The sequence below is a fragment of the Nonomuraea sp. NPDC003754 genome (assembly GCF_053605785.1).
Map to the genome: position 1 here is coordinate 115,344 of NZ_JBSGJX010000018.1, position 57,671 is coordinate 173,014.

A 57,671-nucleotide genomic window follows, 5' to 3' on the forward strand; every position below is an offset into this window, starting at 1 on the left:
CTTGATGTTATCGGGGCGGGCGCGGCGGCGGCGCGGAGTTGACGATGGCGAGCAGGTGCTCGCGGGCTATCCGCTCGACGATGTCGGGCGTGGCCTCGATGCCGAGGTGCTCGACGCAGGCGAGAGCGTCGGCGACGCAGCGGTCGACGGTCTCGATGGGCACGGTCAGGAATTCGGCGGCCAGGCGCAGGCTCACCGGTTCCCGTATGAGTCGAGTGGCCAGTGCGAGCATAGGAGTGAGATTCCTCTGGAGCCACGGGGCAAAACCCCAAGAACGGTCAAGCTGGGGAGTGCGTTCCCATTCCACCGGTTCTCGGGCAGCTGTCAACCCTCTGTGGCGCCTGTGTTCGCTTCTTGGAAGTTCCTTTCATGCGAAGCTGGTTCCATGCGCATCCAGCTCGCCCAGCGGACGGAGGCCGACGAGCTGCTCGGCCGCAGTCCGCTCGCCCTGCTCGTCGGCATGCTGCTCGATCAGCAGATCCCGATGGAGTGGGCCTTCTCCGGCCCCTACACGATCTCGCAGAGATTGGGCCACGAGCTGACGGCCGAGGAGGTGGCGGCCTATGATCCAGAGGCGTTCGCGGCGGTGCTCGCCGAGAAGCCGGCCGTCCACCGCTACCCCAAGTCCATGGCCGAACGGGTGCAGCGGCTGGCCGCCTACCTCGTCGAGCACTACGACGGCAGGCCCGAGCTGCTGTGGGCGGACGTCAGCGACGGCAAGGAGCTCCTCAGGCGGCTGCAGGACCTGCCCGGGTACGGCAAGCAGAAGGCCCAGATCTTCCTGGCCCTGCTGGGCAAGCAGCTCGGCGTCCAGCCCGACGGCTGGCGCGAGGCCGCGGGACTCTACGGTGAGGAGGGGTCGTTCCGCTCCGTGGCCGACGTCGTCGACGGCGAGAGCCTGGAGAAGGTGCGGGCCACCAAACAGGAGGCCAAGAAGGCGGCCAAGGGCAAGTAGCCTGATCTTGCTGCGCACAGTGGAGCGACTTTGACAGGATGCGTTGACCGTATGGCGGCCGGGGCTTCCGTCCGTGCATGCCCATCGCCGATGATGTACAGCAGAATCCGGTCGCCCGGAGCTGCGCTACACCGATACACAGTTATGGAGATGTGCCGCGTGGGAGACCCTGGCACGCGACGGAGGTGCCGACCATGAGCGCCGAGACCTCCGTGCCCCGTCCCCGGGAGTCGGGTGTGGACATCTCAGACTCCGGCCTTTTCAAGGGCCTGATGTCCGAGGCGGAGTTCGCCTTCGCCTTCTTCGACCCCGAGGGGCGCTTCGACCGGGTCAACGAGGTGTTCAGCGATGTCGTCGGCGTGCCCGCGGACCGGTTGCCGGGCCGTACACCCGCCGAGACCCTCACCGCCGACCTCAGCCGGCTGATCACCCACGCCGTGCAGGGCGTGGTGGAGAGCGACGCTCCGGTCGCCGAGGGCCGCGTGCGGGTGCGCTCGGGTGAGGGCGACACCAGGCACTGGTCGCTGTCGTTCTCGCCGGTCCACGACGAGCAGGGTGAGCTGCGCGCCGTCGCGCTCATCGGCGCCGACGTCACCGAGAGCCGCCAGACCGAGGAGGACCTGCGGCGCAGCGAGGAGCGTTACCGCTCCCTCGTCGAGGCGCAGTCGCAGCTGGTGTGGATCACCTCGCCCACGGGCGCGGTGGTCGAGGACGCGCCGCAGTGGCGCGCCATCACCGGCCAGGGGCTGGAGGAGTACCTGGCGCACGGTTGGCTGGAGGCCGTCCATCCCGACGAGCGCCAGCACACCGAGGAGGTGTGGAAGGAGGCGCTGCGCGGCCGCACCATGTTCGAGTGGAACTACCGCGTCCGCACGAGAGCCAGCGGCTACCGCCACTTCGAGGTGCGGGCCGTGCCGATCATCCGGCACGGCCGCGTCGTGGAGTGGGTGGGCGCCAACACCGACGTCACGCCGCAGCGCGAGGCCGAGGAGATGCGCGGCAGGCTGACCGACCAGCTCGGCGCCGCCGCGCTGCGCACGGCCAGGCTGCAGGGCGCCACGGCGATGCTGGCCGAGGCGCTGACGGTCGAGCAGGTGGTGCAGGTCATCATCGACGTCGGCCGTACGGCACTGGCCGCCGACCGCTCGGCGGTGGCGCTGCTCGACCTCGACAGGGCCGTGCTCAAGCTGGTCAACGGCGGCGGCGTGCCCGAGGTGCCGGGCGCCACCGGCGAGGACGTGCCGCTGTCGCACTCCAGCGTCCTGACCATGGCCGTCAACAGCAGGCGCCCGGTCTTCGCCGAATCGCCCGAGAGCCTCAAGGCCCAGCTGCTGGACGCCGGAGGCGACGAGGACGTCCTGACGGCCTTCCTGGCCCACAGCGACGAGCGGGCCTGGGTCGGACTGCCCCTGCTGGCCGCCGGGCGCGCCCTGGGCGCGCTGCGCTTCTCCTTCACCAGGCCGCAGAAGATCTCCCAGGAGGACGGCGTCTTCCTCGAGGCGCTGGCCGGCCAGTGCGCGCTGGCGGTCGAGCGGGCCACGCTGTTCGAGCGCGAGCACCGCACCGCCGAGACGCTGCAGCGCAGCCTCCTGCCCGACCGGCTGCCGGTGGTCAAGGGCCTGGTGCTGGCCCAGCGGTTCCGTTCCGGCAGCCGCCACGTGCAGGTCGGCGGCGACTGGTACGACGCGTTCGTGCTGCAGGACGGCAGGGTCGCCGCGGTCGTCGGCGACGTCATGGGCAAGGGCGTCAAGGCCGCGGCGGGCATGGGCCGCATCCGCAACGCGATGCGTGCCCTGGCGCTGACCAACCCGCCGCCCGCGGCCGTGCTGACGGGGCTCGACAGGGTCTTCGACGCCACCGAGGAGGAGGAGCAGGTCACCACGCTGGCCTACATGGTCGTGGAGCCCGGCACCGGCGAGGGCACGCTGGCGCTGGCCGGCCACCCGCCACCCGTGCTCATCTCGCCGCAGGGCAGCGCCATCCTGTGCGACGCCGAGCCCGGCACGCCGCTCGGCTGGCCCACCTCGCGGCGGCAGTTCCGGTTCGTGGTGCCGCCGGGGCACACCGCCGTGCTCTACTCCGACGGCATGGTGGAGAACCGCAAGCGCGGGCTGGACGCGGGACTCGCGGAGCTTTGCTCGGTTGTGACCGAAGCGCCACACGAAGTCGTAAACAATCCGCACATGCTGCTTGATTTCCTTGTAGATCGCATGTTGTCCGGCTACGAACAGGACGATGACGTCACGGCGCTCGCGATTCACGTTCCCGCAGCCACGAAGAGTGACTGAATGAAACAGTCATAAGGGTTGCTTTCGGGTATCAGTGCACCGCTTCCGTACGCACTACTGTTCCGGTCGGCCTAGGGTGGAGGTCAACCGCCGGGAGGTGGCCGTATGGAGTGCCGGGTCGTGCCAGAATGCTGGATGGTCCGTTTGCGCTCCGCACGGCCGCACCGATCTCCTAGAGAGGCATAGCCCCCCAGCGGGCATCTGGGTCCATTGTCGCCACGCGTTCGTTCGAGAGGTGTTCGTGTCGCCTGCAAGTTCGACTCGCTCGAAGCCATCAGAGCTGAACGAGCCCGTCATTCAGCGACTGCTCGAGCGTGGGCGCTCGCAGGGGTTCCTCGAGTCCGAGGATGTCCGTCAGGCCTTCGAGGAGGCGGACATCCCCATGTCGCAAGCCGCGGGGGTCCTGCGGACGCTCAGCAAAGAGGGCGTCGTCGTCCGGCTGACCGCCGCTGACTCGGCGGCTCCGAAGAAGTCTCGTGGTCCAGCAAAGCGCCGTACCGCTGCCCCCGTCAAGACGAGAACCGCAGCGGCCGCAAAGGAGCAGCAGCCGGAGACCGTGACCGCGGTCGTCGCCGCTGAGGCAGCCTCCGCAGAGCGGCCCGCCGCGAAGAAGGCCGAGCCCGCCAAGAAGGCCGCCCCTGCGGCCCGCAAGGCGGCAGCGCCTGCCAAGAAGGAAGGCAAGGCCGAGGCGCCCGCCAACGGGCCCGCACCGACCAAGCCGAAGGCGCCCGAGGGCGTCGACGAGGACGACATCGACCTCGAGGGCGACGTCGAGCTCGAGGACCTCGAAGACCTGGAGGTCGACGAGGTCGAGGTCGAGGTTGAAGTCGAGGCCGACGAGGAGCCCGACGAGGAGCCCAAGCCCGAGACCGTCGCCACCAGCGACGACGAGGTGCTGATCCTCTCCGACGACGACGATGACGCCCCCGTGGCGCAGGTCGCCGCCGCCGGCGCCACCGCCGACCCCGTCAAGGACTACCTCAAGCAGATCGGCAAGGTCCCCCTGCTCAACGCCGAGCAGGAGGTCGAGCTGGCCAAGCGCATCGAGGCGGGCCTGTTCGCCGAGGAGCAGCTCGGCGGCGGCGAGGTCGACCAGCTGCCCGTCGACGTCAGGGCCGAGCTCGAGTGGATCGCCGAGGACGGCCGCAGGGCCAAGAACCACCTCCTGGAGGCCAACCTCCGGCTGGTGGTCTCGCTGGCCAAGCGCTACACCGGGCGCGGCATGCTGTTCCTGGACCTGATCCAGGAGGGCAACCTGGGCCTGATCCGCGCGGTGGAGAAGTTCGACTACACCAAGGGTTACAAGTTCTCCACCTACGCCACGTGGTGGATCCGCCAGGCGATCACCCGCGCCATGGCCGACCAGGCGCGGACCATCCGCATCCCGGTCCACATGGTCGAAGTGATCAACAAGCTGGCCAGGGTCCAGCGGCAGATGCTGCAGGACCTCGGCCGCGAGCCCACGCCCGAGGAACTGGCCCGCGAGCTGGACATGACGCCCGAGAAGGTCGTCGAGGTCCAGAAGTACGGCCGCGAGCCCATCTCGCTGCACACCCCTCTCGGTGAGGAGGGCGACAGCGAGTTCGGTGACCTCATCGAGGACTCCGAGGCCATCGTCCCGGCCGACGCCGTCAGCTTCACGCTGCTGCAGGAGCAGCTCCACTCCGTTCTCGACACGCTGTCGGAGCGGGAGGCGGGCGTCGTGTCGATGCGGTTCGGTCTCACCGACGGGCAGCCGAAGACGCTGGACGAGATCGGCAAGGTCTACGGGGTGACGCGCGAGCGCATCCGGCAGATCGAGTCGAAGACGATGTCCAAGCTTCGTCACCCGTCGCGTTCACAGGTTCTGCGCGACTACCTGGATTAGGTGTCGCGCGAGAAGGGGGTACGGCCCTTGCGGGCCGTACCCCCTTCCGCTTGTCCGGCGAAATCTGTCAGGTGACGTCCACGTCGATCCGGCCGGGGGAGAGCCGCACGGCGTAACCCAGGTCGGTCAGCACCTTCGCCAGCTCGTCGGGCGTCGCCGGGTCGGCGGCGCTCTCCAGCAGCCGCCGGGCGATCTCGCCGCGGGTCGCCTTGGCCATGTGGCTGACGACCTTGCCGTCCCGCAGCACCCGCACCGCGACCCCGCGCGCGCCCGCCTTCCACGCGCCCGCGTACGTGGCCGAGCGCATGTCGACGGCCAGCCCGTCCAGCCGGTCCAGCTCCTTGCTCACCAGCGGCCGCCAGAACGTCGCGAGGGCGCCCATCGGCGGCAGGCTGACCCCCATGGACAGCCGGTACGGCGGCACGCGGTCGGTGATCCGCAGCACGCCCCACAGGCCCGAGAAGATCACCACAGCCCGCTCCGCCCTGGCCCTGGCCTCGGCGTCCAGCGTGGCCAGGCCGAGATTGTCATAGAGGACGCCGGTGTAGAGCTCGGCGGCCGGCAGCGTGGCCGCCGTCTTCAGCGCGAGGTTCTTGTCCAGCTCGGCGGCCTGGCCCTGGCTGAGGCCCAGCACGTCGAGGGCGTCGCGGCGTTTGGCGGCCTTGACGAGGGCGTTCGTCACGCGGGTGCGCGGCCTGGCGAGGCTGGGGAAGGACAGGTCACCGACAGCGGGACCGGTGCCGTGGGCGGCCTTGCCCTCGGACGGCGGGAGCAGAATGAGCACGGGTACGGGTTTACCACCTGGGCGGCTGACGTGCGACGTCACGCCCAGAAGGGGCCTGCCGGAGTCTGCCGGGACGTTGGACGCCGGCTGAGTCTGCCGGAACCGATTTCGCGCGGGCTGGAGCGGGCTGGAGCCGAATTGGAGCCGGTTGAACCTGCCGGAGTCGGCTGGGGCTGCTTGGAGCCGGCCGGAGCCGGTTGGGTCTGCCGGAGTCGGTTGGGGCCGCTTCGAGCCGGCCGGAGCCGGTTTGGCGCTGGCTGGAGCCGGTCGGAGGGTTGAGCCTGCCGGAGTCGGCTGGGGCCGCTTGGAGCCGGCCGGTGCCGACTTGGTGGAGCGGGCTGGAGTCGGTTGGAGTCGGCCCGAGTCGGCTGGAGTGGGTCTGCTGGAGAGGCGTGTCCGGGCGGGAGGGCGGCGGTGATCGCGGGGGGCCGGGCGCGCGTGCCGTACCGGAGGGGCGCCGCTAGGCTGCCGGGATGGATCTCGACCTGCTGATGGACCGGGCGTGGCCCGCGCTCGAGCGCGTCGAGCTGGACGGCTGGACCCTCCGCCACGCCGAAGGGGTGACCAAGCGGGCCAACTCGGTGCTGGTGACGGGCATGCCCGCCGACCTCGGCGGTGCCCTCGAGACCGCGGAGGCCTTCTACGCCGGCCGCGGCCTGCCCGCCGTCTTCTCGATCGGTTCGCGGGCGACGGATCTCGACGCCGTGCTGGAGGAACGCGGCTACCGCGTGGTCGACCCCGTGCACAGCATGGTCGCCCGCACGCCGCTCGGCGCTCCCGCCCACGAGGTGCGCGTCGAGAGCGCCCCGTGGCAGGGCTGGCTGGAGTCGTGGTGGGCGGTCGACGGCCGCTACGGCGACGGGCTGGAGGCGGCCGCGAAGATCTGCGCGGGCGTGCCCGCCTGGTATGCGGCGGTGGAGGAGGACGGCGTGGCGCTGGCCGTCGGCCGCGGCGTGCCGCAGGGCGACACGCTGGGCGTCTACTGCATGGCGACGCTTCCGCGGGCCCGCCGCCGTGGGCTGGCGCGCAGCGTGCTCAGGGCGCTGGTACGGCACGCGGGGTCGGCCTCGGCCTACCTGGTGGTCACGGCCGCCAACGAGGCGGCGTCGGCGTTCTACCGCGGCGAGGGGTTCGAGATCCACGGCGGCTACCACTACCGGGTCCTGTGAGGCACACGTTCCCGGTCCGGTGAGGCACACGGCAAGACGCCGGCAGGACACCGGCCGCTCGGCAGATCGCGCCGTAGGACGCCGGCCGTTCGGTGGGGTGCCGGCGGGGTGGCGTGTGGGCGCCGGCCCCTTGGCGGGTTGCCGGCGGCGGCCTGACGGGGCGAGGTAGAAGGCCGGCCGTTTGGTGGGGTGGCGTGTGGGCGTCGGCGCCTTCGCGGGTCACCGGCGGTGGCCTGACGGGCGAGCCGTGAGGAGCGGGCGCTTGCCAGGGGGCGGATGCCGGTCTCTTGTCGCGGGCGCAGTCACCCGTGAGAAGGCGCAGGCGACGGACCCGGAACACCGGGCCGCCGCCTGCGCTTCATGCCGTATGTGGTTATGTCAGCAGACGAATGCCGGTCAGCGTTCGTCGGGAGATGCGGATGTGGGGGTTGCGCTGAGCCGAGCCGACTCGTCCAGGATTTCGGCGCCCTTCTCACGCAACACGGCCACGTGCTGACGCCCGTGGTGGGCGCAGAACAGCAGCTCCCCGCCGACAGGCAGGGTCGCGCGAATGTAGGCCTGGGCGCCGCAACGGTCGCAACGGTCGAGGGCCGTCAGCGGCTTAACGGGGGCGAGAGCTCCAGTCACGTATCGCCTTTCGGGTCACCCCCGCCGAAGCGAGGATCTGGCGTCAGTCACTTGAGACAACATCTAACCGGACCTGGACGTTCCCAATCACGGCCTCGCTACGCCCAGAGCGGAATATGGCCCAAGGTAACGTCTGACGCGCCGTTGGTAACGCCAAACGTCGCCTGATGGCAAGCTTGTACGCGCACAGGCGGGAAGAACGGTAAGCTACGCACACGTGTTCGATGCATGACCAGAGGAGCTGGAGTGACGGTAGCGGAGGCGGGTTACACAGCTCGTCACCTGTCGGTGCTTGAGGGCCTCGAGGCGGTCCGCAAGCGCCCTGGGATGTACATCGGGTCCACCGACAGCCGCGGTCTCATGCACTGCCTCTGGGAGATCGTGGACAACGGCGTCGACGAGGCGCTGGCCGGCCACTGCACCCGCATCGAGGTCGAGCTCCACGACGACGGCTCCATCGAGGTCCGCGACAACGGCCGCGGCATCCCGGTCGACATCGAGCCCAAGTCGGGGCTCCCCGGCGTCGAGCTCGTCTACACCAAGCTCCACGCGGGCGGCAAGTTCGGCGGCGGCTCCTACGCCGCCTCGGGCGGCCTGCACGGCGTGGGCGCCTCCGTGGTCAACGCGCTGTCGTCCCGGCTCGACGTCGAGGTCGACCGCGGCGGCCAGATCCACCTGATCAGCTTCAGGCGCGGTGTGCCCGGCGTGTTCGACGGTCCGGGGCCCACCGCCAAGTTCAAGAAGAAGTCCGGCCTGCGCGACGGCGGCAAGCTGCGCGCCGACGCCACCGGCACCCGCGTCCGTTTCTGGGCCGACAAGCAGATCTTCCTGCCCGACGCCGAGGTCTCGATCGACGAGATCCACGTACGGCTGCGCCAGACCGCCTTCCTCGTGCCGGGCCTCACGCTCGTCCTCATCCACGAGGGCAAGACCGAGGAGTTCCGCTTCGACGGCGGCATCTCCGAGTTCACCGAGTTCCTCGCCCGCGACGAGGCGGTCTGCGAGGTTCTGCGGATGCAGGGCGTCGGCCACTTCCACGAGACCGTGCCCGTCCTCGACGACCAGGGCCACATGACGCCCACGGAGGTGCAGCGAGAGCTGTCCGTCGACGTGGCGATCCGCTGGGGCAAGGGCTACGACTCCACCGTCCGCTCCTTCGTCAACGTCATCGCCACCCCCAAGGGCGGCACCCACATCACCGGGTTCGAGCGCGGTCTGGTCCGCACGCTCAACGAGCTGCTGCGCGAGACCAGGCTGCTGAAGAACGGCGACGACCCGGTCACCAAGGAGGACATCCTCGAGGGCCTGACCGGCGTGGTCACCGTTCGCGTGCCCGAGCCGCAGTTCGAGGGGCAGACCAAGGAGGTCCTCGGCACCTCGGCCGCCACCCGCATCGTCTCCCATGTCGTCTCGCGTGAGCTCAGGGAGCTGTTCGCCAACCCGCCCCGGCGGGCCAAGCAGCAGTTGCGGGCCGTACTGGAGAAGATCGTCGCCGCTGCCAAGGCGCGCATCGCCGCCCGCGAGCACCGCGACAACCAGCGCCGCAAGAGCGTGCTGGAGAACTCCGCGCTGCCCGCCAAGCTGGTCGACTGCCGCAGCGACGACGTCGACCGCAGCGAGCTGTTCATCGTCGAGGGAGACTCCGCGCTCGGCACGGCCAAGCTGGCCCGCGACTCGGAGTTCCAGGCGCTGCTGCCGATCCGCGGCAAGATCCTCAACGTGCAGAAGGCCTCCGTGGCCGACATGCTGAAGAACGCCGAGTGCGCCGCGATCATCCAGGTGGTCGGCGCGGGCTCGGGGCGCAGCTTCGACCTCGACGCGGCCCGCTACGGCAAGATCATCCTGATGGCCGACGCCGATGTCGACGGCGCGCACATCCGCTGCCTGCTGCTGACCCTCTTCCACCGCTACATGCGGCCGATGGTCGAGGCGGGGCGCGTCTTCGCCGCCGTGCCGCCGCTGCACCGCATCGAGCTGACCAACCCGGGGCGCGGGCAGGACAAGTACATCTACTGCTACTCCGACGCCGAGCTGCACAAGGTGCTGCGCGATCTCGAACGGCGCGGCAAGCGCTGGAAGGATCCGGTGCAGCGCTACAAGGGTCTGGGCGAGATGGACGCCGACCAGCTGGCCGAGACCACGATGGACCCGCGCCACCGCATCCTTCGCCGGGTGCGCATCGAGGACGCCGAGGCGGGCGAGCGCATCTTCGACCTGCTGATGGGCAGCGATGTGGCGCCGCGCAGGGAGTTCATCGTGAGCAGCGCCGCCGAGGTCGACCGCGACCACATCGACGCCTGAGCCGCATCGGACCGGCCGGCTGCGGCTAAGAGGTCGCGCAGATAGGCGTGCTGGTGCTACCCCGGCAGTAAGACGGGCACAGGTCCTGGCGATCATGGAGTTGCGACGCTCTGTGACCACCGGGGAGACCTGTGCCTGTACTTCCATCATGGCTGGCCGAACCACTCCGGTGCCGATTCGCCGCTCTGTTGCCCGAGCGGCCGACCTGCGCGGCGACTCATCCGCTGGGCTGCCACCGCCCACGCATCACCGACCCGATCGTCTTCGACAAGATGCCGCAGCTCCTGCGATTCGGCTGCTCCTGCCAGGCGATCGCCGACACGACCTGCTCGGCCACCACGATCCGGCGACGAGTGGATCCGGCGCGCCACCGTCGTCGGCGCATTCTTCGGCCTCGCCGACACGATCATCACCGTGCGCGGTCTGATCCGGTAGGCATGGACGACTCACCGCTGGGGCGGACGCCCGAATCGCCGACCATGATCGCACCCCTGCCCGTACGGCCTCCTACAGCCCTGGGTAGAAGCCCGGAGAGCCCAGTTGCTCGAACCAGCTCGGTGGCTCAGGCGCGGTGAACGCGTTGGCCATCGCGTCCAGCCAGGCGGCGAACGTGGGGAAGTCCGGGGTGGAGTTGGCCAGGTCCTCCCAGTCCCCGCCCTCAACGTAGCGTGCGCGCCCTTCCTGATCGTCGTAGTGGTGGTAGTAGACCGGGTATTCGCCGTCTGCGTCCGGCTGGGTGACATCGAAGCACCAGACCGCCTCGTTGTCTGCGTCGGCGAGGGCGAAGCCGACCAGATGGTTGGTGGACAGCCACCGGCCGTCGCCGCGGTCCACCTGCTCGGGCATATGCACGAGATCGGAGTTCAGCGCAACGATGGCATCGTCACCGACGACGACGAACTCGATGTACCTGTTGGATGAGACGTCCCAGCGCTTACCGGCAAAGGTGTTGTGCTCGGCGAGGAAAGCCCGGTAGCTGGGCGGAGCCGTCCAGTCGACGGTTCCGAAATGGGGCTTCAGCCCTGTCTCGCGGTCGCGGACGGCTTCGGCGGAGGCGGGCTCCGACGCCGTGATGATGACCGTTCCGGATTCGGCGGCGCGGCGAAGGATTGCCAGATTCTCGTGTATCGACATCGTGGTCCTTGATCGGGTGATCGTACGGCTACGTGGGCGTGGCTCGACAACTGTAGGTGCCTGATCGTGGTCGATGACAGCGGTCGGCGGGATCCGTGGAACTACACAAGGCGATGATGTGTCCGATTACGCAACGTCACGTTCGAGACCCCCGGCAGCCCGGGTGGGCAAGTCCTGACCCAGCCCGCAGACAGCCTCCATTCGCACCAATCCGCGTGGCCTCTAAGCTGGTTCGATGGCCGAGATGCGGTACCTGCTCACCTCGGCCGCGCGGATCTGTGCCGTCTGGGCGCCGCTGGGGCCTTCCCCTCGGAAGCGTTCGAGGTCCTCGTCGGTCTCCCAGCGCTCGTAGACGTTGATCCGGTCGGGTTCGAGCAGGTCGGGCGACAGGGCGAAGTCGAAGCAGCCGGGGGCCGACCTGGCCTGCTCCATCACCTCGCGGCAGTCGGCCAGGTAGGCGTCGCGGGCGTCGGCGGCCACGTAGAGCTTGCCGGAGATGATGACCACGATGTTCTCCTCGCCTTCTGTGGGGAGCTGTTCAGATTTCTCGTGAGCCGGTGCGCTTTCTAAGGGGCGGCCCCTGACCCTTCAGCCGATGCGATCCTCGGGAAAACGGTCTCCGGTGCGCCGGAGGTCCTGTCGCCCGCACCGCCGATCGCCCAGACCAGGCCGCCGGTTTTGTGCCGGCGGATTGGTCGGCCGTCGCCCAGAGGGCTGAACCCCGCCACCAGGCCGCTGGTCTGCGCCGGCGGAGGTCGGTCGTCACCCAGAGGGCCGATCGCCCGCACCAGGCGGGTGGGTTGTGCCGGGGGATTGGTCGGTCGTCGCCTACAGGGCTGAACGCCAGACCGCCGGGCTGCGCCCGCGCAACGGCCCGGCCGTCACGGGATGGCCAGGCTGGTCGTCCGCCGTCGGGCAGTCCGCCTCGGCGACTCCACGGACACCTGCTCCGTCATCCGGCGTGGGGCAGCGTGTCCTGCTGGTCAACCGGTGTGGGAGAGACCGCTCTGCTCGTCGTCCTCGCAGGCCTCTCGGCGAAGTTGCTCGGCGCGGTGGTGATGCCATTCGGCGTCGCCGATGTGTGCGGCGGCCAGCATGTCGTGCAGGTCGGCGGTGCGGCGGTGGGCGCGGGCGGCCTGGCGATAGCCCTCCTGGGCCGCCGCCTCGGCGCATGCGGCGTGGTGGGCGGCCTGCACGGTGCGCGCTGCCGCCTCGCGGGCCTGCCGGGCCGTGGATCCGCGCGCCCATCCGCCGACCGGATTCCGCTCCAGCTCCTGCAGGCGTTGGGCGATCTGCTCGGCGCGCTCACCGGCCTGCCGAGCCCGCTCGCGAAGTTGCCGAGCCCGCTCACGTGAAGCTTCGACGCGTTCTTCAACCTGGTCGGCCATAGCTGCGCCATACCCTGCCGACCAGCTGATCCACCGCGCCTCGAGTACCTGCGCATGCGTGCGGGAGGGCACCGCGTGGCGGGGGTCGGGTCCGGAGCGTCGAGCCACTGCGGCCCGCCCGCTGCGGCCGGTCCTGCCGCGTGTGCGGGGTCTTTCCGGTTGTCGTGTCTGGTGTAGCCGGTTCTCGGATGCCGGTCATGTCATCCCGGGACGCGCGCCTGGTACGGCGGGTCCTGGTGTCAGCCGTCAGTTCGGCGGCGCGCCCGACGATGGACACGTGCCCAGCCAACGACGCGGCGGGCACGACATCCCGTCGGCAACCAAGACCCCTGCCCACCGGTGAGGGCACGGTCTGACCCTGGGACTCGAGGTCCGGAGGGTGGGAGTGCTCACTCACCAGTGGCTACAGGCTCCGAGTCTGCCCGATCGGCTGGCCCGGTGGTTCCCGTCAGGGAAGTTCGACCGGCATCAGTTTGCCGGTGTGGACGTCGTAGATGGCGCCGCCGATCGGCATGCCGGCGGGCAGGAACGGGCTGGTCCTGATCCTGGTCAGGTCGTGGCGGAGCGCCGCGTCCTGGTCGGGGACCGTGTGGAATTCCAGGCTCCTGGTGTCGACACCGCGTGCGGCGGTCAGGCTGTGCACGTCGGTGTCGGTGACCTTCGCCATGCCGCAGTCGGTGTGCGGCATGACCAGCACCCGCTCCACCCCCAGGAGGTACACCGCGAGGACGAGGGTGCGCAGGACGTCGTCGGTCACTCTGGCGCCCGCGTTGCGAAGGATCTTGGCATCTCCTGCGCGCAGGCCGAGCAGACCCAGGGGGTCGATGCGGGAGTCCATACACGTCACCACGGCCAGGCCGCGCGCTGCCGTACCGGTGAGGCCGGAATAGGCGAACGTCCGCGCGTACGTCTCGTTCGCCGCGAGCAGGTCATCGAACGCAGTCATGTCTCGATGATTCCGCATGACCGTTTCGTGAAGGTTTCCGGGTCCTGGTTGGCGAGCAAGTTGGCGAACGCCCCACCATACTTGCTCACTTTACGTGATGATGTTGTAGCCCACCGTGTGTGATCTAAGAGGGTGACGTGAGTAGGACCGAATCACTCGCCGCGTACCTGCGCGATCAGGGGCGACGGCGGCTGGACCGGGTCGAGGTGTCCGACGACGGGCGCAACGCCAGATGCGCGCTCGCGCTGCTCGACGCGGCCGCCTACGTGGGGAGCCTGCCCGAGGACGATCCGCTCATCGAGATGCTGGAGAAGGCCGGATGTTTCGGGCCGCTGGGGTTCGACGAGTTCTCTCCTGGAGAGGAGGGGGCTCGCTTCATCCGCGAGTGGGCGGGCAGCGAGCCCTATGAGCTCCTGCTGGCCCTGCCCGCCGTCGCCTCCGCCTGACTCCGGGGCTGAGGGCCGCGCCTGATCCACGCGCCGGCACGGGCACCCCTTCTTCAGCTCGTGCCGCCCTGCCCTCAGCCCCGGGCACACCCCTCCGCCGTCAGGGTGGAGCCCCGGGCGCCCCTCCTGTGCCCCGCGTCGGGCGACGAGGAGGTCTGTGTCGCCTGCCTTCAGTGTGGGGCGGTCCCGCTCCTTCGCCCGTGTCGGGTGACCGCGAGGTCTGTGCCGTCTGGTCTCAGCGCGGATGCCTTCCTACGCCCGTGTCGGGCGACCACGAAGCCTGTGTCGCCCGCCTTCAACGTGATGCGCACCTCTCCTGCAACCCATGCCGCATGCCGTCGGCCCCGGGCTCGGCGTCGCCGTCGGGCCGCCGCATGAGAACCGGCCGGCCGGGCAGGGAAGTCGCATGGCAGGAATCGCACGGATGCGCTCGACCGTCATCGACTGCGCCGACCCTCGGGCTCTGGCTGCCTTCTACGCCCAGCTGATCGGCTGGGAGATCACCGGTGACGACGGCGACTGGGTCGTCGTCAGCGACGGCGGGCGCTTCCCCCGGCTCGCCTTCCAGCAGGTCGACGACCACCGCCCGCCGGCCTGGCCGGGCGCCGAGATGCCGCAGCAGTTCCACATCGACGTCACCGTCGACGACATGGACAAGGCCGAGGCACAGGTCCTCGCGCTGGGAGCGACCAAGCACGAGTACCAGCCGAGCGAGGAGGACGACTTCCGCGTCTTCCTCGACCCGGCCGGGCACCCGTTCTGCCTGTGCGTGGCCGCCGACGGCTGAACCAACCCGGCCGGCCCCCACCGGTCAGGCGACCGGCGGTCCATCTGCGGTCGCCCGGAGGCAGGTCAGGAGACCGGCAGCCAGGACGCGACCGCCGTGGGCCCGGTCAGTGACCGGAGGCGGGAGCGTCGTGGGGCCGGTCGGGCGACCGGGGGTGCGGTCAGAGCCGCCTGGCGCTGGTCAGCGGGCCGCCTGGGTCAGGAGGTCCACCGCCTTCCGTAGGTTCCCCGCCGCCAGCTCGTGGTCGGCCTGCGCCTGCAGGTCCGAACGGCGACCGCCGGCCTGAGCCACGTCCCTGGCCACCGACACCACCGCGTCGTCCTGCGCGAACGTGTCGCTCCTCGACCGTTCGAGCAGCGCCGCCGCCACACCGAGCGAGGCCAGCACCACGCGTGCCTCGCGCACGCTGCCGTCGGCGTTCCAGTGGCGGGAGCCCAGCGCCACCCCGAGCGCCGTGGCGGCCGCGCGGGAGCCGCCGTCACCCCTGGCCAGCTCGTCCCGCACCGCCTTGAGCCTGGGCCGGGCCGGGTCGGTCCGCAGTCCCCAGCCGTAGGGGAAGAGCGGGTCGTAGGCGGCGTCACCCACGTTGATCGGCAGCTGCTCCGCCGTACGGAACCAGGTGAAGGGCAGCCTGCCGGTGTACGGCACGGCCCCGAACAGCGGGTCGCTCACGCCCGCGCCTTCGGAGCCCGGCAGCCAGGAGGCGACGAGCGCTTCCACGCCGGACAGCTCGCCCAGCGCCAGCGGCCGTCCCGACACGACGAGCACGACGCACTTCAGCGCCCCGCAGACCTTGTCGACGGCCGCCTGGTCGGCGGGCGACAGGTCGAGCGTGCGGCCCTGGCGGCCGACGTCGCCGAAGCCCTCGGCGTACGGCCGCTCGCCCACGACGACCACGCCCACGTCGTGTCCCTCCAGCGGCGCGGATGCGTCGGCGGAGTGGGTGACGGCGGCGGCACGGGCGCGGATGCCCTGCAGGATCGTGGTGCCCTGGGTGATGGGCCCCGGCGAACCCTGCCAGCTGATCGTCCAGCCGCCCATCTGGTTGCCGAGGTCGTCGGCGTTGGAGCCGGCGACGTAGACCTTCGCCGAGGGCCGCAGCGGGAGGAGACCGCCGTCGTTCTTGAGCAGCACCTGCGAGGCGGCGGCGGCCGTGCGTGCCACGGCGCGATGGGCGGCCGAGCCGACGTCGGGCAGGCCGTCCCTGTCGGCGTAGGGGCGTTCGAACAGGCCCAGCTCGAACTTCTGGGTGAGGATGCGCGCGACCGCGTCGTCGATCCGCGACCGCGCCACCCGGCCCGCGGTCACCTCGGCGGTCAGCGCCTCGACGAAGGCGGTGTAGGCGTACGGCACCATGATCATGTCGAGGCCGGCGTTGACGGAGGTGCGCACGTCGCTCGCCTGGTCACCGGGGATCTGGTCGATGGCCTGCCAGTCGCTGACCACGAAGCCCTTGAAGCCGAGCTGTCCCTTGAGCACCCCGGTGATCAGCTCCTGGTGGGCGTGCATCTTGGTGGCGCCGACGCTGGAGAAGGACGGCATGACGCTGCCCACGCCGCGCCTGACCGCCTCGGCGAACGGCCCCAGGTGGACGGCCTCGAGCTCGGCCCGGTCGCCGGTGTAGACCCCCTGGTCGATGGTGTAGTCGGCGGTGGTCGAGGAGCCGTAGGCGGTGCCGCCGTCGCCCACGTAGTGCTTGGCGGTGGCCAGCACGCCCTTCTTCCGCAAACCCGTCACGATCGCGGCCATGCGCGAGACCAGCGCGGGGTCCTCGCTGAAGGACTCGTAGGCCCTGCCCCAGCGGTCGTCGCGGGAGACGCACAGGCACGGCGCGAAGTCCCACGGGATGCCGGTCGCCTTCACCTCCTCGGCCGTGATCGCGCCCGTCCTCTCGACGAGCGCCGGATCGCGGGTGGCGCCCAGACCGACGTTGTGCGGGAAGATCGTGGCGCCGACCACGTTGTTGTGGCCGTGGACGGCGTCGACGCCGTAGATCAGCGGGATCTGCAGCCTGGTCTGCCGGGCGCGCAGCTGGTAGCCGTCCACCATGTCCGCCCAGCCCTCGGGGGTGTTGGTGGCGGGCGCGGAGCCGCCGCCCGACAGCAGCGAGCCCAGCAGGTACGTGGCGATGTCGTCCTGCTTGGCGAGCGCGCCGCGTTCGGCCTGGGTCATCTGGCCGACCTTCTCGGCGAGCGTCATGCGCCCCATCAGGTCGGCGACGCGCTGCCTGACGGGTCTGCGGGCGTCGAGGTACGGCAGGCCGTGCGCGTCGATCACCACGACGGCGTCGTCGGCGGGCGGTGAGACGCCCTCGCCGGACAGCACGATCGGGATGGTCTCGGCCACCTCGGGGTCGGCGTCGGCCTTCGTGGCGACGGTGAAGGTCTTCGTGGTCCCGGCGGGCGAGCCCGCGGGGAACACCAGCGTCCCCTCCACGGGCGTGTAGTCCGATCCGGGTGTGGCCGTGCCCGATCCGGTCGCGTAGCGGACGGTCAGGTCCGTCGCGGGCACCGCGGAGATGGCGACGCCCACCTGGGCCGCGCCCTTCTCCCTGACCGGGTAGACGGGCGCGCTCGTCGTCAGGCGCACCGGGCGCGGCGGCGCGGTGCCGTACACCTGGACGTCGTCCCACAGCAAAGTGCCGGAGGAGGCGGCCGGCAGGCGCATCGAGTAGCCCCACATGCGCTCCAGGTCGAGCTGCCCGTCGGTGGGGGCGCCGCCCGGCTGGTAGTCGCCGCGCCTGACGAAGTCGGCGAACTTCACCTCGACCCGCCGCCAGCCCGCCTCGGTGTCGGTGAACGACGACTCGAACAGCTCCGAGCTGCCGGGCCCGCCGCCGCCGTCCTTGATCTCGAAGAAGATCCGCTGACCCGAGCCCGTGCCTTTCACCGAGAAGGCGAAGCCCTCGTAGGGCGTCCAGTCCTGCGCGGCGGGCAGGTCGTGCGACCAGCCGCCCCACTGGCCGACGTCGTAGACGGTCTTCAGCACGCGGCTGGTGTCGGTCTCGATGCTGAGGGTGGGCGTGGACGCGGCGTCGTTGCCCCAGGCGACGACACCGGGCGGGAGGGTGTCGCTCTCGAAGTCGGTGACGGTCAGCGGGGCGGCCGCCTGGGCGGCGGCGGGGACGAGGCAGGTGGATAAGAGCAGGGCGATCGCGCTGAGGGCGCCGATGCGTCGGGGGGTCACTGCGCCTCCTGGCATGAGAGAGCGCTCTCTTGAGCGCACAGTCCTGAATTCAAGGCGTGAAGGAAAGGCGCGTCAAGGTGACCGGTCGGTTCGTCCGGCCTGCTCCGTATCGAGTGCCTGCCCGGGTCCGGCCCGCCGGCTGGTCGCCTCGGCACGCGAACGCCCCCGGACTCCCGCTCGGTAAGCGGGTGTCCGGGGGCGTCGCGAGGGTTATGCGGTCGGAGGTGCCTCGCCCGCCGGTGCCGGCGGCTCCGCCTCGGGACCCGACCGCAGCGCTCCGCCGATGGCGGCGATCGTGTGGGTCAGCCGCAGCCCCGACCCGTCGCGCCTGCCGATCTCCTCCGGCAGCGGCACCGGCTTGCCGACCGCCGACACCGCCTTGGCCGGAGCGGGACCCGCCCATGCCATCAACAGCACGTCCTCCCCCTTGAGGAAGCGCTGCGCCCGCACGCCGCCGGTCGCCCTGCCCTTCGGCGGGAAGTCGGCGTAGTCGGACACCTTGCCGCCGCCCACCTGCGTGCCGGGCAGCGCCGTCGCCGAGCCCGCGATCGTCACCACCTGCGCCGGCACGGCCGGGTCGACCACGCCGAACCAGACGACCTTGGCCCCGCTGTCGAGCCTGATGCCCGCCATGCCGCCCGCCGGGCGCCCCTGCGGGCGGACCGTCGAGGCCGGGAAACGCAGCAGCTGCGCGTCGGAGCTGATGAACACCAGGTCGTGATCCTCGGAGTCGAGCTCCACCGCGCCGACGACGGTGTCGCCGTCCTTCAGCCCGATGACCTCGAAGTCGTCACGGTTGCCCGGATAGTCGGGCACCACCCGCTTCACCACGCCCTGCGCGGTGCCCAGCGCCAGACCGGGACTGTCGGGATCGAGCGAGCCCAGCCCGACCACGACCTCGTCGGGTTCGAGCGCGACGTACTCGGCGATCGGGTGGCCCCCCGACAGCGAGGGCGGGTTGGCCGAGGGCGGCAACGTCGGCAGGTCGACCACGTTGACGCGGATCATGCGCCCCTGCGAGGTCACCACGCCGACCTGGCCCCTGACCGTGCTGCGCACCGCCGAGACCAGCACGTCGTGAGCCGAGCGCTCGCCGCCGCCCGCCAGCGGTGCGGCGTCGCCGGTGCGGGCCAGCAGCCCGGTCGACGACAGCAGCACCAGGCAGGGGTCGTCGGCCACCTGCAGCGTCACCGCGGCCGTGCGGGTCAGGCCCGACGACTCCAGCAGCACCGTACGGCGCGGCGTGCCGTACTTCTTCGCCACGTCGGCCAGCTCGCCCGAGACCACCTGGCGCAGCCGGGCGTCGGAGGACAGGATGTCGGTGAGGTCGGCGATCTCCTCCGACAGCGTCTCCTTCTCCCGGTCGAGCTCCAGCTTGTCGAAGCGGGTCAGGCGGCGCAGCGGGGTGTCGAGGATGTAGCCGGCCTGGATCTCCGACAGGTCGAAGACCTCCATCAGGCGGGCGCGGGCCTGCGCGGAGTCGTCGCTGGCGCGGATGACCTGGATGACCTCGTCGATGTTGAGCAGCGCGACGATCAGGCCGTCGACCAGGTGCAGGCGCTCCTCGCGCTTGCGCCTGCGGTGCTCCGAGCGGCGCCGCACGACCTCGAGCCGGTGCTCGACATAGACCTTGAGCAGCTCGCGCAGGCCGAGCGTGCGCGGCTCGCCGTCGACGAGCGCGACGTTGTTGATGCCGAAGGTCTCCTCCATCGGCGTGAGCCGGTAGAGCTCCTCCAGCACCGCCTCGGGGATGAACCCGTTCTTGATCTCGATGACCAGGCGCAGGCCCTTGTGCCGGTCGGTGAGGTCCTTCAGGTCGGCGATGCCCTGGAGCTTCTTGGCGTTGACCAGCTCCTTGATCTTGCCGATCACCCGCTCGGGGCCGACGTTGAACGGCAGCTCGGTGACGACGATGCCCTTGCGGCGCGGGGTGATCTGCTCGACCGCGCACTTGGCGCGCATGCGGAAGGTGCCGCGCCCGCTCTCGTAGGCGTCGCGCACACCCTGCAGCCCGATGATCATGCCGCCGGTCGGCAGGTCGGGCCCCGGCACGAACTTCATCAGCTCGTCGAGCGTCGCCTCCGGCTTCTTGATCAGGTGGCGGGCGGCCGCGATGACCTCGACGAGGTTGTGCGGCGCCATGTTGGTCGCCATACCGACCGCGATGCCGGTCGTGCCGTTGACCAGCAGGTTCGGGAAGGCCGAGGGCAGGACCGTGGGCTCGGTCTCCTGGCCGTCGTAGTTGGGCTTGAAGTCGACGGTGTCCTCGTCGATCGACTGCACCATCAGCATGGCCGCGGGGGCGAGCCTGGCCTCGGTGTAGCGCATGGCCGCCGGCAGGTCGTCGGGCGAGCCGAAGTTGCCGTGGCCGTCGACCAGCGGGATGCGCATCGAGAACGGCTGGGCGCAGCGCACCAGCGCGTCGTAGATGGCGGTGTCGCCGTGGGGGTGGAGCTTGCCCATGACGTCGCCGACGACCCGCGAGGACTTCACGTGGCCGCGGTCTGGGCGCAGGCCCATCTCGCTCATCGAGTAGAGGATGCGGCGCTGGACGGGCTTGAGCCCGTCGCGCGCGTCGGGCAGCGCACGCTGGTAGATCACCGAGTAGGCGTACTCGAGGAAGCTCGTGCGCATCTCCGCGGACACGTCGATGTCGACGATCCGCTCCTCGAAGTCCTCGTCAGGCGGGGGTGTGGTCGTCCGTCGGGCCATGTCGAACATTGTGCCGAAGAATCTTGGGTGCCCGCGACTCGCGCGATGGGTTTGTCCGGCTTGCTGGTGAAAGTCGCCTGGCCCCAGGCGGGCGGGCCCTCATGACACTCCGGTCAGCCCCCTCTCCCACGCGCCCTGAAACAGACTGCGGGAGCCCTACCCGCCCTGAAGCGGGCCGCGGGAGCCCTACCCGCCCTGAAGCGGGCCGCGGGAGCCCGTGCATCCTGGGGCGGGCCGCGGTAGCCCCGCGCGCTTTGGAACGGACCGCGGGAGTCCCGCGCACCCTGGAGCGCTGACCGCGGGAGCCCCACGCGCCCTGAAGCGGACTGCGGGAGTCCCACTGAAACGAACTGCGGGAGTTCTACGCGCCCTGGAGCGGGCCGCGGGAACCACGTTCAGTGCCGCCGGGCCCGTGCGGCGGTCCGCGGCCGAGCCGGCCGGTGAGGGAGGCGGCCGGACTGCTCCGCCGCCGGCGAAGTGGCGGCCGGACTGCTCCGCCGCCGGCGAAGTGGTGGCCGGACTGCTCCGCCGGCCGGCCGCCGGCGCCGAGGGGCTCCCGAGGCAGGGCCGGCGGCTCAGGTGGGACGGCGGGCGCCCGGCCACGGTCCAGGCGTCTCGCCCTCGTCCTCGTCGCCCGGCTCGTTCAGCCGCTCGTCATACACCTCGAACCCCCGCGCCCGATAGTTCGCCAGCGCCGCCGGGCCGTCGAGCGTGCAGGTGTGCATCCACACGCGTTCGGTGGCGGGCAGGTCGGGCCAGCGCGAGGCGAGGTCCCACGCGCGTGCCGTACCGACCGAGAGCAGGTGCCCGCCCACACCCTCGCCCATCGCGAACGGCAGCAGCCCGAAGTAGGCGATCTCCACCTGGGCGCCCGGCTGCGGGTCGAGCTCGAGGTAACCGGCGGGTGTGCCGCGGTGCCAGGCGACCCAGGTCTCGAGGCCGGGCCTGGTCAGATAGGCCATCCACTCGTCGTAGGTCCAGCCGAGCCGGTCGGTCCACTGCCAGTCGCCGCCGACCGCCGTGTAGAGGAACCTGCTGAACTCGGGCGACGGCACCTCGGCGCGCACCACCTCGACCGGCAGCCTGGGCGGTTTGGCGGGGATCAGCGCCTCGGGTGAGCGCTGTTCCAGATACCAGGTGATGACATCCACGCCCGATATTTCAGCACGTCGTCCCCTTGGCGGGGACAACGAGGTCGGCCAGGTAGCGGTTGAGGTGGGCTCTGGCGCACGCGTTGCCCAGATAGAGCGTGTGGCCGGGGCCTTCGTGCCGCACCAGGCCGCTGCCCGGCACCTGGGCCAGCACCCGCGCCACGGCGTCCGACTCGCCCCAGGCGCCCGCGCCGACGAGCGGCGGCAGGCCCTTCGGCAGCGGGCTCGGCGGGTTGGTCACCTTCACCGGCCAGCCCACGCACGTCAGGGTCGCCGTCGCCAGCGTGTTGGCGGTGCCCGTGCCGGGCGCGATCCTGTTCAGCCTGGCCACGGTCGCGGCCATCTCCCGGCGGTCGGCGAAGCGCGGCCAGTCGGCGCACTCGGTCACGCCGGTCGCCGCGTCCGGATAGCGCAGGCCGCGGGCGGGCAGGAACCCCGACGCGTCGCCCCGCGCGGCCTTCTCGATCGCCGCCGACAGGGCAGGCCAGCCCTGCGGCCCCTGCCGGACGAACGCCATGGCCAGACCTTGCAGGTCTCGACCGTCGTAGGCCACCCCGGCCCCGGCGGGGACGGGCGAGCGGTCGGCCCTGGCGACGAGCCGGCGCCAGAACGACGGCGTGCACGCCCGCTCCTCGCACGAGGCGAAGAACCTGCCCATGGCCTGCTCGTTCTGCCGGGCGGTCGCCTCCAGCTCGGCCGTCCAGTCGGCGGTGCTGTGGTTCCACGTGCCGTCCAGGACCATCGCCCTGACCTTGCCGGGGAACAGCCGGGCGTAGGCCTGGCCGTAGAAGCCGGCGTAGGAGGCGCCGTAGTAGGTCAGCCGGGGTTCGCCGAGCGCCTTCCTGATGGCCTCCATGTCCTTGGCGTGGTCGGCCGAGCTCATGTTCGCGAACAGCTCGGGGTCGCGGTTGCGGCACGCCTCGGCGATGCCGCGGTTGGTGTCGGCCATCCTGGCGAACTCGGCGTCGTCCTCGGGGAAGGCGGGGATCGGGACGCGCGTCCACACGCACGGCAGGCCCGTGCTGGTGCCCTGGAACTGCTCGCCGTAGCCGCGGGTGTCCCAGGTGACGATGTCCATCCGCGCGCGCAGCTCGGACCACAGCTGGGGCATGGACTCCGTCAGCTTGATCCCCGGCGCGCCCGGCCCGCCGTACGCGATGAGGACCGCCCCTGCCGACCGGCCCGTGGCGCGGAACCTGCCGACCTTGAGGGTGAGCGTGCGCCCGTCGGGCTTGGACCAGTCCACGGGGACGGACACATCCAACCGCTCCATCCGCTCGGCCGGCCCGGTGGGCGGAGCGCTCCCCGTCGGGTTCGCCCTGGTGGACGGGTCCTGGGTCGGGGTGCCCGCCGTCAGGCGCACGGCGGCGGACGGGCCGGCGGCAGGCGGGTACGGCGCGGCGCCCGCGGGTGGGGAGGCGGTGAGGGTGGCGGAGCCGAGCAGGGCAAGGCTCACCAGAGCACGTGTGATCATGCGCGACACGCTGCCGGAGCATCGCGGCCCGGCACATCGGACCAGGGTCTGACATCCTCACCTCTCACTCACTTGACCAAGCAATTGCTTGGCAAGTACGGTCCCGGGGAGGAGATCCCCTGGAGGCGTCATGATCGAGTTCCATCCGGTGACCAAGCACATCGGCGCCGAGGTGACCGGCGTCGACCTGCGCAAACCCCTCTCGCCCGAGGAGGTCGCCACCATCAGGCAGGGCTGGCTCGACCACCTCGTGCTCTTCTTCCGCGACCAGCACATCGACGACGACCAGCACCTGCAGTTCGCCCTCAACTTCGGCACGCTCAACCACCCCGCCTTCAAGAAGGACGGGGCCAGCCCCATCCACGTGCTCGACCAGACCGACCCCAAGGGCGAGGGCGGCGACGAGTGGCACAGCGACAACACCTTCGAGCCGACCCCGCCGATGGGCTCCCTGCTGCGCTGCGTCCAGCTGCCGAGCGTCGGCGGCGACACGCTGTGGGCCAACACCTACCTCGCCTACGAGACGCTCTCGCCGCCGCTTCAGCGCCTGTGCGACGAGCTGACCGCGGTCCACGACATCACCGGCTCCATGACCAAGGCCATCTCCAAGGGACACCCCTTCGACCTGGCCGAAGTCCAGGCCGCGTGGCCGCCGCTGGTGCGCCCTGTCGTCCGCACCCACGCCGAGACGGGACGCAAGGCGCTGTTCGTCAACCGCTCGTCCACCACCCGGCTCGTCGAACTCGGCGACAGGGAGAACGAGGCGCTGCTGCCCCTGCTGATCGACCACATCCGCTCGCCCGAGTACCAGGTGCGGCTGCGATGGCGTCCCGGCACGCTCGCCTTCTGGGACAACCGCTCCACCCAGCACTACGCCGTCGCCGACTACACCGAACGCCGCCGCATGCACCGCGTCACCATCAACGCCTTCCCCGAACACGCCGACCCCGCCTGAGCCGTCTCGCACCCGCGCCCCGGGACACGCCGACCCCGCCTGACCGGTCTCCCGCGCCCCGGGACACGCCGACCCCGCCTGACCGGTCTCCCGCGCCCCGGGACACGCCGACCCCGCCTGACCGGTCTCCCGCGCCCGGCGGGCCCGCACCGGCGGGGCGCGCGGGATCCCGCGGCACCGGCGCCTCGCGGCATCCTGGCGCGGCGTCTCCCGAACGGTGCGTGCTGTCCGGCGCCTGTCCGCCTGGCCCGCCGATGCGCGCACCGCCCTCTCCCGGCGCGCCACCCGGCCAGGCCCTGGGACGTCCCGTCCATGGTCACCGGCGCGCCGTCCGACCGGTCGTCCGGCCCGTACGGCAAGCCGTTCCACGCGCCACCCCGGTCACCGGCTGACGCCTGTCCAGGGTCACGCGTCACCGAGCGCACGTGGCGGGCCGCCGTCACGGACAGCCACCCCGCCCAGCCGCTCACCCCCGCCGTTCCAGCCGCTCCCCCAGCCGGTCCAGCTGCTTACCCCGCCTGTCCAGGCGCTCGCCCCGCCCGTCCAGGCGCTCGACGACTCCCACAGGCCATGGGCGATGTGACGGCGGCCCGCCGGAGTCCCGCTGGAGTGGCGTGGAGGACAGACCCCGGCCCCGCACCCACGGTGGGCGTGACCGGGCCTGCCGTACCGGAGGGGCCGGGCCTGCCGTACCGGAGGGGCCGGGCCTGCCGTACCGGAGGGGCCGGGCCTGCCGTACCGGAGGGGCCGGGCAGGGGGCCCTACAGGAGGGGCGGGCAGGGCCGTACGGGAGGGGCGGGCAGGGGCCGTACGAGAAGGGCGGGCAGGGGCCGTACAGGAGGGGCGGATAGGGGGCCCTACAGGGGATCTATCGGGGGTGGGGGCCGGGTCCGGCCGCGGATCGGGGATGCGGCGTGGCGCAGGCGGACGAATTCGTCGCCCGGACCTGGTAACAAGGACCACATGACTGATGCGGTCGCGATGATGCGGGAAGAAGCCGAAGCCCACCTCCGCGCGCTGGCGGGCGATCACGCCCGGCTGCGTGACGACCAGTGGTCGGCGATCGAGGCGCTCGTGGTCGACCGCCGCCGGGTTCTGGTGGTGCAGCGCACCGGCTGGGGCAAGTCGGCCGTCTACTTCGTCGCCACCGCGCTGCTGCGGGAGCTCGGCGAGGGCCCGACCGTCATCGTGTCCCCGCTGCTGGCCCTGATGCGCAACCAGATCGCCGCCGCCGAGCGGGCCGGGATCCGCGCCGTCACGATCAACTCCGCCAACCCCGAGGAGTGGGAGGAGATCTACGGCCGCGTGGCCGAGGGCCTGGTCGACGTGCTGCTGGTCAGTCCTGAGCGGCTCAACAATCCCGACTTCCGCGACAACGTCCTGCCTGAGCTGGCCGAGAGCGCGGGGCTGGTGGTGGTCGACGAGGCCCACTGCATCTCCGACTGGGGTCACGACTTCCGGCCCGACTACCGCAGGCTCGCCACGCTGTTCGAGGAGCTGCCGCCCGGCATCCCCGTGCTGGCCACGACCGCGACCGCCAACGCGCGCGTCACCCGCGACGTGGCCGAGCAGCTCGGGGGCGACGACACGCTCGTCCTGCGCGGGCCGCTGGAGCGCGACAGCCTGCACCTGTCGGTCGTCCGGCTGGGGAGCGCCGAGCAGCGGCTGGCCTGGCTGGCCCAGACGCTTCACGAGCTGCCGGGCTCCGGCATCGTCTACACCCTCACGGTCGCCGCGGCCCACGAGATCGCCACCTACCTGCGCGAGCAGGGGCACGAGGTCGCCGCCTACTCCGGCCAGACCGATCCCGCCGAACGTCTGGCCGCCGAGGAGGCCCTGCTCAACAACAAGATCAAGGCGCTCGTGGCGACCAGCGCGCTCGGCATGGGCTTCGACAAGCCCGACCTGGGCTTCGTCATCCACGTCGGCGCGCCGCAGTCGCCCGTCGCCTACTACCAGCAGGTCGGCCGCGCGGGCCGCGGTGTCGAACGGGCCGAGGTCATCCTGCTGCCCGGCACGGAGGACCGCGACATCTGGGCGTACTTCGCCTCGCTCGCCTTCCCGCCCGAGCCGGTCGTGCGGGCCACGCTCCAGGCGCTGGAGCAGGGCGGCGTGCTGTCCACCCAGGCCCTCGAGAACGTCGTCGACCTCAGCCGAAGCCGCCTGGAGATGATGCTCAAGGTCCTCGACGTCGACGGCGCCGTCCGCAGGGTCAAGGGCGGCTGGACGGCGACCGGCGAGGAGTGGGCCTACGACGCCGAGCGTTACGCCCGCATCGCCGCCGAGCGCAAGGCCGAGCAGGAGGCCATGCTCGGCTACCTGACCACGTCCGAGTGCAGGGAGGAGTACCTGCGCAGGCGGCTCGACGACGAGGCCGCGGCCCCGTGCGGGCGGTGTGACAACTGCACGGGCACGCACCGCTCGCCGGAGATCGCGGCGGCGGCGGTGGAGCGCGCCCGGCAGACGCTCGAGAGGCCGGGGGTCGAGGTGGAGGCGCGCCGGCAGTGGCCCACCGGCCTGGCCGACCTGTCCGGACGCATCAAGCCCGACCTGGGCGCCGAGCCGGGCAGGGCGTTGGGCAGGCTGACCGACATCGGATGGGGCAACCGGCTGCGGGAGCTGTTCAACGGACCCGACGCGCCGGTCCCCGACGACATGTTCAAGGCGGTCGTCCAGGTGCTGGCGGCGTGGGAGTGGCGGCAGCGGCCCGTCGCGGTGGTGAGCGTGCCGTCGGCGTCGCGCCCGGTGCTGGTCAGAGGGTTCGCCGAACGGCTGGCGCAGGTCGGCAGGCTCACCTACCTGGGCGAGCTGGGCTACCGGGCGGGCGCGCCGGGGCAGCAGTTCAACAGCGCCAAGCGGGTGCAGGCGATCAGGGCGACGCTGGCCATGCCGAGGGAGCTCGGCGCGGAGATCGCGCGGTGCGGCGGGCCGGTGCTGCTGGTCGACGACCGGGTGGACACCGGGTGGACGATGACACTGGCCGCGGCCCTGATCCGCCACGCGGGCGCACCCGCCGTCATGCCCCTCGCCCTCGCCACCACCTCCTGACGCCGCGCCCCGGCCGCCCGCGGCCCGCCGCCGGTCCCGCGATGCGGGGGTCGTCGCCGGGGCGGGCTCGCCGGTCACCCGGTCCTCCGGACGGAGGACGGGTGACCACGCCTCAGCCGGTGACGCCGATCGTCGTCACGTCGTAGTGCTGGTAGACGCTGCTGACGTGGGCGTTCGTGACCCGCTTGCCCCTGACCAACCCCGCTTTGCTCCACAGCAGCGGCACCATCAGTCCTTCGTCCAGCACCCGCCGTTCCGCCTCCCGCCACAGCCGGAAGCGAGCCTGCGGGTCGAGCGTCCGCCGTGACTCGTCGATCAGCGCGTCGACCTCGGGCAGCCGCACGCCCACGTTGGCGGAGAACCCGCTGTCGACGATCTCCCTGCTGTCGATCAGCTGCGACAGCAACGGGTCGGGGTCCGGCCAGTCCCCGGACCACCGCCGCATCACCAGCCCGATCTTCTCCTTGGTGAGCGCCGCCGGGTTGCCCAGCTTGTCGAACTCGTGCAGCACGTCCACGTTCTTCACCGTGACGTGGAAGCCCGCCGCCGTGAGGTTGTCGCGGATGGCGTTCCCGGCCGCCACGTCCGTCGGGCCGTTCCTGACCAGCAGCGTGAACGGGTCCCGGCCGCACGAGGCGGGAGAGGGCGCGGCCGTCGCGGTGGGGGAGGGGCCGTCCAGCTCGCCCCTGCCGGGAAGCGGCGGCGGCTGCAGGCGGGTGGCGATCTCGGTGCCGAAGGGGCCGTCGCCGTACAGGCGGTGGAGAACGCTCTTGTCGATGGCGGCGAGGACGGCCCTGCGGCACTCGGGCTGGTCCAGCGGCGCGACCCTCGTGTTGACGGCCAGGTAGCGCAGGTGGTCCAGGGACGGCGCGTCGGCCCGCGCGTTGAGCCGCTGGTCGGCCCGCACCGTGGCGAGGGTGGCCGGCAGCGGTCCGGCGTGCAGGTCCAGCTCGCCGGACAGGAGCTTCCGGTCGGCCTCCTCGCCGTCCATGCCCCAGGTGAGCTCGACCCGGTCCGGCAGGGCGGTGCGGTTCGGGTCGGTGGCCTGGTTCCAGGCGGGATTGCGGACGAAGGTCGCGGTCTTCCCCGCCTGGATGTCCAGCTTGTACGGGCCGGACGACAGGAGCTTGGCCGCGCCCTTGCGCACCGGCATCGTCACGGGCAGCGTCGCGATCTGGTTGAAGGTGGACATCGGCTTCTTGAGTCTGAAGACGATGGTCCTGTCGTCGGGGGTGCTGATCGCCTTGTCGGCGTCGGCGGCGGTGTAGCGGCCGGGCATGTCGAGCAGCCGCGCCAGCGGGTCGGGGCCGTTGGGCAGCAGCCTCCTGTCGCCCGAGCGCACGACGGCGTACTTCACGTCGCGCGAGGTGATCGGCGTGCCGTCCTCGAAGCGCAGCCCCTCACGGAGGGTGAAAGTCCAGGTCCTGCCGTTGTCGGTGGTCTCGCCGAGCTTCGCCGCCAGGTCGGGCACCACCTCGGTGCCGGCCGCGCCCGGCGCGGGCCGGTACATGGTCAGCGCGCGCCCGTAGAGACGGGCGTAGTTCCACATCTCGGTGTAGAAGGTGCCGGCCGGGTCGAGGTTGTCCAGGATGTTGGTCATGCCGATGCGCAGCGTGCCGCCCTTCCTGGCCGACGGGTTGACCACGCCGGTCAGAGCCGCGTTGAAGACGGCGGCGGTCCGGGTCGGGCTGGGCGTCGCCGTCACCTCGCCGCCCGTGCCGCTGTTCTGGCCCAGCCGCGGCCATGCCCACACCGCGACGCCCAGGACGACGGTCATCGCCGCCGCCCCGACCGGCAGCAGCACCTTCCACGCCCGGCCGGACGGTCTGCCCACCGCCCCGGAGACCGGATACGTGGACAGGGTCCCCGGCGCCTGCCCGCCCCCCGGGTACGGCGCGGCGGTGACCGGCGTCGTCGCGCCCTGCGACGGCCGCGTCCACCCGGCAGCGTGCGGCCCGGGACCGCCGCCGTAGGGGGAGGAGACCGACACCGGGGGCGCCGACGTGCCGTAGGGCGGCGCGGAGGAGGGACCTGCAGGTGCCGGCATGCCGTACGGCGGCGCGGAAGCGGGAGCGGGGGCCGGTGCGGTGCCGTACGGCGGCGCGGGAACGGGAGCGGGTGGTGGCGCGGTGCCGTACGGCGGCGCGGGAACGGGAGCGGGTGGTGGCGCGGTGCCGTACGGCGGCGCCTGCGGGCCCGAGCCCGCCCTGATCAGCTCCCGCAGCAGTTGCTCCGCCGTCGGGCGCGCCGCCGGGTCCTTGCCCAGCGACGCCCCCAGCAGCTCCCGCAGCGGCGCCTCCACCCCCGACAGGTCGGGTTCCATGACCAGGATCCGATGCATCACCACCGGCAGCGGCCCGAACCCGAACGCCCCGCGCCCCGTGGCCGCGTAGACCATCGTGCCCGCCCACGAGAAGACGTCGCTCGCCGGGGAGGCGTCGCCGTGGAAGTGCTCGGGCGCCATGTAGGCGGGCGTGCCCACCACGCTCGTCGTCAGGCTCTGGCTCACGTCCAGCGCCCGCGCGATGCCGAAGTCGATCACCCGGGGCCCGTCCGGGGCCAGCAGCACGTTGCTCGGCTTGAGGTCGCGGTGGACGACCCCGGCGCGGTGGATCGCCGCCAGCGCGGTCGCGGTCGCGACCGCCAGCCGTACCAGGGAGGAGCCGGTCAGCGGCCCGGACTCGGCCACCTGCCGCTGCAGCGACGGGCCGGCGACGTACTCGCTGACGATGTACGGCTGGTCGTCGAGCGCGCCGACCTCCAGCACCCTGGCCGTGCAGAACTCGGCCACCCTGCGCGCCGCCTCGGCCTCGCGCCTGAAGCGCCGCACCGCCGAGGCGTCGTCGGCGAACCTGGCGTGCAGCATCTTGATCGCGACGGGTTCGCCGGACGGGGCGACGCCGCGATAGACGCTGCCCTGACCGCCTTCACCGAGAAACCCGGTGACCTCGTAGCCGCCGACGACACGGGGATCGCCTGGCCGTAACGGACGCACGCGGGCTCTTCACTCCCTTGTCAGGACATCGGGGGAGTATCCACCATAGGCCGCGCTAGAGGCGGGGGCGAGCCCCGAGGTGAGAGATCGCCTTGGCGGCCAGGCGGCAGCCCGCCGTCAGCGCCTCGGCGGGCGGCTTGCCGGCCAGCCACGCGGGCAGGAACCCGGCGGCGAACGCGTCGCCGGCGCCGGTGCCGTCGACCACCCGGTCGACCGGCTCGGCGGGCACCTGGACCGGCTCGGGCCGGCCGTTGGTGTACCAGAGCGCGCCTTCGGCGTTCATCTTGATGACGACCTGCGGGAACCAGGCGGTGAGCACCTTGGCCGCCGCCTCGGGGTCGTCGCGGCCGGTCAGGATCTTGGCCTGGTCGGCGTTGGCGAACAGCAGCTTGGCGCCGTTGGTCCACTCGAGGAACGGCTCGGCGCCGGTGCGCTCCAGCGGCGCGGAGGAGGAGCAGTCGACCGAGATCGACATGCCCGACCTGCGGGCCATGTCGAGGGCGGCCTGACCGGCCTCGCGGGACCCCTCGTTGATCAGCGTGTAGCCGGACAGGTGGAGGTGGCCGCCGGAGTTGAACAGGTCGCGCGGCAGGTCCTCGGGCGACAGCGCGGCGTTGGCGCCCGGGTCGGACAGCATGGTGCGCTCGCCCTTGTGCGTGACGAGCACCACGCAGGTGCCGGTGGGCCGCTCGGGGTCCATGACGAGCCGGGCGTCGACGCCGTAGCCCATGAGCTCCATGTCGCGGTTGCGCCCGGTGATGTCGGCGCCGCGACGGCCGATGAAGGCGACCTCGGCACCCTCGACCGCCATCCAGGAGGCGATGTTGGCTCCGGAACCGCCACCGTGCATGGTCACGATCGCCGGAGTGTCGCTCGCCCTGGCCAGCGCGTAGCGGGCGCGCGCGACCGCATCGGTCATGAGATCGCCCACCACCACGACCCGCGTCATGATGTCACCGCCTTGCTGCAATCCTTCGCGCCTGACGCCGAAAAACTTAACAGCTTCAGGCCTGCTCGTGGGGCATACACCGGACACCCGTTCATAGTCGATGCACAAGCGTTGCCCAACGGACGCCGCACGTGGGGCGCGGGTCTACGCTCGGGACTGTGGAGGCAACCCAGTATCCCTCCCATTGGGAGGCGGACGTCGTCCTGGCCGACGGGGGCACCGCGCACGTGCGCCCGATCAGGCCCGCCGACGCCGACCGGCTTCGCGCGTTCTACTCCCGGCTGTCGGCCGAGTCGATCTACTTCCGCTACTTCGGTCCGCGGCCCAAGCTGTCGGACAGGGAAGTCGCCTTCTTCACCAACGTCGACTACGTCGACAGGGTCGCCCTCATCGCCACGATCGGCACCGAGATGGTGGCCGTCGTCCGCTACGACCGGGTCGGCCCCGCCGAGGCGGAGGTGGCCTTCCTCGTCGAGGACGCCCACCAGGGCAGGGGGGTGGCCTCGGTCATGCTCGAACACCTGGCCGCCACCGCCCGCGAGCGCGGCATCGAGACGTTCATCGCCGACGTGCTGCCCGCCAACATGCGGATGACGGGCCTCCTGCGCCAGGTCGGCTACACCGCGCAGAGCCGCTTCGCCGACGGCGTGGTCCGCATGACGCTCGATCTGACCCCCACCGAGACCTCGGCGGAGGTCACCGCCTCCCGCGAGCACCGGGCCGAGGCCCGCTCGATCGCCAGGCTCCTCACACCCGGCTCGGTCGCCGTCATCGGAGCCTCCCGCGAGCCCGGCGGCGTCGGCCAGACCGTGCTGCGCAACCTGCTGGCCGCCGACTTCACCGGACCCGTGTACCCGGTCCACCGCGAGGTACGGGCGGTGGCGGGCGTGCGGGCCTACCCGAGCGTCAAGGACATCGACGGCGAGGTCGACCTCGCGGTGCTCGCCGTACCGGCCGACAGCGTGATCGACGTGGTCAAGGAGTGCGCGGAGAAGGGCGTGCGCGGGCTGGTCGTCGTCTCGTCCGGCTTCGGCGAGACCGGGCCGAAGGGCCGGGCGCGCCAGGACGAGCTGGCCAGGATCGCCCGCGCGTACGGCCTGCGCGTGGTCGGGCCCAACTGCCTCGGCATCGCCAACACCGACCCCTCCGTCCGGCTGAACGCCACTCTCGCGGCGACGGTCCCCGGCAGGGGCAGGGTCGGCTTCTTCAGCCAGTCGGGCGCGCTCGGCACCGCCCTGCTGCAGCGGGTGGCCCAGCGCGGCATCGGCATCTCGAGCTTCGTCTCGGCCGGCAACAGGGCCGACGTGTCGGGCAACGACCTGCTGCAGTACTGGGAGGAGGACGAGGCGACCGAGGTCATCCTGCTGTACCTGGAGTCGCTGGGCAATCCGCGCAAGTTCACCCGCCTGGCCAGGCGCATCTCCCGCAGCAAGCCGATCGTGGCGGTCAAGAGCGGCGGCACCACCCAGGGCGTGCCCATCGGCCACTCCGCCTCGGCGCTGCGCCTGCAGGACAGCGCGCTCAGCTCCCTGTTCGAGCAGGCGGGCGTGATCAGGGTCGACGACCTCATCCAGCTGTTCGACGTCGGGCAGTTGCTGGCCTGCCAGCCGCTGCCCGCGGGGCCGCGCGTCGGGCTCGTCACCAACTCCGACGCGCTGGGCCTGCTGGCCGTCGACGCCTGCGTCAGCGCCGAGCTGGAGCCCCGGCCGCCGGTCAACCTGGGCGCCGCCGCCGGTGCCGCCGAGTTCGGCACGGCACTGGCGGGCGTGCTGGCCGATCCCGACGTCGACGCCGCCGTCGTGATCTACATGCCGCCCATCCCCGGCGACGCCACGTCGGTGGCGGCCGAGCTGGTGCGGGTGTCGCGCGAGGTGGGCAAGCCCGTGCTGGCCACCTTCGAAGGGCAGCTCGGCATGCCGCCCGAGCTGCGCACCGACCCCTCGGCCCTGCCCGAGCGCGGCTCGGTGCCCTCCTACGCGGCGCCGGAGGAGGCGGTCAGGGCCCTCGCCCACGTCGTCAGGTACGCGCTGTGGCGCAAACAGCCCCAGGGGGCGCCGCCCGAGCTCGACCACCTCGACACCGCGGCCGCCCGCGCCCTCGTGACGGACGCGCTCACCAGCCGCTCGCCCGAGCCCGAACCGGCGCGGCAGGACACGCCGGACCCCTCCGCCGACCGCCTTGACGCCGGCCCCGTCGAGATCGACGCGACCGGGCTGCTGGCCTGCTACGGCCTCACCGTCTGGCCGGCCGAGGTCGTCGCCACCCCCGACGCGGCCGTCGCCGCCGCCGAACGCCTGGGCTGGCCGGTCGTGCTGAAGGCCGCCGACCCCGAGGCCGCCAAGCGGGCGGGCACCGTCCGCCTGGGGCTCACCTCGGCCGCCGCCGTCCGGCAGGCCTACGCCGACCTGGCCGGCCAGCTCGGCGCCGACGTGGTCCTCGCGGTGCAGCGGATGGCCCCGCAACCCGCGGTCCCTACCGTCGTGAACGTCCGGGAGGATCCCGCCTTCGGCCCGGTCGTCTCCTTCGGCCTCGGCGAGGTGACCGCCAGGCTGCTGCAGGACCGCGGTCACCGCCTCGCCCCGCTGACCGGCGAGGACGCCGCGGGGCTGGTGCGCTCGCCGCGGGCCGCGCCGCTGCTGTTCGGCGAGTACGGTTACCCGCCCGTCGCGGTCGGCGCCCTGGAGGAACTGCTGGTCCGGGTGGGCCGCCTGGCCAACGACCTGCCGGAGGTGTCCAGGCTCGACCTCGATCCGGTGCTCGTGGGGGAGTCGGAGGTCGTCGTCCTGGGCGCGCGTGCCGTCCTCAGGAGTCCTGAGGGTCCGCGGCGCGACGGCGGCCCCCGCCGCCTCGCCTGACCGCGGTCGCCTCCCTGCCTGCGCCGGGTTCGTGCCGCCTCGCCCGACCGCGGTCGCCCCTGCCTGCGCGGTTCGTGCCGCCTGGCCTGCCGGGCCGCGGCGCCGAGCGTCGAGGGCCTGCACGGCCGCCCGTCCAGGTCCGGAACGACGAGTGTGAGCGGTGCTCGGGGGCTGGCAGGATGGATGCATGAGGGAAACCCGAGTCTCAGCCGCGGGCCTGCGTGAAGCGATCGAGCGCAGCGGCTACTACCCCGACCTCGTCACCGATGCGGTCGAATCCGCGCTGGGAAAGGAAGCGGTGACCGCCTACGTGGTGCACCACGAGGCCACGTTCGACCCGGCCATGGAGGTGCGCAGGCACGTCACCGTCCTGGTCCTGACGGGCACCCGGCTGCTGGTCTGCCACACCGACGAGCACCCGCCCGCCGAGGGGGTCTCGGCCTCCCATGCCTCCACCACCACCGAGGCGGTACGGCTGGCCCGCGTCCAGTCGGTCGCGGTGACCAGGGTCGTGCCCGATCCCGCCTCCTACGTCCCCGGCGTGCCGCCGACCGAGGTGACGCTCACGATCGGCTGGGGCGCCATCTCCCACGTCGACCTCGAACCCGCCACCTGCGGCGACGAGAACTGCGAGGCCGACCACGGCTACACCGGCGCGATCACCGCCGACGACCTGTCGCTGCGCGTCAGCGAGGCCGCCGACGGCCCCGAGGCGGTGGGCCACGTGCTCGCCTTCGCCAAGGCCCTGTCCGAGGCCACGGCCCGCGCCGCCGCCTGACGCGTCCGCTCCCCGCGTAACGCCCCCTCCGCGCCTTCTCGCCGGCGCATGCCGGACCGGGACCACGCGACATCTCGGTGGACCGGCCCGGCATGCCCCGCCGCCGGGCGGGCAGGGGTTCCCCGTCCCGGGTTCCCCACCGTGAGCCGGGACGGCCGGGCGGACGGCGGTGTCGAGGCCCTATCGCGAGATGGCCGGCGCCCACTAGAACGGTTCCTGACATCCACGCGAGGCGAGCGAGGTGCTTGATGGACGACGTCCCGGCCACGCCGTACGACCGGGTTCCGCTGATCCCCGCCTACGGCGGCGCCTCCCTGGCCGACCTGCCGGGCTCCCTGCTGAGCGCGCTCGGCGCGGCCACTACGGCCGACGGCAACGTGCTGGGGCTGGAGCCGGCCGACCGGGTGTGCGTGTTCGTGGTCGACGGGCTCGGCGCCAGGCTCCTCGAGGCCCACGCCGACCGGGCCCCGTTCCTGGCCGCCGCCACGGCGCGCGCCGCCCTCACCGCCGGCTTCCCCGCCACCACCGTCACCAGCCTGTGCACGCTCGGCACCGGCCTGCCGCCCGGCGAGCACGGCATGATGGGCATGACGCTGGCCGTGCCCGGCCGCAACCATCTGTTCAACTGCCTGCGCTGGAGCCTGCCCAAGGGCCTGCCGCCCATGGACCCGCGCCGCTGGCAACCGGCCGAGACCGTCTACCAGCGCGCCGCCCGGGCGGGCGTCGAGACCTCCTACGTGGCGCCGGCCGCGTTCGAGGGGACGGGACTGACCGACGCCGTCTACCGCGGCGTCCGCTACGTGCCCGCCGACACCGTCGACGAGCGGGTGGCCGGGGTGGCGGCCGCGCTGAGCGCGCCGCGCGCCTACGTGACCGTCTACTACGGCGACCTCGACGCCACCGGCCACCTGACCGGCTGGGGCAGCCCCGAGTGGCGCGACCAGCTCGAGATCGTCGACAGGATGGCCGAACGGCTGGCCGCGGCGCTGCCGCCCGGCTCGGCCCTGTACGTCACGGCCGACCACGGCATGGTCAACGCCGAAGAGAAGATCGACGCCCAGGCCACACCCGAACTGCGCGCGGGCGTGGCGATGTTCGGCGGGGAGGCCAGGGCCAGGCACCTCTACACCGAGCCGGGCGCCGCTCCCGCCGTCTTGGAGACCTGGCGGGACCTGCTCGACGGCAAGGCATGGGTCGTCTCACGCCAGGAAGCGGTGGAATCCGGGTGGTTCGGCCCCGACGTGCGCAGGGAATGGCTGGACAGGATCGGTGACGTCGTCGCCGTGCCGTACGCCGACTGTGCCATCCTCGCCTCTGAGACGCATCCGATCGAGGCGCTCTTCACCGGCTACCACGGCTCGCTCACCGCCGCGGAACAGCACGTCCCACTCCTGGAGGTATCCACCCGATGACCCTGATCAACCCGGCGGAGCTGGCCGCGATGGAGCAAGCCAGCGTGCTCGACGTGCGTTACCGGCGAGGCGGCCCGTCCGGGCGCGAGTCGTACGCCGAGGGGCACGTGCCGGGCGCCGTCTACTGCGACCTCGACGCCGACCTGGCCGCGCCGCCCAACGGCGGCGGCCGGCACCCGCTGCCCTCGGCCGAGGCGTTCACCGCCGCCATGCGCAGGCTCGGCGTCAGCGGCTCCCGTCCCGTCGTCGTCTACGACGACGCCGACTCCATGGCCGCGGCCAGGGCATGGTGGACGCTGCGCTACTTCGGTCACGAGGACGTCAGGGTCCTCGACGGCGGGTTCCGCGCGTGGACCGAGGCGGGGCTGCCGGTCTCCAAGGAGGAGCCGCACGTGTCCGGCGACTTCACGGCCAGGCCGGGCGGCATGCCCATGCTGACCGCCGAGCAGGCGGCCGAGCTCGCCGGCTCCGGCGTGCTCATGGACGCCCGCGCCGCCGAGCGCTACCGCGGCGAGGTCGAGCCGATCGACCCGGTCGCCGGCCACATCCCGGGCGCCGTCAGCGCGCCGACCGACCAGAACGTCGGGCCGGACGGCCGCTTCCTGGCCGCCGCCGCGCTGCGCGACCGCTTCGCCGCGCTGGGCGCGCTGGAGGGGGCGCGGGTGGGCGCCTACTGCGGGTCGGGCGTCACCGCGGCGCACGAGGTGCTGGCACTGGAGTTGGCGGGCGTCCCCGCGGCGCTCTACGTCGGCTCGTGGTCCCACTGGATCAGCGACCCGTCCCGCCCGATCGCCACCGCCTGACCTCACCGCCACACCCGACAGGACAGCCAGGGCCGCACCGCCCGTCCAGCGCTGCGGCACGGCCGCACGCGCGACGGCCTGCCCGCCTTGCCGGCCACAGGGACACGCCCCCGGGGGAGCCCGGCAGTCCCACCCGCCCTGGACCGACATCACGTGACGGGCCGGGACGGCCGGGTCCTGCGGGGCAGCCGTCCCTCGACCGACGGTCAGGTACCGCGGGACGAGGGCTCGACGGCCGGAGCGTCGGGCGGGCGTCTCGTCAGGGCCGTGGAGCGAGGGCTTGAGGGTCGGGTGGCGGGGCGGGCGTCTCTTGAGTGACGGTCAGGTACCGCGGGACGAGGTCTCGACGGCCGGAGCGCCGGGCGGGCGTCTCGTCAGGGCCGTGGAGCGAGGGCTCGACGGTCGGGTGGCAGGGCGGGCGTCTCTGGACTGACGGCCGGGTGCCGCCGGCCGGGTGGCTCTGGGTTGGGCAGGGTGCGGTCGGTTCTCAGGGGCCGGAGTCCGGTGCGGTGGGTCGGGTGTCGCGCAGGGCGGTGACGGGGAGCTCGCCGGCGCCGAAGCAGGTGAAGCCGAGCACGCCCGTCCTGCTCCCCGCCTCCGCCAACGCCACGGCGGGAGCCGTACCGGCGGCGAGCAGGTCGTGAAAGGCCGTCATCAGCGCTAGCGCCTCCTCGTCCGGCACCGGGATGAGCCCGCCCACCACACAAGAGGCGCCCTGCGCGAGGAACGTGCCCGCCAGGCCGAGCGGCGCCCCCTCGGCCGGGACCCTGGCCATCCCCGAGTCGCAGGCCGACAGCACGACCAGGCCCGGTGGCATCGACAGGGGCAGCAGGTCGTAGGCCATCAGCGGCCGGTCCTCCAGCTCGATGCTCGACAACAGCGGGCTTCGGGAGTGGAAGGTGCCATGGGCGGCCAGGTGCAGCACGTCCGCCCGGCCGAGGGCGGCGATCACGTCATCGGCGCGGGCGGGCACCTGCTCGGCGCGCCGGTGCGCGCCCACCACCCGCCGCACCTCCTCCTCGGCGTGCTCCAGCCCGGGCCCGGCCGCCGCCACCACGAGCGGCTCGCCGCCCCGAGCCGAAGCACCACTGATCGGCACGACACCCCCGGGCCGGACGGCACCATCAGAGGGAACCGCACCACCGCCCCCGACCGCGTCACCGAGAACCGCACCACCGCCTGCGACCGCGCCGCCCAGAACCGCACCACCGCCCGCGACCGCGCCGCCCAGAACACCATCGCCTGGGACTGCGCGACTCAGGACCGAGCCAGCGCCCGATACGGCGTCATCCCGCAGGGTAGTGCGATCGCATGAAGTCACAGGGGCGGCGGGCACGGTCGGCCCGGGCGAAGTCGCAGGGGGCGAGAGAACCGCATCCAGCGGAGCGGCCCAGCCCGGCGGGACAGATCGGTCCGGCGGGGCGGAGCCGTCCGGCGGGGCGGTGCGGCGGGTGCGGGCGGACAGCCAGGCGGCGGCACTGGGCGTGACGCTCACCGGCCGCCCGCGCAGCATCGGCAGCACCGACCACGGCAGTGTGTGCAGCGGCCCCGCCGGCACGACCACCAGCGGGCGTTGCGCCACCAGGTCGGCGATCGGCCCGAACAACGTCCCCTCCAGCGCGGCCGCCTCGACCGCGACCGGATCCCGCCGCGGATCGTCGGAGGCGTGGGCGCCGTCGCCGAGGCTCGCCCGGCGCAGGCCGTACCGGAGCCTGATGACGGCCTCGGCCACGCTGGTGACGTCGCCGAGGCGGCGCAGCGCGCACCCCGCCGCGGTGACCACCAGCACCAGCAGCGCCCCGTCATGGCACAGGAACTCCACCAGCGCCGCCTCGCCCAGCGCCGACGTCACGCTGTCGAGCGCGGGCGCGACGGGTCGGCCGCCGCAGACCGACCGCCAGCGTTCGGCCCATCCGAAGACGGCCTCCGGGCCGCCGCGCTCGATCGCCAGGCTGAGCCCGAAGGAGGCCAGGCGCGCCCCCGCCCGCACCCGGTGGGCCCGCAGCGAGGGGTCGTCGAAGCGTTCGGCGTCGGCGCCGAGGTCGCGCAGCCCGCGCAGCACCGCGCTGAACGCGGCCGTGCGGTCGTCGTTGATCCGGGCCAGCAGGGCCGCCGCATGCCAGCGCACCAGCGGTGGCACCTCGTCGAGGTCGTCGTCGGCACCGGCCAGGTGCTCGGCCTGCTGCGGCGAGGCCAGCCGCGTCATCCGCCGCATGGCCAGCGTGGGTGCGTCGATCATGAGCGGGAGCCGGCGTGGCTCCGTCGTGTGCGCGGCCGCGCGGGGATCGAGGAGGGCGAGCTGGGTCGTGGCCGTGCCGGTGTCGTCCAGCGCGAGGGCCAGCTCGGCCGCGGCGAGCCGGAGCGCGGCCGCGCCCGCGGCACAGGAGGTGGCGGCCAGTTCCCGCGCGCACTCCAGCAGCTCGGCCAGCAGGCCGGGGGAGGGCGGTTCGAGCACGATCCTGGCGCGTAACGCGACCTCGGCGGCCAGCGGCGCGGCGCTCTCGCGGCCATGGGCGCGCAGCTCGGCGGCCGCCCTGCCGGCGACGGCCAGCGCCTGGCGGGCGTCCCCGGTCAGCAGCTCCACCTGGGCCAGCAGCAGCCTGGCCTCCGCCAGCGCGGCCTGCGCGCCCGCGGCTTCGAGTTCGGGTACGGCGAGGCTGAGCATGGCCCTCGCCTCGCCGGGCAGCTGGGCGGCCAGCAGCGCTCCGGCGAAGTCGGCGCGCATCGTGGCCAGCCGTTCGGGGAAGCCGAACAGCGTGTCTTCACAGGCTCGGTAGTGGGCGAAGGCCGCGGCCACGTCGCCCTGCCGTACCGCCAGGAAAGGGAGGTTGGCGGCGGCGAGACGGGCCAGGTGGGCCAGGCCCGCGCTCTGCGACAGCCGCAGGCACGCGGCGATGTCGGCGGTGGCCTGCCTCCAGCGGCTCTGGTAGGCGTGCACCAGGCCTCTGTTGAGCAGTCCGCCCGCCAGGAAGCGCTGGTCGTCGACGGTGCCGGGCGCCTGCGCCAGCACGGCGACGGCCCGGTCGCAGGAGGCGACGGCCTCCTGGTAGCGGCCCAGGTGGGCCAGCGCCACCGCCCGCTGGGTGTCGAGCTTGGCGCGGTCGAGCGGCGACAGGTAGGCCCACGCCATCGCGGCGATGCGCAGCGCCTGAAGCGGATGACCGCGCTGGGTGCGCACGGTCACCAGCGACAGGCGCGCCTGCGCCAGGCGATCGGCGGGTGCGTCTCCCGTGGCGATCGCCTGGCGCAGGTGTAGTTCGGCGGCCTCCAGGTCCCCAAGCTCCCTGGAGGCAAGCGCCATGGCGCGAAGCGCGACGACGGCTGGTTCGACGGCCCCCATTCCGGAGGCGGCGGCATGGATGGCGCGGGCGCTGGCCAGCGCCCGCACCGGATCGATGCCTGACTGGAGGACCGCGTCCTCCGCCATCGCGACCAGCCTGTTCGTCACGGACGGATCCGCACCCAACCGGTGGCGACCGGGTGGTGCCCCGGCCGGTGGCAGACCACGCTGAACCAGCCCGGCGGCAAGCCCGTCGCCGCGAACTGGCCGGTCTCCCGCAGGTCACGCGAGACCGTGAGATGGGGGGTGCGGATGTCCACCGTGGCCCCGTCACCTGGATGCGGTGACACCCGCCCCGCCACATCGATGAGACCGTCCCCGATGGTCACCTCCAGATCGAAGGAGAGGTCCGCCGTGGCGAACCTGACCATGCGCGCCCCGTCCGCGTCACGTGTGCCACGCGTGGGCGCGCACTCCACGGGCCCGGCGGTGACCACCTCGGCCAGCCGGAGGGAGTACGCGTCACGGGCGGCGGCCGAGACGTGGGCGGGTATCGGGTCGTGCCCCGCGGCGATGCGGAGCGCGGCCAGGAGATACTCGTCGTTGATCATGGCACCTTTTCCTCTAGTGAGATTCGGGTGCGCAGTTTGTGGAGACAGCGCAGACGGGTGGGGCCTACGCTGCCGACCGGCACGCCCAGCCGTACCGCCATCTGGTGCGTTCCCGCGTCCGGAACGGTGGCCATCAGGCGGAGCAGGGTTCGGCATGGTTCGTCCAGGTCGGACACCGCCTGCCAGAGCAGGCGTCCCTCATCGGCCTCGAGGATCGCCGAGGCCGGGTCGGGATCGAAGGGACCGCCTTCAGGAAGGCAGAGGTGCGGGTGGCGGCCCGTCCCTCTTCGGATGATCTGGAGCGCCTCGCGCCTGGCCGCCGTGGCCAGCCAGGCGCCGACGCTCGCTGGATCCCTGATCGAGTGAAGGTGCTCGAGAAGCCGCAACCATGCACCCTGCACGGCATCAGCGGTGTCGGCTTCGTTGAGCCCGCACGCGCGGGCGACCGACCACATCCGCTGACCGAACCGTTCCTCCAGCCCGGTCCATGCGGAAGGGTCCCCGTCGGCAGCCGCTCGCAGCAGCTCCTCAGGGGGTCGGGATTCGCCCACGTTGCCTCCTCGTAATGAGACGAGGACTGAGCGTAAACTCTACAGACCCGAGGGGACGGCAACTCCCAGATCACGAATTTCCCGTGACCCCGGGAGGTCGGCGGCCTTGCGCGCCGCCGGCGCCGCCGCGAAGGCGCCCGACACCAGCGCGGCGGCGAACGACGTGCCGCTCCAGTGCGCGTAGCCGCCGAACTCGCCCCACTCCAGGAACGTGCTGGTCAGCCAGTCGGCTCGGGCCCAGGCGTTCACCCACGGGCCGAAGGCGGAGAACGGCGCCCGGCCCTCCTCCCGGGCGTCGAGGCCGCCGACGCCGACCACCCCCGGGAGCGCGGCGGGCCAGAAGGGCCGGTCGGAGGCGGTGTTGCCGGCGCAGGCCACCGTCACCGTGTCGCGCAGCGCGCCGAGCGCCTCGATCACCAGCCGGGAGGGCTGGTCGTCGAAGGTGTGGCAGCCGAGCGAGAGGTTCAGCACCTGCGGCGGGTTCTCGCGCAGCCGGTAGAGCGCGCGCAGCAGGCCCGCCTCGTCGCCGATGCCGTCCGCGCCCAGCACCCTGCCGACCCGCAGCTCGCTGCCGGGGGCGCGGCGCAGGATGAGGCCCGCGATGAAGGTGCCGTGCCCTGCCTGCGCCGCGAGCCCGCCCTCGTCGTCGCCTTCGCCGTTGTCCCGAGGCCGGTCGGCCACCTCGGAGCCGACGCGGCCGTACCAGCGGCTGCCGGCCCACCAGGGGTGGGCCGCCACCCCGGTGTCGAGCACGCCGACCGTCACGGGCGATCCCTTGCCCGACGGCGCGGTCAGCGGCGCGGCCGGGAACGGCCTGGACGCCGGACCGCCGAACCACAGCGGCTGCCCCACCAGGACGTGGTTGGGCGAGGCCAGGAAGCCCTCCTCCCGCAGCCGCAGCGCTATCTCGCACGGATCCTCGCCGGGCGTCAACCTGATGCGGAAGACGCCGTCGGCCTCGGAGACCGCCTGTGTCCATTGCTCGGCGACTGACAGCGCGCCCCGCTCGGTCAGGACCTGGCCTGGGCGGATGAGCGCGGAGCCGACCGCTTGGATGTCCATGAACCGGTATCTTTCCGTGGCCGGGCAAGTGTCACGTGCCACAGCCGCAACATCTTGGTATAGCCCCCCTCTAGCACCCAGGGGCGACCGACGGTAGTCTCTCCCTAGTCACTTGTGATCATCCCAGGACGAGGCCGTTGGGGAAGGCGCACCTCGTACCGAAACGGGAGGTCCGGTGTCTGCTCGTGGCGTGCTGTACGTCCACTCGGCTCAGCCCGCGCTGTGCCCTCATATCGAATGGGCAGTCGCGGGTGTTCTTGGCGTACCCGTAGACCTGACGTGGACGCCACAACCGGCCGCGCCGAACGTCGTGCGCGCCCAGGCCGAGTGGGAAGGGCGCCCGGGCATCGCCGCGGCCATCACCTCCTCGCTCATGGGCTGGCAGCGCATCCGCTTCGAGATCACCGAGGACGCCTCGCCCGGCGTCGACGGGTCCAGGCACGCCTACACGCCGACGCTCGGCGCCTTCTCCGCGGTGATCGGGGCGTCGGGAGACATCATGATCCCCGAGGACCGCCTGCGCGCGGTCATGCTCATGTCCGCCCAGGGCCGCTGCGTCCTGGAGGACGAGCTGGACAAGATGCTCGGCAAGCCGTGGGACGAGGAGCTCGAGCCCTTCCGCTACGCCGGCGACGGCGCCCCCGTCCGCTGGCTGCACGCCGCCGTCTGACCCGCGCCGCCTCCTCCTCCCGCCCGTGGGCCGCTCAGGCTCACGGGCTTCGTCATGCCGCCCCCGCCCGAAGACCTCTCGCGAAGACCCTGCCCGGAGACACCGCGGCGAGATGCCCCCGGAGGTCTCGTCCGAAGACTCCGCCCGACGACCCGGGCCGGGGACCCGGTCCAGGGAGCCGGTCGGGGGACCCCGGATGGAGACGCCGCGGCGAGGTGCCGGGGGTCCGGCCGTACGGCGGGCGGGCTCCGCCGTACGGCAGGCGGGACGCGAGGGCCGGCTTCAGGGGGTCATGAGGGGCTGAACGGCGAGATGAAGCCTTCCCCACTCACCAGGCGTCCCAGATTCTTCTTCATCGCCTCGGAGTCGTTGAGATGCGGGAACGGCTCACCCGCGGGTACCGGCACCTCCAGGAAGTCGCACAGCGGCGCCCAGCCCTCCCGGACGTCGAAGACCAGCAGCCGCTCGGCGGGCAGGCTCTCCTTCACCTCGGCCACGTGCCGGTGGAAGACGGCCACGGCGGTGTCCTCGTCGGGCAGGCCGGTCCTGAGGGAGTAGCCGGCGCCGAACGTGGAGCCCACGATGTGCTCCATGACGGGCCCGAGCCGCTCCATCGATCGGAACACCGTCGCGGCCGGCTCCGGCAGGTCGGCCGGCAGTTCCCTGCCGGGCCCGTTGGCGATCAGCTCCGTCATGCTGCGGTACCAGCGGTGCGGGTCGCGGACGGTCAGGACGACCTTCGCGTCCGGATAGGCGGCCGCCTGTTCGCGCCAGAAGTGGCTGGCCGGCCAGTCCATCGTGGACCGGTAGCCGTCGAGGACCGTCTCCCAGTCGACGGGGCCGCCCGAGGCGAGCGGCAGCCACCTGTCGACGTGGTCGGGGTTGGTCAGGACTTCGAACATGTGGTAGCAGGGGCCGAGTCCCAGCCGCTCGAGCGCGGCCTTCATCGAGCTGGTCCCGGTACGCGGGAAACCCGCGCCGATCACACGCAACACGTCATACCTCCGGTGGGGTGGATCCGGAAACCCGCGCGCGTGGCTCTCCCGCCGGGTGGTTCGCATTCGGAGCACGCCCTGCGCGCGGCGCGGTGTGACATCGCCTGTCAGGAAATGTCACACCGAGACGTTCCTATCGCACCCAGGATGCACGCAAAGATCGCGACCGCCAACCCCGCCCCGAGGAAAGACCATGAACAGCCACCCGCGAGACGCGGCCACCCGTGAGACGCCGCCACCCGTGAGACGCGGCCACCCCCGAAACACGTCCGCCCCCGAAACGCCGCCACCCCCCGAAACGCGGCCACCTCCCGAAAACGCCGGTGCCCCTCCACCCGGGCGGGTGGAGGGGCACCGGTCGTTGGAACGGCTACAGCGGGATGTTGCCGTGGGCGCCCCTGGCCGGGGTGGCCGCGGCGAGGACCCTGGCGATGGCGCCACGGGTGGCGGCCGGCTCGACGACCTCGTCGATCACGCCGATCTCCTGCGCCCGCCGCAACCCGCCGGCGAGCTTCTCGTGCTCCTCGGCCAGGCGGTGCTCCAGCTCGGCCCGCTCCTCCTCGGGAGCGGCCGCGAGCTCGCGGCGCTTGAGGACGCGGACGGCCGCGACGGCGCCCATGACGGCGACCTGGGTGGTCGGCCAGGCGAAGACCCTGGTCGCGCCGAGCGCGCGGGAGTTCATCGCGATGTACGCGCCGCCGTACGCCTTCCTGGTGACGAGCGTGACGCGCGGCACGGAGGCCTCGGCGAAGGCGTGCAGGAGCTTGGCGCCGCGGCGGACCACGCCGTCGTGCTCCTGACCGACGCCCGGCAGGTAGCCGGGAACGTCCACCAGGACAACCAACGGCACGCCGAACGCGTCACACATGCGAACGAAGCGAGCGGCCTTCTCGGCGGACGTGGCGTCGAGGCAGCCGCCCAACCGCAGCGGGTTGTTGGCGATGACGCCGACGGTCCTGCCGCCCAGGCGGCCGAGCGTGGTGACGATGTTGGGCGCCCACTTGGGGTGCAGCTCGACGCCCTGCTCGTCGAGCAGGCCGTTGACGAGCGGCTTGACGTCGTAGGCGCGCCTGGCCGACTCGGGAAGGAGGGGGGAGAAGTCGACCTCCTCGACCGAGGAGGTGCGCACCCTGCCCTGGTGGCCGAGCAGGACGGCCAGCCGGCGCGCCGTCAGCAGCGCCTCGGCCTCGGTCTTGGTGACGACGTGGACGACGCCGCTGCGCTTGCTGTGCGGCTCGGGGCCGCCGAGCGCGGCGCTGTCGACGTCTTCGCCGGTGACGCTGCGTACGACGTCGGGGCCGGTAACGAAGATGCGGCCCTGTTCGGCGAGGATCACGATGTCGGTGAGGGCGGGGCCGTAGGCGGCGCCGCCCGCGGCCGGGCCGACGACGACCGACAGCTGTGGCACGATGCCCGACGCCTTGGTCATCGCGGCGAAGACCCGGCCGACGGCGTGCAGCGACTCGACGCCTTCGGCGAGTCGCGCACCGCCGGAGTGCCAGACGCCGATGACCGGCACCCGCTCACGGACGGCCACGTCGTAGGCGTGCACGATGTGCTCGCAGCCCTCGCTGCCCATCGCGCCGCCCTGGAAGCGGGCGTCACTGCAGAACGCGACGACGGGGACACCCTCGACACGGCCCATGGCGGCGAGGACGCCGCTCTTGTCCTGGGGAGTGATCGGACGCAGCGAGCCCTCGTCGAGCAGCGCGGTCAGGCGGACGACCGGGTCGCGAGGATCGGCGGGCGTCTCGTCGGAGGCGCCGGTCACCGCACCGTTGTCGAGCACGGTCATCCGGTGCTCCCTCAGTGGCTGGTGAAGACGACGGTCACGTTGTGGCCGCCGAACCCGAACGAGTTGTTCACCGCGGCGATGTCGCCCTCCGGCAGCTTGCGGGACTCGCCGTGGACGATGTCCACCTCGATGCCGTCGTCAGGGTTGGCCAGGTTGATGGTCGCGGGCACGATGCGGCCCTCGAGGGCCTTCACCGTGAAGACCGACTCGATGCCGCCCGCGCCGCCCAGCAGATGGCCGGTCATGGACTTGGTGGAGGTGACCAGCGGGTGGGTGCCGATGGCCTTGGCCACCGACTGCACCTCGATGACGTCACCGGCCGGCGTGGAGGTGCCGTGCGCGTTGATGTGCTTGATGTCCTGGCCGGTCACGCCCGCGTCGGTGAGCGCCTGGGTCATCGCCATGATGATGCCCCTGCCCTCGGGCTCGGGCTGGGTGATGTGGTGGGAGTCGGCCGAGTAGCCGACGCCCGCGGCGTAGGCGTAGATCCGGGCGCCGCGCGCCTTGGCGTGCTCCTCCGACTCCAGCACGACGATGCCCGCGCCCTCGCCGAGCACGAAACCGTCGCGGTCGCGGTCCCACGGACGCGAGGCGCCCTGCGGGTCGTCGTTGCGGGTCGACATGGCCCGCGCGGCCGCGAAGGCGGCGATGTTGAGCGGGTGGATGGCGGCCTCGGTGCCACCGGCCACGACGATGTCGGCGCGGCCCGCCCTGATCATGTCCATCGCGTAGCCGATCGCCTCGGCGCCGGAGGCGCAGGCGGAGACGGTCGCGTGGACCCCTGCCATCGCGCCCAGGTCGAGCCCGATCCAGGCCGCGGGGCCGTTGGGCATCAGCATCGGCACGGTGAAGGGCGACAGGCGGCTCCAGCCCTTCTCCTTGAAGGTGTCGTAGGCCGACAGCGTCGTGGTGATGCCGCCGATGCCGCTCGAGACGACCACGCCGAGACGCTCGGCGGCCACCTGCGGCGCGCCCGCGTCCTGCCAGGCCTCGCGCGCGGCCACCAGGGCCAGCTGCTCACTGCGGTCGAGCCGACGGGCCTCCGGCCTCGGCAGCACCTCGGACGGGTCGACGGCGGCGACGCCCGCGAACTTCACGGGGACGCTGTCGACCCAGTCCTCGGTGAGGGTCCGCACACCAGACTGACCGGCGAGGAGCGCCGACCAGGTCGAGGTGACGTCTCCACCGAGGGGCGTCGTCGCGCCGAGCCCGGTGACGACGACTCGTGCCCGGTTCGCACTCACGTGGTTACGCTCCTTGCTGATCAGAAGGGAAGGTTCAGGCCTGGATGAAGTTGAGGACGTCCTTGACCGTCTTCAGGTTCTTGAGCTGGTCGTCGGGAATCTCGACGCCGAACTCGTCCTGCGCGGCCACGGCGATCTCGACCATGGACAGGGAGTCGATGTCGAGGTCGTCCACGAAGCTCTTCTCCGGGGTGACCTCGGACGCCGGGATCCCAGTGATCTCGTTGACGATCTTGCCGAGGCCCTCGAGGATCTCCTGCTCGCTGACTGCCATGTCGGTAGTTCTCCTTTGGGATTCTTCTTGGGTGTTGTACGGCCGGCCGCGCCGGGCGCGGCGCGCCGTACAAGTCATGGGATCTCGACGACCTGGCCGGCGTAGGTCAGACCGGCACCGAAGCCGAGAAGGAGGGCCAGTTGGCCCGACTGCACCTCGCCGCGCTCGATCATGCGGGACAGCGCGAGCGGGACGGAGGCAGCCGACGTGTTGCCCGCCAGCACGATATCGCGTGCGATGACGGCGTTGTCCGCGCCGATCTTGCGGGCGATGGCCTCGATGATGCGGAGGTTGGCCTGGTGGGGCACGAAGGCCGCCAGGTCGGCGGGGTCCACCCCGGCACGCTCGCAGGCCTCCCTGGCCACGGGGTGAAGCGCGGTGGTGGCCCAGCGGAAGACCGTCTGACCTTCCTGGTGCAGGAAGGAGTCGCGGTCCTTGATGATGATGGCGTCGTACTTGTCGCCCGCGCTGCCCCACACCACCGGGCCGATGCCGGGCGTGTCGGAGGCCGTGACCACGGCGGCGCCGGCGCCGTCGGCGAAGATGACCGCCGTCGCCCTGTCGGTCCAGTCGATCCACTGCGACAGCTTCTCGGTGCCGACGACCAGGACGTTGGTGGCCTGCCCCGACCGTACGGCGGCGCTGGCCGCGCCGAGCGCGTAGCAGAAGCCCGCGCACGCGGCGTTGACGTCGAAGGCTCCGGGGGCCGCGATGCCCAGGCGGCTGGCCACTCGCGCGGCGGCGTTGGGGATCTGCGACTCCAGCGTGCAGGTGGCCACGATCACCAGGTCGATGTCGGCGGCGGCGAGACCCGAGCCGGCCAGCGCCTTGCCGCCGGCCTGGACGGCCATGTCGATCTCGGACTCGTTGGCGGGCGCGATCCTGCGCTCCTTGATCCCGACCCGCGACTGGATCCACTCGTCGTTGGTGTCCATCGTCTTGGCCAGGTCGTCGTTGGTGACGATGTTGGTCGGCTGGTAGTGGCCGAAGGCCAGGATCCTCGCCCCTGGGGCGACGTCGGGAATCCTCATTTGATCAGCTCCCTGGCCGCGTCGAGGTCGTCGGGGGTCTTGAGCGCGACGCTCTTCACGCCGCGCAGAGCGCGCTTGGCCAGGCCGGTCAGCGTGCCGCCGGGCAGCAGCTCGACCATCGTGGTGACGCCGAGCGCGGCCATGGTCTCCATGCAGGAGTCCCAGCGGACGGGGTTGCTGACCTGGTCGACCAGCAGCCTCACGAACTCCGTGCCGCTGCCGACGACCTGGCCGTGGGCGTTGGACAGCAGCTTGGTGTGCGGGTCGCCCGGCGTGATGCTCGCGGCGGCCGCGCGCAGGTGCTCCACGGCGGGGGCCATGTGGACGGTGTGGAACGCTCCCGCGACCTGCAGCGGGATGAGCCTCGCGCGGGCGGGCGGCTCCTCCTTGAAGGCGGCCAGCTGCTCCAGCGTGCCCGCCGCGACGATCTGGCCGGCGCCGTTGATGTTGGCGGGGGTCAGGCCGTGCTTGTCGATGGCGGCCAGCACGTCGGCCTCGACGCCGCCGAGCACGGCGGTCATGCCGGTCTCGGTGACCGCGGCGGCCTTGGCCATGGCCTGGCCGCGCTCGCGGATCAGCGCCAGCGACTGCTCGGGGGTGAGCACGCCGGCCAGCGCGGCGGCGGCGAACTCGCCGACGCTGTGACCGGCCAGCAGGTCGGGGGTGGCGCCGAGCGCCTCGGCGGCGGCCAGCGCGGCGGCCACCAGCAGGGGCTGGGCGACGGCGGTGTCACGGATCTCGTCGGCGTCAGCGGTGGTGCCGTAGGCGATCAGGTCGAGCCCGACGACCTCTGACCATGCCGAAAGCCTGTCGGCGAGGCCGGGCAGCTCTAGCCAGGGAGAAAGGAAGCCTGGAGTCTGGGCGCCTTGGCCCGGAGCGACGAGTACGAACACGAGACCCACGATGCCCTGTAGAGGTTTGACACGCGGATGGAGATCCGCACGAACTTTGTCCAGGGGGATTTGTAGGAACCCTACAGTGAGGGTTTCGGCCAGGTTACGTTAGTGCACGCCAGGTTACGGCGCTCTCCGACAGCCGTCCCAAAATCAGCCCGACCTGCAGGGTGAAGGCTGATCTGCCCTCGGTCGGCTGGTAGCCGGTCAGCTCGGTGATCTTCTTCAGCCGGTACCTGACCGTGTTCGGGTGCACGAACAGCAGCCTGGCCGTGGCCTCCAGCGAGGTGCCCTGCTCCAGGTAGGTGGCCAGGGTGTCGAGCAGCGGGGTGCCGGCCAGCGGCAGGTAGACGGACTCCACCAGCTGCTCCCTGGCGTCCTCGTCGCCGTCGAGGGCCCGCTCGGCCAGCAGTTCCTCGGCGTGCACCGGCCGCGGCGCGTCGGGCCAGCCGGCGGAGGCCTTCAGCCCCGCGATGGCGGCCCGCGCCGAGCTCGCGGCCGCGTGCAGGTCGGGCACCTCGGGCCCGATGACGATCGGGCCGGGACCGAAGCGCGGCACCACCTGTCTGGAGGCCTGCTCCACGCTCTGGGCGCCGCCCACGATCACGATCAGCCGGTCGGCCTGGACCCCCGCCAGCAGGTCCATGCCGATCCGCCGGCCCTTCTCCCGCAGGCTGTCGATGACCGCGCGCGGATCGTCGTCGGGCGCGTGCCCGGCGATCACCACGACCGGCGCGGACGTCCAGCCGAGCGCGGCCGCCCACGAGTGCAGGCCGTCGTCGACCTCGCCGCGCACCAGCGCGTCGACGATCAGCGCCTCGAGCCTGGCGTCCCACGCGCCGCGCGCCTCCGCCTCGCGGGCGTAGACCTGCGCGGCGGCGAAGGCGACGTCGCGGGTGTAGCGGAGCATCGCCTGCTCCAGCTGGTCGGCGCCGCCCGGAGCGGCCAGCTCGTCGGCCATCGTCTCGACGACCTCGACGACGATGCGGACGATGTCGACCGTCTGCTGCAGGGAGATGGAACGCTTCAGCTCGCGCGGCGCGGTGCCGAAGAACTCGATGCTCGGGGTGGGGCGGCCCTCGCCCGCGTGGGCGAACCACTCCACGAAGGCGGCGATGCCGGCCTGGGCGACCAGGCCGACCCAGGAGCGGTCCTCGGCGGAAAGCGCCCGGAACCACGGCAACCGCTCGTCCATGCGCGCCATGGCCGCGGTGCCCAGGGTGCCCATGTTGCGCTCGAGACGCCGGGTGGTGTCCTCGCGCGTCCGGTCCTCGTGGTCTGTCACGCCTCTAGAGTGCCAGGTCCACGGGAGTGCGCCGGTCCGGCCCGGCCACGTGCGTGGGAGCGGGCCGGTCCGGCGCGGCCGGGCGCGGCGCGTGCGCCGGTTGCCCGGTCGGACCCCGCCGGTCCGGTCCGGGCACGGGCCCGCCCGGGAGCAGGGGTGGGCCGCTCCCGGGCGAGCCCGTGCCGGCTACTAGATGACGGCGACGGCGGTGATCAGGCCGATGACCAGGTGGGTGACGGCCAGCAGGCGGGCGCCGGGCTGCAACTCGCTCTCCTTGACCAGCTCGCGCACCGAGACGCCCGCGACCAGGTCGAACAGCAGCATCGCCACCGTCTGCACCGCGATGCCGACCAGTCCGAAGACGGCGGTGACGAGCAAGCCCTCGTGCAGCGCTCCGCCGGACGACCAGATCGAGGCGGCGACGATGAGGCCGACGGCGGCCAGACCCGAGGAGGTCAGCAGGGTGGCGTTGGGGTTGCGCTCATGCTTGATGACCGCGCTGAGCTTGCCCGGCGTGGCCAGGTCGATGACGTAGAAGCCGACGATCAGCAGGATCACGCCGAGGACGGCGTAGGCGGCGATGGCCAGCGCGCCGTTGGCCAGGTGGTCGATGAGGTTCACGGTGACTCTTTCTTCGCCGTCGAGCGCCTGGCACGGGTGCCGGGGGGCATGGGGGTCGGGTCGTGCCCGCCGGGGGAAGGCCGGGCGGGCGGAGGCGGACAGGCCGGGGAGGAGGCGTGGGCGGCGGCGGTCACAGCTCGATCCTGTGGGGGACGAAGGACGAGGTGTCGTCGGTGATCAGCCCCGCGGTCTCGCGGATGCCGAGCCCGGCCGACTCGTCGGCGACCATCCACGCGCCGAGCACGGGCCGCTGCCCGTCGAACGAGGGCAGGGGGTCGAAGCCCTGGTAGACGTGGCCCTCGGCGCCGTAGGAGCCGGGGGTCTCCAGCGTCTCCGAGGGCGTGACGATCCGCATCGCGGCGCCCTCCCTGCCCAGCAGCGGCTTGACGATGTAGGAGGTCAGCTCGCGGGGGCCGTCGAGGTAGGCGGGCAGCAGGTTGGGGTGGCCGGGATAGAGCTCCCACAGCACGGCCAGCAGCGCCTTGTTCGACAGCAGCGCCTTCCACAGCGGCTCTATCCACGTGGTCGAGGCGGCGTGCCGTACGGCGTGCGCGCCGAAGTCGTCGGCCAGCATCCACTCCCACGGGTACAGCTTGAACGCCGAGCGGATCACCCGGCCCTCGACGTCGACGAAGCGCCGGTTGAGCGGGTCCCAGCCGATGTCCTCCATCGCGATGGCCACCGTGACGAGCCCGGCCTGGTCGGCGGTCTCCTGCAGGTAGGCGACGGTCATCGCCTCCTCGCCGGTCTCGTCCATGCTGGTCCAGGCGAAATGGGTCGGCCCGGTCGGCAGCACCAGCGCGCGCCACCTGTCGATCAGCCGCTCGTGGAGGGAGTTCCACTGGTCGTCGGCCGGGAAGCGGTCCCGCAGCCAGTACCACTGCACGACGCTCGACTCCACCAGCGAGGTGGGCGTGTCGGCGTTGTACTCCAGCAGCTTCGGCGGGGAGACGCCGTCGTAGCGCAGGTCGAAGCGGCCGTAGAGGTGCGGGTCGCGGCGCTCCCACGAGTGGGCGATCTCCTGCCACGTCCACTCGGGCAGCGCGAAGTCGGCGAAACGCCGTTCGGCGATGACGTGCTCGACCGCGGCCAGGCACATCCGGTGCAGCTCCTCGACCTGCGCCTCGAGGTCGAGCACCTGGTCCATGGAGAAGACGTAGTGGACGGACTCGTCCCAGTAGGGGCGGGGCAGGTGCGCGGCCTGCACCGAGCGGTGGAAGGCCAGGCCGTGGCCCTCGACGATCTTCTCCCAGCCGTCGCGGGGGGAGGCGTGCTCGCGCCGCATCAGGACCCCGTGGAGGTGCGGTTGCCGAAGCCGCTCCTGGAGATCTTGCCTGTCCGGGTGATCTCGTCGCCGCCCTTCGTGACGATGTACGCCCCGCGCGGGCGTATGGTCGTGCCCTTGGCAAGGCGGTTCTTGACCTTGGTGCCGCCGTAGTACCAGAGGAAGGCGCTGTGCCTGCCCGCGCCGTCGCAGCGGTCGTCGGACACGATCAGGTAGCCGTCGTCGCTCTCGCTGTCGCGCCTGACGCAGCGGGCGACGACCTCGTCCTCTTCTTCCTCGTCTTCTCCAGCTTCCTCGGCTTCTTCGGCTTCTTCGGCGAGGTCGTCCTCGGCGGAGGTGTCCTCCTCGGTGAAGGAGTCGGTCGCGACCTGTTCGGAGCCCACGTAGGTGGAGCCGCCCGAGGCGCAGCCCGACAGGACGACGGACGAGACGGTCACCACGGCCCCGAGCGTCACGGCGCCGGAGGAGAGCCTGCGGGCCATCAGCTGCCGCCTCCGCCCCTGCCGCCGAAGCCGCCGCGCTGGACGACGTGGCCGGTCCTGCTGGTGATGCGCGCCTCGGCGGGCCGTACCGTGGTGCCCTTGAGCACGCGCACGCCCGACCTGACGCCGCCGTAGTACCAGCCGTAGGCGCGGTGGGAGGAGTGCCCGCCGCCGCCGTCGTCGTCGCAGTAGTCGTCGTCGACGACCAGGTAGGAGCCGTCGGGGAGCTGGGTGTTGAGGTCGACGCAGTCGGCGCCGACCTCCTCGTAGTCGTCCTGTGCCGAGCAGAACCCGACAACCATCAAGGAGACCACGCCGAGCGCCGTCAGCGTGATCACCTTGGTCGACTTGCGGGAGCGGGTTTCTGCCATGGGGCTCCAGAGCTTATCGGGGGTTTATATCCGCAACAACGTTGTCGCCGAGAATGGGGTTCCCTTTGGGTAGGTATGCCGGCATGGAGCCGGTCCAGGCACTGCGTGACATCGCGTTCCTGCTGGAGCGCGCGGGCGAGCCCACCTACCGGGTACGGGCCTTCAGGAGGGCCGCGGCGACGGTGGAGGAGCTGCCGCGGGCCGAGCTCGTCCGGCTGGCGAGGGGAAACGCCCTGGCCGAGCTGCCGGGCATCGGCAAGGTCACCGCGCTGGCCGTCACCGAGGCTCTCGACGGGAAGGTGCCGACCTACCTGCGCAGGCTCCAGGCCACCGCGGGCGCCGACCTCGACGAGGAGAGCGCCGCGTTGCGGGCCGCGCTGAAGGGCGACCTGCACACCCACTCCGACTGGTCGGACGGCGGCTCGCCGATCGAGGAGATGGCCGCCTCGGCCAGGGCGCTCGGTCACGAGTACTGCGCGCTGACCGACCACTCGCCGCGCCTGACGGTCGCCCGCGGCCTGTCGGCCGAGCGGCTGCGCGAGCAGCTTGACGTGGTCGCCGGGCTGAACGAGCGGCTGGCGCCGTTCAGGATCCTCACCGGCATCGAGGTGGACATCAACGCCGACGGCTCCCTGGACCAGGATCCCGCCCTCCTCGCCCGCCTGGACGTGGTGGTGGCCAGCGTCCACTCCAAGCTGCGCATGGACGCGGAGGAGATGACGCGCAGGATGGTGACGGCGATCGCCGACCGCCACGTCGACGTGCTGGGCCACTGCACCGGACGGATCGTGAAGGGCGGCGGCAGGCGCGGCGGCCTGCGGCCGGAGTCGGACTTCGACGCCGAGCTCGTCTTCGAGGCGTGCCGCAGGTTCGGGGTCGCCGTGGAGATCAACTCCAGGCCCGACCGGCTGGACCCGCCGAAGCGGCTGTTGCGGCTGGCCTACGAGATGGGATGCGTGTTCGCCGTCGACTCCGACGCGCACGCCCCCGGCCAGCTGGACTGGCAGCGTTTCGGCTGCGAGCGGGCCGCGATGTGCGGGGTGGCGGCCGAGCGGGTGGTCAACACCTGGCCGGTGGAGCGGCTGCTGGAGTGGACAGCCGCGTAGGGCGGTCCCCGTGGCTTTCGCATGCCTGCCGCCATGCCTGATTCGCTGAAAGTTTTCGTTCCAGTCTTGCAAGTCATCGAAACGCGGAGGTAGCGTCTGGGCGCGTCAGGCCACTCTCTGCACCCCCTGGAGATCCCCCATGGCCCACCTCGACCGCCGCCGTTTCCTCCAGCTCAGCGCGCTGGCCGCCGCGGGAGGCGCGTTGAGCGCCTGCGGTGGCGGCACCCCGGGCGCCTCGGCGGGAGGCACGGGCAAGATCACCGTCTGGAGCTGGCAGGGCCCGGCCGCGATGATGAAGCAGCTGGTCCCGGCCTTCGAGAAGCAGTTCCCCGCGGTCAAGGTCGACGTCCAGGACATCGGCAACCCGGCCATCTGGGACAAGATCACCGCCGGACTCTCGGCAGGCGGCCAGGGGCTCGGCGACGTGCTCCACATCGGCGTGGACTACCTGCCCGCCTACATCGAGAAGTTCCCCGGCGGGCTGGCCGACCTGACGCCGCTCGGCGCGGGCAAGCACAAGGCGGCCTTCGCCCAGGGCATGTGGGAGACCGTCAGCCGCGACGGCAAGGTCTACGCGCTGCCGTGGGAGGCCAACTCGGCCGGCTTCTACTACCGCGCCGACCTGTTCGAGAAGGCGGGCGTCGACGTCGAGTCGCTGCAGACCTGGGACGAGGTCATCGAGGCCGGCGTCAAGCTCAAGGAGAAGACCGGCGTCCAGCTCCTCGGCATCGACAAGCCCGCCTCCCAGGCCGACTCGGCCAACCTCTTCGAGATGCTGCTGCAGCTGCAGGACAGCTTCTACTTCGACATGCAGGGCAACATCACGCTCGACACCCCGCAGGCCGTCACCGCGCTCACCGTCATCAAGAAGCTCAACGACGCCGGCCTGGTCGCCGACCTGGCCGGCGGCTGGAACACGATGATCAGCGCGATGAAGAAGGGCGCGGTGGCGGTCCAGGCCATGCCGACCTGGTTCGGCGGCATCATCGAGGAGAACGTGCCGGGGGAGAAGGGCAAGTGGAAGGTACGGCTGCCGCCGGCCGTCACCCCCGGTGGCAAGGTCGCCGCGACCGTCAACTCCACCCACCTGGCCGTCGCCGGGACCAGCAAGGACCAGGCCGCCGCCTACGCCTTCGCCGAGTTCGTGCTGACCAGGCCGGAGAACCAGGTGGCGATCTACAAGGGCAAGGGCATCGCGCCCGCCCTGATGAAGGCCTACGACGACCCCGTCTTCCACGCCCCTTCGGAGTTCTTCAGCGGCCAGAAGAAGGGCGAGGTCTTCCTCGAGGCGCTCAAGCAGCCCTCCTACGTCACCAACTACTCCGCCGACTACCCCCGCGCGCTCAAGGCCGTGACCGACGCGCAGAGCAAGGTCCTGCTCAAGGGCGCCGACCCGGCCACGGTGCTGAAGGAGGCGGCCGACCTGGTCGCCCAGCAGACCGGCAGGAAGGTGCTGCGGTGACGGCCCTGGCCGAGCGCGCCCCCGCGGTGCGGCCGGCGGGCCTGCGGCGGTTGTCCGCGCTGCGGGTGGCGCCCTACTTGTGGGTGCTGCCGGCCCTCGTGCTCTTCGCGCTCTTCAAGCTCTACCCGATCGCCTGGTCGTTCTGGCTCAGCCTGTTCAAGACCGACGGCGCGCTGCAGACCTTCGCCGGCGCCGCCAACTACACGCGCCTGGCCGACGACCCGCTGTTCTGGACGGCCCTGCGCAACACCGTGGTGATCCTCGTCGTCCAGGTGCCGCTGATGCTGGCCATCGCGCTGGCGCTCGCGGTGGCCTTCAACTCGTCGCTGCTGCGGTTCAAGGCTTTCATCAGGCTCGGCTTCTTCCTGCCGATGATCACCGGGCTGGTGGCCTACGGCCTGCTGTTCGCGGTCCTGCTCAACCCGCAGTCCGGGCTCGTCAACTGGGCGCTGGGCCTGGTGGGCGTCCCGCCGGTGCCGTGGCTGACCGACACGCTGTGGGCCCGTGTCTCCCTCGGGTTGGCGCTGACGTGGCACTACACCGGATACAACGCGGTGATCTTCCTTTCTCGGCTGCAGGCGCTGCCCCAGGACCTCTACGACGCGGCGTCGGTGGACGGGGCGGGCGCATGGCACCGCTTCAGGCACGTGACCCTGCCGGGGCTGCGGCCGGTCGTCCTGCTCACGCTGGTGATGTCCACGATCGGCACGCTCCAGCTGTTCGACGAGCCGTACGTGCTGACCGGCGGCGGGCCCGACAACAGCACGGTCACCGTCGGCCTGTACCTGTACAACACCGGCTTCAAGTACCTCGACTTCGGCTACGCCTCGGCCATCGCCTACGCGCTCGCCGTCATCATCGGGATCCTCGGGATCGTGCAGTTCCGCGTGCTGGGGGATCGGTCATGAGCCGGCAGATCATGCTGACCTCCGCCCTGCTGGTCGCGGTCGCCGTGGTGCTGGTGCCGTTCTACTGGCTGGTGGTCGCCGCCACGCACAGCACCGCCGAGGTCTTCGGCAGCCCGCCGCCGCTGCTGCCCGGCGGCCACCTGCTGGACAACCTCGCCGGTCTCGAGGCCGGCCTCGGCTTCAGCCGCGTCGTCGGCAACTCGCTGTTCATCGCCACGGTCTACACGCTGCTGGCCGGGCTGGTCTGCACGATGGCGGGCTACGGCTTCGCCAAGTACGACTTCCGCGGCAAGGAGGTGCTGTTCGGGCTGCTCATGCTGGGCCTGGTCATCCCCAGCCAGGTCACGCTCGTGCCGCTGTTCAAGATGATGCTGGCGCTGGAGTGGCTCAACACCTACCAGGCCGTCATCCTGCCGAACCTGGCGCTGCCCTTCGGGATCTTCCTCATGCGCCAGTCGATGTCCGCGCTGCCCTCCGAGCTGCTGTCGGCGGGCAGGGTGGACGGCTGCGGCGAGCTGCGGCTGTTCTTCAGGGTCGTGCTGCCGCCGATCAGGCCCGCGCTGGCCGCGCTGGGCATCTACCTGTTCCTCTACCAGTGGAACGACTTCGTGTGGCCGTTGATCGCGCTGCGCACCAGGGACGCCTACACGATCCCCCTCGCGATCGCCGCCCTTCGGGGCGCCACCGAGACCGACTACGGCCAGATCCTCGCCGGCACGGCGGTCGCCGCGCTGC

46 protein-coding genes and 1 pseudogene (1 of these 47 only partly in view) are annotated in these 57,671 nt (G+C 72.0%); 19 read left to right on the top strand and 28 right to left on the bottom strand.

Annotated features, from left to right (window positions below):
* Positions 1 to 7: 7 nt before the first annotated feature.
* On the bottom strand, positions 8 to 196 hold the full coding sequence (locus tag ACWEVS_RS23065) for a hypothetical protein (RefSeq protein ID WP_354905103.1): 189 nt from the start codon (positions 194 to 196) through the stop codon (positions 8 to 10).
* A gap of 189 nt (positions 197 to 385) precedes the next feature.
* Here ACWEVS_RS23065 and ACWEVS_RS23070 point away from each other — a divergent pair, with 189 nt between their 5' ends.
* The 3 genes from ACWEVS_RS23070 (at position 386) to ACWEVS_RS23080 (ending at position 5,110) form a co-directional block, all read left to right on the top strand.
* Positions 386 to 955, top strand: a complete 570-nt coding sequence (locus tag ACWEVS_RS23070) for an HhH-GPD-type base excision DNA repair protein (protein ID WP_449927891.1) — start codon at positions 386 to 388, stop codon at positions 953 to 955.
* 194 nt (positions 956 to 1,149) lie between these two features.
* The gene (locus tag ACWEVS_RS23075) at positions 1,150 to 3,243 is read left to right on the top strand and encodes a SpoIIE family protein phosphatase (protein ID WP_354905099.1); all 2,094 of its coding nucleotides are present in this window, start codon (positions 1,150 to 1,152) and stop codon (positions 3,241 to 3,243) included.
* Positions 3,244 to 3,484: 241 nt separating this feature from the next.
* Positions 3,485 to 5,110, top strand: a complete 1,626-nt coding sequence (locus ACWEVS_RS23080) for an RNA polymerase sigma factor (RefSeq protein ID WP_449927893.1) — start codon at positions 3,485 to 3,487, stop codon at positions 5,108 to 5,110.
* 67 nt (positions 5,111 to 5,177) lie between these two features.
* Here the strand turns inward: ACWEVS_RS23080 and ACWEVS_RS23085 are convergent, their stop codons facing one another.
* The gene (locus tag ACWEVS_RS23085) at positions 5,178 to 5,894 is read right to left on the bottom strand and encodes a YaaA family protein (RefSeq protein WP_452553229.1); all 717 of its coding nucleotides are present in this window, start codon (positions 5,892 to 5,894) and stop codon (positions 5,178 to 5,180) included.
* A gap of 473 nt (positions 5,895 to 6,367) precedes the next feature.
* On the opposite strand from ACWEVS_RS23085, the gene ACWEVS_RS23090 reads away from it, so the two are divergent.
* On the top strand, positions 6,368 to 7,063 hold the full coding sequence (locus ACWEVS_RS23090; protein WP_452553231.1) for a GNAT family N-acetyltransferase: 696 nt from the start codon (positions 6,368 to 6,370) through the stop codon (positions 7,061 to 7,063).
* Between the two features lie 396 nt (positions 7,064 to 7,459).
* Here ACWEVS_RS23090 and ACWEVS_RS23095 read toward each other — a convergent pair whose 3' ends face one another.
* Positions 7,460 to 7,690, bottom strand: a complete 231-nt coding sequence (locus ACWEVS_RS23095; RefSeq protein ID WP_354905090.1) for a DUF7455 domain-containing protein — start codon at positions 7,688 to 7,690, stop codon at positions 7,460 to 7,462.
* 228 nt (positions 7,691 to 7,918) lie between these two features.
* On the opposite strand from ACWEVS_RS23095, the gene ACWEVS_RS23100 reads away from it, so the two are divergent.
* Positions 7,919 to 9,991 carry a DNA gyrase/topoisomerase IV subunit B gene (locus ACWEVS_RS23100; RefSeq protein WP_452414433.1) on the top strand — a complete coding sequence of 691 codons (2,073 nt, stop codon included), beginning with the start codon at positions 7,919 to 7,921 and terminating at the stop codon, positions 9,989 to 9,991.
* A gap of 131 nt (positions 9,992 to 10,122) precedes the next feature.
* A pseudogene (locus tag ACWEVS_RS23105) lies at positions 10,123 to 10,350 on the top strand (IS5/IS1182 family transposase); the annotation flags it as partial.
* Between the two features lie 148 nt (positions 10,351 to 10,498).
* On the opposite strand, the gene ACWEVS_RS23110 reads toward ACWEVS_RS23105, so the two are convergent.
* From ACWEVS_RS23110 to ACWEVS_RS23125, 4 genes are all read right to left on the bottom strand, one after another.
* Positions 10,499 to 11,125 (bottom strand): hypothetical protein, encoded by a 627-nt coding sequence (locus tag ACWEVS_RS23110; protein WP_449927901.1) that lies wholly within the window; start codon positions 11,123 to 11,125, stop codon positions 10,499 to 10,501.
* A gap of 222 nt (positions 11,126 to 11,347) precedes the next feature.
* A complete protein-coding gene (locus ACWEVS_RS23115) occupies positions 11,348 to 11,632 on the bottom strand; it encodes a putative quinol monooxygenase (RefSeq protein ID WP_449927903.1) in 285 nt (94 codons plus the stop codon).
* 476 nt (positions 11,633 to 12,108) lie between these two features.
* Positions 12,109 to 12,513: a hypothetical protein gene (locus tag ACWEVS_RS23120; protein WP_449927905.1), complete on the bottom strand. Its 405-nt coding sequence runs from the start codon at positions 12,511 to 12,513 to the stop codon at positions 12,109 to 12,111.
* 448 nt (positions 12,514 to 12,961) lie between these two features.
* Entirely contained in the window at positions 12,962 to 13,459 is a 498-nt protein-coding gene (locus tag ACWEVS_RS23125; protein ID WP_354905077.1) for a beta-class carbonic anhydrase, read from the bottom strand.
* A gap of 137 nt (positions 13,460 to 13,596) precedes the next feature.
* On the opposite strand from ACWEVS_RS23125, the gene ACWEVS_RS23130 reads away from it, so the two are divergent.
* Positions 13,597 to 13,905: a hypothetical protein gene (locus ACWEVS_RS23130; RefSeq protein WP_354905074.1), complete on the top strand. Its 309-nt coding sequence runs from the start codon at positions 13,597 to 13,599 to the stop codon at positions 13,903 to 13,905.
* Between the two features lie 406 nt (positions 13,906 to 14,311).
* On the top strand, positions 14,312 to 14,692 hold the full coding sequence (locus tag ACWEVS_RS23135) for a VOC family protein (protein ID WP_452553234.1): 381 nt from the start codon (positions 14,312 to 14,314) through the stop codon (positions 14,690 to 14,692).
* Between the two features lie 180 nt (positions 14,693 to 14,872).
* On the opposite strand, the gene ACWEVS_RS23140 is transcribed toward ACWEVS_RS23135, so the two are convergent.
* From ACWEVS_RS23140 to ACWEVS_RS23155, 4 genes are all read right to left on the bottom strand, one after another.
* Entirely contained in the window at positions 14,873 to 17,878 is a 3,006-nt protein-coding gene (locus ACWEVS_RS23140; RefSeq protein WP_452553236.1) for a glycoside hydrolase family 3 N-terminal domain-containing protein, read from the bottom strand.
* Between the two features lie 210 nt (positions 17,879 to 18,088).
* Complete coding sequence (locus ACWEVS_RS23145; protein ID WP_452553238.1) at positions 18,089 to 20,590, bottom strand: DNA gyrase/topoisomerase IV subunit A; 2,502 nt, start codon at positions 20,588 to 20,590, stop codon at positions 18,089 to 18,091.
* Between the two features lie 575 nt (positions 20,591 to 21,165).
* A complete protein-coding gene (locus tag ACWEVS_RS23150) occupies positions 21,166 to 21,741 on the bottom strand; it encodes a GNAT family N-acetyltransferase (protein WP_449927913.1) in 576 nt (191 codons plus the stop codon).
* Between the two features lie 10 nt (positions 21,742 to 21,751).
* Complete coding sequence (locus tag ACWEVS_RS23155; RefSeq protein ID WP_452553240.1) at positions 21,752 to 23,215, bottom strand: alpha/beta fold hydrolase; 1,464 nt, start codon at positions 23,213 to 23,215, stop codon at positions 21,752 to 21,754.
* A gap of 130 nt (positions 23,216 to 23,345) precedes the next feature.
* On the opposite strand from ACWEVS_RS23155, the gene ACWEVS_RS23160 reads away from it, so the two are divergent.
* Both ACWEVS_RS23160 and ACWEVS_RS23165 read left to right on the top strand, forming a co-directional pair.
* A complete protein-coding gene (locus ACWEVS_RS23160) occupies positions 23,346 to 24,170 on the top strand; it encodes a TauD/TfdA dioxygenase family protein (RefSeq protein WP_354905059.1) in 825 nt (274 codons plus the stop codon).
* A 963-nt stretch (positions 24,171 to 25,133) separates the two neighbouring features.
* Positions 25,134 to 27,218: a RecQ family ATP-dependent DNA helicase gene (locus ACWEVS_RS23165; protein ID WP_452414426.1), complete on the top strand. Its 2,085-nt coding sequence runs from the start codon at positions 25,134 to 25,136 to the stop codon at positions 27,216 to 27,218.
* Between the two features lie 112 nt (positions 27,219 to 27,330).
* Here ACWEVS_RS23165 and ACWEVS_RS23170 read toward each other — a convergent pair whose 3' ends face one another.
* Together ACWEVS_RS23170 and ACWEVS_RS23175 are read right to left on the bottom strand one after the other, a co-directional pair.
* On the bottom strand, positions 27,331 to 30,213 hold the full coding sequence (locus tag ACWEVS_RS23170; RefSeq protein WP_452553242.1) for an ABC transporter substrate-binding protein: 2,883 nt from the start codon (positions 30,211 to 30,213) through the stop codon (positions 27,331 to 27,333).
* Positions 30,214 to 30,268: 55 nt separating this feature from the next.
* Positions 30,269 to 31,162, bottom strand: a complete 894-nt coding sequence (locus ACWEVS_RS23175) for a carbohydrate kinase family protein (protein WP_354905051.1) — start codon at positions 31,160 to 31,162, stop codon at positions 30,269 to 30,271.
* A 158-nt stretch (positions 31,163 to 31,320) separates the two neighbouring features.
* Here ACWEVS_RS23175 and ACWEVS_RS23180 point away from each other — a divergent pair, with 158 nt between their 5' ends.
* The 4 genes from ACWEVS_RS23180 to ACWEVS_RS23195 all read left to right on the top strand — a co-directional run bounded on the left by ACWEVS_RS23180 (position 31,321) and on the right by ACWEVS_RS23195 (position 37,010).
* Positions 31,321 to 34,017, top strand: a complete 2,697-nt coding sequence (locus tag ACWEVS_RS23180; protein WP_449927921.1) for a bifunctional acetate--CoA ligase family protein/GNAT family N-acetyltransferase — start codon at positions 31,321 to 31,323, stop codon at positions 34,015 to 34,017.
* Between the two features lie 187 nt (positions 34,018 to 34,204).
* A complete protein-coding gene (locus ACWEVS_RS23185; protein WP_354905046.1) occupies positions 34,205 to 34,795 on the top strand; it encodes a DUF5998 family protein in 591 nt (196 codons plus the stop codon).
* Positions 34,796 to 35,043: 248 nt separating this feature from the next.
* The gene (locus tag ACWEVS_RS23190; RefSeq protein WP_452553245.1) at positions 35,044 to 36,207 is read left to right on the top strand and encodes an alkaline phosphatase family protein; all 1,164 of its coding nucleotides are present in this window, start codon (positions 35,044 to 35,046) and stop codon (positions 36,205 to 36,207) included.
* Entirely contained in the window at positions 36,204 to 37,010 is an 807-nt protein-coding gene (locus ACWEVS_RS23195; RefSeq protein WP_449927925.1) for a sulfurtransferase, read from the top strand. The genes ACWEVS_RS23190 and ACWEVS_RS23195 overlap by 4 nt, the downstream gene beginning before the upstream one ends.
* Before the next feature lie 487 nt (positions 37,011 to 37,497).
* Here ACWEVS_RS23195 and ACWEVS_RS23200 read toward each other — a convergent pair whose 3' ends face one another.
* Genes ACWEVS_RS23200 through ACWEVS_RS23215 form a run of 4 tightly spaced genes read right to left on the bottom strand, consistent with a single transcriptional unit; the run spans position 37,498 to position 42,514 of the window.
* Complete coding sequence (locus ACWEVS_RS23200; RefSeq protein ID WP_452553247.1) at positions 37,498 to 40,458, bottom strand: CHAT domain-containing protein; 2,961 nt, start codon at positions 40,456 to 40,458, stop codon at positions 37,498 to 37,500.
* On the bottom strand, positions 40,455 to 40,901 hold the full coding sequence (locus tag ACWEVS_RS23205; protein WP_354905037.1) for a hypothetical protein: 447 nt from the start codon (positions 40,899 to 40,901) through the stop codon (positions 40,455 to 40,457). Before ACWEVS_RS23205 ends, ACWEVS_RS23200 begins: the two co-directional genes overlap by 4 nt.
* Positions 40,898 to 41,452 (bottom strand): RNA polymerase sigma factor, encoded by a 555-nt coding sequence (locus ACWEVS_RS23210; RefSeq protein WP_449927929.1) that lies wholly within the window; start codon positions 41,450 to 41,452, stop codon positions 40,898 to 40,900. The genes ACWEVS_RS23205 and ACWEVS_RS23210 overlap by 4 nt, the downstream gene beginning before the upstream one ends.
* A 39-nt stretch (positions 41,453 to 41,491) precedes the next feature.
* Positions 41,492 to 42,514 (bottom strand): S8 family peptidase, encoded by a 1,023-nt coding sequence (locus ACWEVS_RS23215; protein ID WP_452553249.1) that lies wholly within the window; start codon positions 42,512 to 42,514, stop codon positions 41,492 to 41,494.
* 175 nt (positions 42,515 to 42,689) lie between these two features.
* Here ACWEVS_RS23215 and ACWEVS_RS23220 point away from each other — a divergent pair, with 175 nt between their 5' ends.
* Positions 42,690 to 43,184 carry a DUF3145 domain-containing protein gene (locus tag ACWEVS_RS23220; RefSeq protein ID WP_354905031.1) on the top strand — a complete coding sequence of 165 codons (495 nt, stop codon included), beginning with the start codon at positions 42,690 to 42,692 and terminating at the stop codon, positions 43,182 to 43,184.
* A gap of 290 nt (positions 43,185 to 43,474) precedes the next feature.
* On the opposite strand, the gene ACWEVS_RS23225 is transcribed toward ACWEVS_RS23220, so the two are convergent.
* The 11 genes from ACWEVS_RS23225 to ACWEVS_RS23275 all read right to left on the bottom strand — a co-directional run bounded on the left by ACWEVS_RS23225 (position 43,475) and on the right by ACWEVS_RS23275 (position 53,460).
* Complete coding sequence (locus ACWEVS_RS23225; protein ID WP_452553251.1) at positions 43,475 to 44,179, bottom strand: sulfotransferase family protein; 705 nt, start codon at positions 44,177 to 44,179, stop codon at positions 43,475 to 43,477.
* A gap of 370 nt (positions 44,180 to 44,549) precedes the next feature.
* Positions 44,550 to 45,974, bottom strand: coding sequence for a carboxyl transferase domain-containing protein (locus tag ACWEVS_RS23230; protein ID WP_449927936.1), 1,425 nt, complete (start codon positions 45,972 to 45,974; stop codon positions 44,550 to 44,552).
* 11 nt (positions 45,975 to 45,985) lie between these two features.
* Positions 45,986 to 47,218 carry a beta-ketoacyl-ACP synthase II gene (gene fabF / locus ACWEVS_RS23235; protein ID WP_449927938.1) on the bottom strand — a complete coding sequence of 411 codons (1,233 nt, stop codon included), beginning with the start codon at positions 47,216 to 47,218 and terminating at the stop codon, positions 45,986 to 45,988.
* A gap of 34 nt (positions 47,219 to 47,252) precedes the next feature.
* Complete coding sequence (locus ACWEVS_RS23240) at positions 47,253 to 47,492, bottom strand: acyl carrier protein (RefSeq protein WP_183646883.1); 240 nt, start codon at positions 47,490 to 47,492, stop codon at positions 47,253 to 47,255.
* A gap of 74 nt (positions 47,493 to 47,566) precedes the next feature.
* Positions 47,567 to 48,523, bottom strand: coding sequence for a beta-ketoacyl-ACP synthase III (locus ACWEVS_RS23245; RefSeq protein ID WP_449927941.1), 957 nt, complete (start codon positions 48,521 to 48,523; stop codon positions 47,567 to 47,569).
* The gene (locus ACWEVS_RS23250) at positions 48,520 to 49,416 is read right to left on the bottom strand and encodes an ACP S-malonyltransferase (RefSeq protein ID WP_449927943.1); all 897 of its coding nucleotides are present in this window, start codon (positions 49,414 to 49,416) and stop codon (positions 48,520 to 48,522) included. Before ACWEVS_RS23250 ends, ACWEVS_RS23245 begins: the two co-directional genes overlap by 4 nt.
* A gap of 103 nt (positions 49,417 to 49,519) precedes the next feature.
* Complete coding sequence (locus tag ACWEVS_RS23255) at positions 49,520 to 50,644, bottom strand: PucR family transcriptional regulator (protein ID WP_354905235.1); 1,125 nt, start codon at positions 50,642 to 50,644, stop codon at positions 49,520 to 49,522.
* A gap of 246 nt (positions 50,645 to 50,890) precedes the next feature.
* Positions 50,891 to 51,322: a DUF350 domain-containing protein gene (locus ACWEVS_RS23260; protein WP_354905018.1), complete on the bottom strand. Its 432-nt coding sequence runs from the start codon at positions 51,320 to 51,322 to the stop codon at positions 50,891 to 50,893.
* 130 nt (positions 51,323 to 51,452) lie between these two features.
* On the bottom strand, positions 51,453 to 52,607 hold the full coding sequence (locus ACWEVS_RS23265) for a glutathionylspermidine synthase family protein (RefSeq protein ID WP_452414416.1): 1,155 nt from the start codon (positions 52,605 to 52,607) through the stop codon (positions 51,453 to 51,455).
* Positions 52,607 to 53,089, bottom strand: coding sequence for a hypothetical protein (locus ACWEVS_RS23270; RefSeq protein WP_449927948.1), 483 nt, complete (start codon positions 53,087 to 53,089; stop codon positions 52,607 to 52,609). The genes ACWEVS_RS23265 and ACWEVS_RS23270 overlap by 1 nt, the downstream gene beginning before the upstream one ends.
* Positions 53,089 to 53,460, bottom strand: coding sequence for a hypothetical protein (locus ACWEVS_RS23275; protein WP_449927950.1), 372 nt, complete (start codon positions 53,458 to 53,460; stop codon positions 53,089 to 53,091). The genes ACWEVS_RS23270 and ACWEVS_RS23275 overlap by 1 nt, the downstream gene beginning before the upstream one ends.
* Positions 53,461 to 53,543: 83 nt before the next feature.
* Between ACWEVS_RS23275 and ACWEVS_RS23280 the strand changes: the two genes are divergently transcribed.
* The 4 genes from ACWEVS_RS23280 to ACWEVS_RS23295 all read left to right on the top strand — a co-directional run.
* Positions 53,544 to 54,566: a PHP domain-containing protein gene (locus tag ACWEVS_RS23280; RefSeq protein ID WP_449927952.1), complete on the top strand. Its 1,023-nt coding sequence runs from the start codon at positions 53,544 to 53,546 to the stop codon at positions 54,564 to 54,566.
* Between the two features lie 139 nt (positions 54,567 to 54,705).
* Positions 54,706 to 56,028 carry an ABC transporter substrate-binding protein gene (locus ACWEVS_RS23285; RefSeq protein WP_452553254.1) on the top strand — a complete coding sequence of 441 codons (1,323 nt, stop codon included), beginning with the start codon at positions 54,706 to 54,708 and terminating at the stop codon, positions 56,026 to 56,028.
* Positions 56,025 to 56,936 carry a carbohydrate ABC transporter permease gene (locus tag ACWEVS_RS23290; RefSeq protein WP_449927956.1) on the top strand — a complete coding sequence of 304 codons (912 nt, stop codon included), beginning with the start codon at positions 56,025 to 56,027 and terminating at the stop codon, positions 56,934 to 56,936. Before ACWEVS_RS23285 ends, ACWEVS_RS23290 begins: the two co-directional genes overlap by 4 nt.
* A protein-coding gene (locus tag ACWEVS_RS23295) for a carbohydrate ABC transporter permease (protein WP_449927958.1) crosses the window boundary here: on the top strand, positions 56,933 to 57,671 show its 5' portion. Its footprint extends 74 nt past the window's final position; only the first 739 of its 813 coding nucleotides appear in the window; it begins with the start codon at positions 56,933 to 56,935; its stop codon lies beyond the right edge, outside the window. The genes ACWEVS_RS23290 and ACWEVS_RS23295 overlap by 4 nt, the downstream gene beginning before the upstream one ends.

Coding starts and splice junctions, on each gene's coding strand:
- ACWEVS_RS23070 (WP_449927891.1), top strand. CDS start 386: ATGCGCATCCAGCTCGCCCAGCGGACGGAGGCCGACGAGCTGCTCGGC.
- ACWEVS_RS23255 (WP_354905235.1), bottom strand. CDS start 50,644: ATGGGCACCCTGGGCACCGCGGCCATGGCGCGCATGGACGAGCGGTTG.
- ACWEVS_RS23265 (WP_452414416.1), bottom strand. CDS start 52,607: ATGCGGCGCGAGCACGCCTCCCCCCGCGACGGCTGGGAGAAGATCGTC.
- ACWEVS_RS23160 (WP_354905059.1), top strand. CDS start 23,346: ATGATCGAGTTCCATCCGGTGACCAAGCACATCGGCGCCGAGGTGACC.
- ACWEVS_RS23195 (WP_449927925.1), top strand. CDS start 36,204: ATGACCCTGATCAACCCGGCGGAGCTGGCCGCGATGGAGCAAGCCAGC.
- ACWEVS_RS23155 (WP_452553240.1), bottom strand. CDS start 23,215: ATGATCACACGTGCTCTGGTGAGCCTTGCCCTGCTCGGCTCCGCCACC.
- ACWEVS_RS23280 (WP_449927952.1), top strand. CDS start 53,544: ATGGAGCCGGTCCAGGCACTGCGTGACATCGCGTTCCTGCTGGAGCGC.
- ACWEVS_RS23245 (WP_449927941.1), bottom strand. CDS start 48,523: ATGAGGATTCCCGACGTCGCCCCAGGGGCGAGGATCCTGGCCTTCGGC.
- ACWEVS_RS23215 (WP_452553249.1), bottom strand. CDS start 42,514: ATGGACATCCAAGCGGTCGGCTCCGCGCTCATCCGCCCAGGCCAGGTC.
- ACWEVS_RS23075 (WP_354905099.1), top strand. CDS start 1,150: ATGAGCGCCGAGACCTCCGTGCCCCGTCCCCGGGAGTCGGGTGTGGAC.
- ACWEVS_RS23110 (WP_449927901.1), bottom strand. CDS start 11,125: ATGTCGATACACGAGAATCTGGCAATCCTTCGCCGCGCCGCCGAATCC.
- ACWEVS_RS23185 (WP_354905046.1), top strand. CDS start 34,205: ATGAGGGAAACCCGAGTCTCAGCCGCGGGCCTGCGTGAAGCGATCGAG.
- ACWEVS_RS23120 (WP_449927905.1), bottom strand. CDS start 12,513: ATGGCCGACCAGGTTGAAGAACGCGTCGAAGCTTCACGTGAGCGGGCT.
- ACWEVS_RS23175 (WP_354905051.1), bottom strand. CDS start 31,162: ATGACGCGGGTCGTGGTGGTGGGCGATCTCATGACCGATGCGGTCGCG.
- ACWEVS_RS23145 (WP_452553238.1), bottom strand. CDS start 20,590: ATGGCCCGACGGACGACCACACCCCCGCCTGACGAGGACTTCGAGGAG.
- ACWEVS_RS23230 (WP_449927936.1), bottom strand. CDS start 45,974: ATGACCGTGCTCGACAACGGTGCGGTGACCGGCGCCTCCGACGAGACG.
- ACWEVS_RS23165 (WP_452414426.1), top strand. CDS start 25,134: ATGACTGATGCGGTCGCGATGATGCGGGAAGAAGCCGAAGCCCACCTC.
- ACWEVS_RS23190 (WP_452553245.1), top strand. CDS start 35,044: ATGGACGACGTCCCGGCCACGCCGTACGACCGGGTTCCGCTGATCCCC.
- ACWEVS_RS23270 (WP_449927948.1), bottom strand. CDS start 53,089: ATGGCCCGCAGGCTCTCCTCCGGCGCCGTGACGCTCGGGGCCGTGGTG.
- ACWEVS_RS23125 (WP_354905077.1), bottom strand. CDS start 13,459: ATGACTGCGTTCGATGACCTGCTCGCGGCGAACGAGACGTACGCGCGG.
- ACWEVS_RS23275 (WP_449927950.1), bottom strand. CDS start 53,460: ATGGCAGAAACCCGCTCCCGCAAGTCGACCAAGGTGATCACGCTGACG.
- ACWEVS_RS23285 (WP_452553254.1), top strand. CDS start 54,706: ATGGCCCACCTCGACCGCCGCCGTTTCCTCCAGCTCAGCGCGCTGGCC.
- ACWEVS_RS23090 (WP_452553231.1), top strand. CDS start 6,368: ATGGATCTCGACCTGCTGATGGACCGGGCGTGGCCCGCGCTCGAGCGC.
- ACWEVS_RS23205 (WP_354905037.1), bottom strand. CDS start 40,901: ATGATCAACGACGAGTATCTCCTGGCCGCGCTCCGCATCGCCGCGGGG.
- ACWEVS_RS23135 (WP_452553234.1), top strand. CDS start 14,312: ATGGCAGGAATCGCACGGATGCGCTCGACCGTCATCGACTGCGCCGAC.
- ACWEVS_RS23100 (WP_452414433.1), top strand. CDS start 7,919: ATGACCAGAGGAGCTGGAGTGACGGTAGCGGAGGCGGGTTACACAGCT.
- ACWEVS_RS23240 (WP_183646883.1), bottom strand. CDS start 47,492: ATGGCAGTCAGCGAGCAGGAGATCCTCGAGGGCCTCGGCAAGATCGTC.